This window comes from Stenotrophomonas riyadhensis (genome assembly GCF_040256885.1).
Classification (GTDB): Bacteria; Pseudomonadota; Gammaproteobacteria; order Xanthomonadales; family Xanthomonadaceae; genus Stenotrophomonas; species Stenotrophomonas riyadhensis.
The window spans coordinates 2,287,424-2,340,731 of the sequence record NZ_CP155568.1; the positions used below are offsets into that span (position 1 = coordinate 2,287,424).

At 64.1% G+C, this 53,308-nt stretch carries 61 protein-coding genes (1 of these 61 only partly in view); 24 read left to right on the top strand and 37 right to left on the bottom strand.

The window, feature by feature from the left end; translation table 11 throughout:
• Positions 1 to 1,211 carry the 3' portion of an efflux transporter outer membrane subunit gene (locus SriyCCGPB3_RS10780; RefSeq protein ID WP_350260296.1) on the top strand. Its footprint begins 226 nt before the window's first position, so the window shows 1,211 of its 1,437 coding nt (coding positions 227-1,437); the start codon falls outside the window, past its left edge; the stop codon is at positions 1,209 to 1,211.
• A gap of 55 nt (positions 1,212 to 1,266) precedes the next feature.
• On the opposite strand, the gene SriyCCGPB3_RS10785 is transcribed toward SriyCCGPB3_RS10780, so the two are convergent.
• Together SriyCCGPB3_RS10785 and SriyCCGPB3_RS10790 are read right to left on the bottom strand one after the other, a co-directional pair.
• The gene (locus SriyCCGPB3_RS10785; protein ID WP_248860524.1) at positions 1,267 to 2,559 is read right to left on the bottom strand and encodes an NAD(P)/FAD-dependent oxidoreductase; all 1,293 of its coding nucleotides are present in this window, start codon (positions 2,557 to 2,559) and stop codon (positions 1,267 to 1,269) included.
• Between the two features lie 49 nt (positions 2,560 to 2,608).
• The gene (locus tag SriyCCGPB3_RS10790) at positions 2,609 to 3,367 is read right to left on the bottom strand and encodes an SDR family NAD(P)-dependent oxidoreductase (protein ID WP_180846627.1); all 759 of its coding nucleotides are present in this window, start codon (positions 3,365 to 3,367) and stop codon (positions 2,609 to 2,611) included.
• A 200-nt stretch (positions 3,368 to 3,567) separates the two neighbouring features.
• On the opposite strand from SriyCCGPB3_RS10790, the gene SriyCCGPB3_RS10795 reads away from it, so the two are divergent.
• Positions 3,568 to 4,047 (top strand): GNAT family N-acetyltransferase, encoded by a 480-nt coding sequence (locus SriyCCGPB3_RS10795; RefSeq protein WP_180859248.1) that lies wholly within the window; start codon positions 3,568 to 3,570, stop codon positions 4,045 to 4,047.
• 89 nt (positions 4,048 to 4,136) lie between these two features.
• Here SriyCCGPB3_RS10795 and SriyCCGPB3_RS10800 read toward each other — a convergent pair whose 3' ends face one another.
• Positions 4,137 to 4,745 (bottom strand): FMN-dependent NADH-azoreductase, encoded by a 609-nt coding sequence (locus SriyCCGPB3_RS10800; protein ID WP_350260297.1) that lies wholly within the window; start codon positions 4,743 to 4,745, stop codon positions 4,137 to 4,139.
• A gap of 302 nt (positions 4,746 to 5,047) precedes the next feature.
• Here SriyCCGPB3_RS10800 and SriyCCGPB3_RS10805 point away from each other — a divergent pair, with 302 nt between their 5' ends.
• The 3 genes from SriyCCGPB3_RS10805 to SriyCCGPB3_RS10815 all read left to right on the top strand — a co-directional run bounded on the left by SriyCCGPB3_RS10805 (position 5,048) and on the right by SriyCCGPB3_RS10815 (position 7,493).
• Positions 5,048 to 5,473, top strand: a complete 426-nt coding sequence (locus SriyCCGPB3_RS10805) for a DoxX family protein (RefSeq protein ID WP_153855323.1) — start codon at positions 5,048 to 5,050, stop codon at positions 5,471 to 5,473.
• An 88-nt stretch (positions 5,474 to 5,561) separates the two neighbouring features.
• A complete protein-coding gene (locus tag SriyCCGPB3_RS10810) occupies positions 5,562 to 6,464 on the top strand; it encodes a LysR family transcriptional regulator (protein ID WP_350260298.1) in 903 nt (300 codons plus the stop codon).
• 156 nt (positions 6,465 to 6,620) lie between these two features.
• A complete protein-coding gene (locus SriyCCGPB3_RS10815) occupies positions 6,621 to 7,493 on the top strand; it encodes a pirin family protein (protein ID WP_350260299.1) in 873 nt (290 codons plus the stop codon).
• Between the two features lie 40 nt (positions 7,494 to 7,533).
• On the opposite strand, the gene SriyCCGPB3_RS10820 is transcribed toward SriyCCGPB3_RS10815, so the two are convergent.
• Positions 7,534 to 8,382, bottom strand: coding sequence for a helix-turn-helix domain-containing protein (locus tag SriyCCGPB3_RS10820; protein ID WP_350260300.1), 849 nt, complete (start codon positions 8,380 to 8,382; stop codon positions 7,534 to 7,536).
• Positions 8,383 to 8,471: 89 nt separating this feature from the next.
• On the opposite strand from SriyCCGPB3_RS10820, the gene SriyCCGPB3_RS10825 reads away from it, so the two are divergent.
• Positions 8,472 to 8,957 (top strand): DUF6265 family protein, encoded by a 486-nt coding sequence (locus SriyCCGPB3_RS10825; protein ID WP_350260301.1) that lies wholly within the window; start codon positions 8,472 to 8,474, stop codon positions 8,955 to 8,957.
• A gap of 18 nt (positions 8,958 to 8,975) precedes the next feature.
• On the opposite strand, the gene SriyCCGPB3_RS10830 is transcribed toward SriyCCGPB3_RS10825, so the two are convergent.
• The 6 genes from SriyCCGPB3_RS10830 to gtdA form a co-directional block, all read right to left on the bottom strand.
• Positions 8,976 to 10,559 (bottom strand): EAL domain-containing protein, encoded by a 1,584-nt coding sequence (locus tag SriyCCGPB3_RS10830; RefSeq protein WP_350260302.1) that lies wholly within the window; start codon positions 10,557 to 10,559, stop codon positions 8,976 to 8,978.
• Between the two features lie 113 nt (positions 10,560 to 10,672).
• Positions 10,673 to 11,614 carry a SphA family protein gene (locus SriyCCGPB3_RS10835; protein WP_219634996.1) on the bottom strand — a complete coding sequence of 314 codons (942 nt, stop codon included), beginning with the start codon at positions 11,612 to 11,614 and terminating at the stop codon, positions 10,673 to 10,675.
• 60 nt (positions 11,615 to 11,674) lie between these two features.
• Entirely contained in the window at positions 11,675 to 12,316 is a 642-nt protein-coding gene (maiA, locus tag SriyCCGPB3_RS10840) for a maleylacetoacetate isomerase (protein ID WP_350260303.1), read from the bottom strand.
• A 21-nt stretch (positions 12,317 to 12,337) separates the two neighbouring features.
• Positions 12,338 to 13,711, bottom strand: coding sequence for an MFS transporter (locus SriyCCGPB3_RS10845; protein ID WP_350260304.1), 1,374 nt, complete (start codon positions 13,709 to 13,711; stop codon positions 12,338 to 12,340).
• A gap of 87 nt (positions 13,712 to 13,798) precedes the next feature.
• Positions 13,799 to 14,497, bottom strand: a complete 699-nt coding sequence (locus tag SriyCCGPB3_RS10850) for a fumarylacetoacetate hydrolase family protein (RefSeq protein ID WP_350260305.1) — start codon at positions 14,495 to 14,497, stop codon at positions 13,799 to 13,801.
• 50 nt (positions 14,498 to 14,547) lie between these two features.
• Positions 14,548 to 15,600, bottom strand: a complete 1,053-nt coding sequence (gene gtdA, locus SriyCCGPB3_RS10855; RefSeq protein WP_350260306.1) for a gentisate 1,2-dioxygenase — start codon at positions 15,598 to 15,600, stop codon at positions 14,548 to 14,550.
• Between the two features lie 172 nt (positions 15,601 to 15,772).
• Between gtdA and SriyCCGPB3_RS10860 the strand changes: the two genes are divergently transcribed.
• Positions 15,773 to 16,654, top strand: coding sequence for a LysR family transcriptional regulator (locus tag SriyCCGPB3_RS10860; RefSeq protein WP_350260307.1), 882 nt, complete (start codon positions 15,773 to 15,775; stop codon positions 16,652 to 16,654).
• Positions 16,655 to 16,679: 25 nt separating this feature from the next.
• On the opposite strand, the gene SriyCCGPB3_RS10865 is transcribed toward SriyCCGPB3_RS10860, so the two are convergent.
• From SriyCCGPB3_RS10865 to SriyCCGPB3_RS10880, 4 genes are all read right to left on the bottom strand, one after another.
• Positions 16,680 to 17,861 (bottom strand): M23 family metallopeptidase, encoded by a 1,182-nt coding sequence (locus tag SriyCCGPB3_RS10865; protein ID WP_180846636.1) that lies wholly within the window; start codon positions 17,859 to 17,861, stop codon positions 16,680 to 16,682.
• A gap of 129 nt (positions 17,862 to 17,990) precedes the next feature.
• Positions 17,991 to 18,983 (bottom strand): GlxA family transcriptional regulator, encoded by a 993-nt coding sequence (locus tag SriyCCGPB3_RS10870; protein WP_350260308.1) that lies wholly within the window; start codon positions 18,981 to 18,983, stop codon positions 17,991 to 17,993.
• 60 nt (positions 18,984 to 19,043) lie between these two features.
• Complete coding sequence (locus SriyCCGPB3_RS10875; protein WP_350260309.1) at positions 19,044 to 19,175, bottom strand: helix-turn-helix domain-containing protein; 132 nt, start codon at positions 19,173 to 19,175, stop codon at positions 19,044 to 19,046.
• Positions 19,120 to 20,064 carry an AraC family transcriptional regulator ligand-binding domain-containing protein gene (locus SriyCCGPB3_RS10880; RefSeq protein ID WP_350260310.1) on the bottom strand — a complete coding sequence of 315 codons (945 nt, stop codon included), beginning with the start codon at positions 20,062 to 20,064 and terminating at the stop codon, positions 19,120 to 19,122. The genes SriyCCGPB3_RS10875 and SriyCCGPB3_RS10880 overlap by 56 nt, the downstream gene beginning before the upstream one ends.
• A gap of 108 nt (positions 20,065 to 20,172) precedes the next feature.
• Here SriyCCGPB3_RS10880 and SriyCCGPB3_RS10885 point away from each other — a divergent pair, with 108 nt between their 5' ends.
• From SriyCCGPB3_RS10885 to SriyCCGPB3_RS10900, 4 genes are all read left to right on the top strand, one after another.
• Complete coding sequence (locus SriyCCGPB3_RS10885; RefSeq protein WP_350260311.1) at positions 20,173 to 21,150, top strand: alpha/beta hydrolase; 978 nt, start codon at positions 20,173 to 20,175, stop codon at positions 21,148 to 21,150.
• Positions 21,151 to 21,613: 463 nt separating this feature from the next.
• A complete protein-coding gene (locus tag SriyCCGPB3_RS10890; protein ID WP_350260312.1) occupies positions 21,614 to 22,009 on the top strand; it encodes a hypothetical protein in 396 nt (131 codons plus the stop codon).
• 156 nt (positions 22,010 to 22,165) lie between these two features.
• A complete protein-coding gene (locus tag SriyCCGPB3_RS10895; protein WP_153855338.1) occupies positions 22,166 to 22,681 on the top strand; it encodes a hypothetical protein in 516 nt (171 codons plus the stop codon).
• A gap of 278 nt (positions 22,682 to 22,959) precedes the next feature.
• Positions 22,960 to 23,340 (top strand): DUF3653 domain-containing protein, encoded by a 381-nt coding sequence (locus SriyCCGPB3_RS10900; protein WP_350260313.1) that lies wholly within the window; start codon positions 22,960 to 22,962, stop codon positions 23,338 to 23,340.
• Positions 23,341 to 23,784: 444 nt separating this feature from the next.
• Here SriyCCGPB3_RS10900 and SriyCCGPB3_RS10905 read toward each other — a convergent pair whose 3' ends face one another.
• The 10 genes from SriyCCGPB3_RS10905 to SriyCCGPB3_RS10950 form a co-directional block, all read right to left on the bottom strand.
• The gene (locus SriyCCGPB3_RS10905; RefSeq protein WP_350260314.1) at positions 23,785 to 24,450 is read right to left on the bottom strand and encodes a hypothetical protein; all 666 of its coding nucleotides are present in this window, start codon (positions 24,448 to 24,450) and stop codon (positions 23,785 to 23,787) included.
• Positions 24,451 to 24,520: 70 nt separating this feature from the next.
• A complete protein-coding gene (locus SriyCCGPB3_RS10910; protein WP_350260315.1) occupies positions 24,521 to 25,813 on the bottom strand; it encodes a zonular occludens toxin domain-containing protein in 1,293 nt (430 codons plus the stop codon).
• A 4-nt stretch (positions 25,814 to 25,817) separates the two neighbouring features.
• Entirely contained in the window at positions 25,818 to 26,216 is a 399-nt protein-coding gene (locus SriyCCGPB3_RS10915; protein ID WP_350260316.1) for a hypothetical protein, read from the bottom strand.
• Positions 26,213 to 27,190 carry an attachment protein gene (locus tag SriyCCGPB3_RS10920; protein WP_350260317.1) on the bottom strand — a complete coding sequence of 326 codons (978 nt, stop codon included), beginning with the start codon at positions 27,188 to 27,190 and terminating at the stop codon, positions 26,213 to 26,215. The genes SriyCCGPB3_RS10915 and SriyCCGPB3_RS10920 overlap by 4 nt, the downstream gene beginning before the upstream one ends.
• A 103-nt stretch (positions 27,191 to 27,293) precedes the next feature.
• Complete coding sequence (locus SriyCCGPB3_RS10925; RefSeq protein WP_197655523.1) at positions 27,294 to 27,563, bottom strand: hypothetical protein; 270 nt, start codon at positions 27,561 to 27,563, stop codon at positions 27,294 to 27,296.
• A gap of 197 nt (positions 27,564 to 27,760) precedes the next feature.
• Positions 27,761 to 27,895 (bottom strand): hypothetical protein, encoded by a 135-nt coding sequence (locus SriyCCGPB3_RS10930; protein WP_051007159.1) that lies wholly within the window; start codon positions 27,893 to 27,895, stop codon positions 27,761 to 27,763.
• 307 nt (positions 27,896 to 28,202) lie between these two features.
• Positions 28,203 to 28,505 (bottom strand): single-stranded DNA-binding protein, encoded by a 303-nt coding sequence (locus SriyCCGPB3_RS10935; protein WP_350260318.1) that lies wholly within the window; start codon positions 28,503 to 28,505, stop codon positions 28,203 to 28,205.
• A 6-nt stretch (positions 28,506 to 28,511) separates the two neighbouring features.
• On the bottom strand, positions 28,512 to 29,618 hold the full coding sequence (locus SriyCCGPB3_RS10940; protein ID WP_350260319.1) for a replication initiation factor domain-containing protein: 1,107 nt from the start codon (positions 29,616 to 29,618) through the stop codon (positions 28,512 to 28,514).
• Positions 29,608 to 29,784, bottom strand: coding sequence for a hypothetical protein (locus tag SriyCCGPB3_RS10945; protein WP_350260320.1), 177 nt, complete (start codon positions 29,782 to 29,784; stop codon positions 29,608 to 29,610). The genes SriyCCGPB3_RS10940 and SriyCCGPB3_RS10945 overlap by 11 nt, the downstream gene beginning before the upstream one ends.
• The gene (locus SriyCCGPB3_RS10950) at positions 29,781 to 30,008 is read right to left on the bottom strand and encodes a hypothetical protein (RefSeq protein ID WP_350260321.1); all 228 of its coding nucleotides are present in this window, start codon (positions 30,006 to 30,008) and stop codon (positions 29,781 to 29,783) included. The genes SriyCCGPB3_RS10945 and SriyCCGPB3_RS10950 overlap by 4 nt, the downstream gene beginning before the upstream one ends.
• Before the next feature lie 41 nt (positions 30,009 to 30,049).
• On the opposite strand from SriyCCGPB3_RS10950, the gene SriyCCGPB3_RS10955 reads away from it, so the two are divergent.
• From SriyCCGPB3_RS10955 to SriyCCGPB3_RS10965, 3 genes are all read left to right on the top strand, one after another.
• Positions 30,050 to 30,733, top strand: a complete 684-nt coding sequence (locus tag SriyCCGPB3_RS10955) for a hypothetical protein (RefSeq protein ID WP_350260322.1) — start codon at positions 30,050 to 30,052, stop codon at positions 30,731 to 30,733.
• Between the two features lie 169 nt (positions 30,734 to 30,902).
• Positions 30,903 to 31,280: a DUF3693 domain-containing protein gene (locus tag SriyCCGPB3_RS10960; protein ID WP_350260323.1), complete on the top strand. Its 378-nt coding sequence runs from the start codon at positions 30,903 to 30,905 to the stop codon at positions 31,278 to 31,280.
• 732 nt (positions 31,281 to 32,012) lie between these two features.
• The gene (locus SriyCCGPB3_RS10965; protein ID WP_350260324.1) at positions 32,013 to 32,489 is read left to right on the top strand and encodes a GNAT family N-acetyltransferase; all 477 of its coding nucleotides are present in this window, start codon (positions 32,013 to 32,015) and stop codon (positions 32,487 to 32,489) included.
• Between the two features lie 130 nt (positions 32,490 to 32,619).
• Here SriyCCGPB3_RS10965 and SriyCCGPB3_RS10970 read toward each other — a convergent pair whose 3' ends face one another.
• Together SriyCCGPB3_RS10970 and SriyCCGPB3_RS10975 are read right to left on the bottom strand one after the other, a co-directional pair.
• A complete protein-coding gene (locus tag SriyCCGPB3_RS10970) occupies positions 32,620 to 32,931 on the bottom strand; it encodes a GFA family protein (protein ID WP_350260325.1) in 312 nt (103 codons plus the stop codon).
• A 206-nt stretch (positions 32,932 to 33,137) separates the two neighbouring features.
• Positions 33,138 to 33,845 (bottom strand): hypothetical protein, encoded by a 708-nt coding sequence (locus SriyCCGPB3_RS10975; RefSeq protein WP_350260326.1) that lies wholly within the window; start codon positions 33,843 to 33,845, stop codon positions 33,138 to 33,140.
• A gap of 223 nt (positions 33,846 to 34,068) precedes the next feature.
• Between SriyCCGPB3_RS10975 and SriyCCGPB3_RS10980 the strand changes: the two genes are divergently transcribed.
• The 3 genes from SriyCCGPB3_RS10980 (at position 34,069) to SriyCCGPB3_RS10990 (ending at position 36,110) form a co-directional block, all read left to right on the top strand.
• Positions 34,069 to 34,824: a tetratricopeptide repeat protein gene (locus SriyCCGPB3_RS10980; RefSeq protein WP_350260327.1), complete on the top strand. Its 756-nt coding sequence runs from the start codon at positions 34,069 to 34,071 to the stop codon at positions 34,822 to 34,824.
• A gap of 458 nt (positions 34,825 to 35,282) precedes the next feature.
• Positions 35,283 to 35,639, top strand: a complete 357-nt coding sequence (locus SriyCCGPB3_RS10985; protein ID WP_350260328.1) for a hypothetical protein — start codon at positions 35,283 to 35,285, stop codon at positions 35,637 to 35,639.
• Between the two features lie 39 nt (positions 35,640 to 35,678).
• Complete coding sequence (locus SriyCCGPB3_RS10990) at positions 35,679 to 36,110, top strand: hypothetical protein (RefSeq protein ID WP_350260329.1); 432 nt, start codon at positions 35,679 to 35,681, stop codon at positions 36,108 to 36,110.
• A 17-nt stretch (positions 36,111 to 36,127) separates the two neighbouring features.
• On the opposite strand, the gene SriyCCGPB3_RS10995 is transcribed toward SriyCCGPB3_RS10990, so the two are convergent.
• From SriyCCGPB3_RS10995 to SriyCCGPB3_RS11015, 5 genes are all read right to left on the bottom strand, one after another.
• Positions 36,128 to 36,859 (bottom strand): hypothetical protein, encoded by a 732-nt coding sequence (locus tag SriyCCGPB3_RS10995; protein ID WP_350260330.1) that lies wholly within the window; start codon positions 36,857 to 36,859, stop codon positions 36,128 to 36,130.
• Positions 36,860 to 36,989: 130 nt separating this feature from the next.
• A complete protein-coding gene (locus tag SriyCCGPB3_RS11000) occupies positions 36,990 to 37,505 on the bottom strand; it encodes an Ohr family peroxiredoxin (protein ID WP_350260331.1) in 516 nt (171 codons plus the stop codon).
• Between the two features lie 22 nt (positions 37,506 to 37,527).
• Complete coding sequence (locus SriyCCGPB3_RS11005; protein WP_350260332.1) at positions 37,528 to 38,295, bottom strand: SDR family oxidoreductase; 768 nt, start codon at positions 38,293 to 38,295, stop codon at positions 37,528 to 37,530.
• 128 nt (positions 38,296 to 38,423) lie between these two features.
• A complete protein-coding gene (locus SriyCCGPB3_RS11010) occupies positions 38,424 to 39,455 on the bottom strand; it encodes a LysR family transcriptional regulator (RefSeq protein WP_350260333.1) in 1,032 nt (343 codons plus the stop codon).
• Complete coding sequence (locus tag SriyCCGPB3_RS11015) at positions 39,452 to 39,760, bottom strand: sigma factor-like helix-turn-helix DNA-binding protein (protein ID WP_350260334.1); 309 nt, start codon at positions 39,758 to 39,760, stop codon at positions 39,452 to 39,454. The genes SriyCCGPB3_RS11010 and SriyCCGPB3_RS11015 overlap by 4 nt, the downstream gene beginning before the upstream one ends.
• An 89-nt stretch (positions 39,761 to 39,849) precedes the next feature.
• Between SriyCCGPB3_RS11015 and SriyCCGPB3_RS11020 the strand changes: the two genes are divergently transcribed.
• From SriyCCGPB3_RS11020 to SriyCCGPB3_RS11030, 3 genes are all read left to right on the top strand, one after another.
• Positions 39,850 to 40,329, top strand: a complete 480-nt coding sequence (locus SriyCCGPB3_RS11020; RefSeq protein ID WP_350260335.1) for a carboxymuconolactone decarboxylase family protein — start codon at positions 39,850 to 39,852, stop codon at positions 40,327 to 40,329.
• A 55-nt stretch (positions 40,330 to 40,384) separates the two neighbouring features.
• Entirely contained in the window at positions 40,385 to 40,789 is a 405-nt protein-coding gene (locus SriyCCGPB3_RS11025) for a cupin domain-containing protein (RefSeq protein WP_350260336.1), read from the top strand.
• Between the two features lie 75 nt (positions 40,790 to 40,864).
• Positions 40,865 to 41,746 carry an RNA polymerase sigma-70 factor gene (locus SriyCCGPB3_RS11030; RefSeq protein WP_350260337.1) on the top strand — a complete coding sequence of 294 codons (882 nt, stop codon included), beginning with the start codon at positions 40,865 to 40,867 and terminating at the stop codon, positions 41,744 to 41,746.
• Positions 41,747 to 41,860: 114 nt separating this feature from the next.
• Here SriyCCGPB3_RS11030 and SriyCCGPB3_RS11035 read toward each other — a convergent pair whose 3' ends face one another.
• The 3 genes from SriyCCGPB3_RS11035 to SriyCCGPB3_RS11045 all read right to left on the bottom strand — a co-directional run bounded on the left by SriyCCGPB3_RS11035 (position 41,861) and on the right by SriyCCGPB3_RS11045 (position 44,157).
• Positions 41,861 to 42,781, bottom strand: a complete 921-nt coding sequence (locus SriyCCGPB3_RS11035) for an MBL fold metallo-hydrolase (protein WP_071228239.1) — start codon at positions 42,779 to 42,781, stop codon at positions 41,861 to 41,863.
• A 272-nt stretch (positions 42,782 to 43,053) separates the two neighbouring features.
• Complete coding sequence (locus SriyCCGPB3_RS11040) at positions 43,054 to 43,530, bottom strand: nuclear transport factor 2 family protein (protein ID WP_350260338.1); 477 nt, start codon at positions 43,528 to 43,530, stop codon at positions 43,054 to 43,056.
• A 57-nt stretch (positions 43,531 to 43,587) separates the two neighbouring features.
• Positions 43,588 to 44,157, bottom strand: a complete 570-nt coding sequence (locus tag SriyCCGPB3_RS11045) for a TetR/AcrR family transcriptional regulator (protein ID WP_350260373.1) — start codon at positions 44,155 to 44,157, stop codon at positions 43,588 to 43,590.
• Positions 44,158 to 44,326: 169 nt separating this feature from the next.
• On the opposite strand from SriyCCGPB3_RS11045, the gene SriyCCGPB3_RS11050 reads away from it, so the two are divergent.
• Positions 44,327 to 45,280 (top strand): alpha/beta fold hydrolase, encoded by a 954-nt coding sequence (locus SriyCCGPB3_RS11050; protein ID WP_350260339.1) that lies wholly within the window; start codon positions 44,327 to 44,329, stop codon positions 45,278 to 45,280.
• Positions 45,281 to 45,395: 115 nt separating this feature from the next.
• Here the strand turns inward: SriyCCGPB3_RS11050 and SriyCCGPB3_RS11055 are convergent, their stop codons facing one another.
• A complete protein-coding gene (locus SriyCCGPB3_RS11055) occupies positions 45,396 to 45,977 on the bottom strand; it encodes a TetR family transcriptional regulator (RefSeq protein ID WP_350260340.1) in 582 nt (193 codons plus the stop codon).
• Positions 45,978 to 46,142: 165 nt separating this feature from the next.
• On the opposite strand from SriyCCGPB3_RS11055, the gene SriyCCGPB3_RS11060 reads away from it, so the two are divergent.
• The 3 genes from SriyCCGPB3_RS11060 to SriyCCGPB3_RS11070 all read left to right on the top strand — a co-directional run bounded on the left by SriyCCGPB3_RS11060 (position 46,143) and on the right by SriyCCGPB3_RS11070 (position 49,141).
• Positions 46,143 to 47,237, top strand: a complete 1,095-nt coding sequence (locus SriyCCGPB3_RS11060; protein ID WP_350260341.1) for an alkene reductase — start codon at positions 46,143 to 46,145, stop codon at positions 47,235 to 47,237.
• Positions 47,238 to 47,300: 63 nt separating this feature from the next.
• Positions 47,301 to 48,089, top strand: a complete 789-nt coding sequence (locus tag SriyCCGPB3_RS11065) for an SDR family NAD(P)-dependent oxidoreductase (protein WP_350260342.1) — start codon at positions 47,301 to 47,303, stop codon at positions 48,087 to 48,089.
• Between the two features lie 50 nt (positions 48,090 to 48,139).
• Positions 48,140 to 49,141 (top strand): NADP-dependent oxidoreductase, encoded by a 1,002-nt coding sequence (locus SriyCCGPB3_RS11070; protein WP_350260343.1) that lies wholly within the window; start codon positions 48,140 to 48,142, stop codon positions 49,139 to 49,141.
• Between the two features lie 99 nt (positions 49,142 to 49,240).
• On the opposite strand, the gene SriyCCGPB3_RS11075 is transcribed toward SriyCCGPB3_RS11070, so the two are convergent.
• On the bottom strand, positions 49,241 to 51,883 hold the full coding sequence (locus tag SriyCCGPB3_RS11075; protein WP_350260344.1) for an excinuclease ABC subunit UvrA: 2,643 nt from the start codon (positions 51,881 to 51,883) through the stop codon (positions 49,241 to 49,243).
• A gap of 128 nt (positions 51,884 to 52,011) precedes the next feature.
• On the bottom strand, positions 52,012 to 53,226 hold the full coding sequence (locus SriyCCGPB3_RS11080) for an FAD-dependent monooxygenase (protein WP_350260345.1): 1,215 nt from the start codon (positions 53,224 to 53,226) through the stop codon (positions 52,012 to 52,014).
• Positions 53,227 to 53,308: the final 82 nt, after the last annotated feature.

Consider the following 53,308-nt stretch of genomic DNA (forward strand, 5'->3'; position numbering starts at 1 on the left):
ATGCCCTTGTGCAGCGCGCCCTTGCCGCCAACACCGATCTGCGGATCGCACAGGCGCGGCTGGAGCAGGCCCGTGCTCAGGCGCGGGAGGTCCGCGCCGCAGCGGGTGTGGGTACTGCTGTCAGTGCCGGGGCAGGTGCCAGCCAGGCTTCCAGCCTTGGTCTTGGATCCAGTGCAGGCGTGCATGCCAGTTTCGATGCTGGCATCAGCATCGACTACGATCTTGATCTGGCCGGGCGGGTAAAGCGGCTCCTCGAGGCGCAGGACGCGCAGACCGGGGCCGTCGCTGCGGCGCGGGACCTGGCCACCATCGGTATTGTCAGCGACGTGGTGCGCGCGTACACCGACAGTTGCGCCGCCGGCGTGAGCCAGCAGGTGGTGGCAGGTTCCATTCAGCTGCAGGCCTCGGAGCTGGCATTGATCGAGCGTGCGTGGAAGGCCGGGCAGCAGCCAGCCATCAATGTAACCCGCGCCAGGGGCTTGCTTGGGCAGCTGCAGGCGCAGATACCGCCACTACAGGCCGGCCAGCAATCCGCACTGTCACGACTGGCGTTGCTGCTGGGACAGGCACCCTCGCAACTGGATGCGCAGTACCAGCACTGCACCTCGATTCCGACCATGGCCGGTGTGGTGCCAGCGGGCGAGGGCGCTGACCTGATCCGACGGCGCCCGGACGTACGTGCGGCCGAGCGTCGACTGGCAGCGGCCACGGCACGAATCGGTGTGGAGATGGCGGGCCTGTATCCCAGTGTGCATCTTGGCTTGAGTGCGGGTGCCACATCGCGTCGACTGGACCATCTGTTCGACGATTCCGCACTGCGCTATTCGGTAGGCCCGCTGGTGTCATGGAGCTTTCCGAACCGCTCCGTGGCACGGGCAAGGATAGACGCTGCCGACGCGGCGTCACGGGCTGAACTCGCCGCCTTCGACGGTACGGTTCTCAAGGCGTTGTCGGAAACAGAGATTGCCGCGGCAGCCTATGCCAAGGCATTGGAAGAGAACGCCGTACTGGTGGATGTGCGCGGGGCGGCCCGACTGGCGCATGCGCAACAGCAGCAGATGCTGAAGGCGGGAACAGTATCGGCATTGGAAGCGCTGGATGTGGCGCGTAGCCTTGCGGCCGCCGAGCAGGCCGTCGCCACCTCCGATGCGACGGTCGCTCGAAGCCGCATCGCCCTGTTCCTGGCGCTGGGAGGAGGGTGGGAGTCGTAAGGAAGGGCCGCAATGCAATCGGGGCCATGGCTGGCTCCGATGCACCGTCTTCTCCTCAGGCAAGACGAACGCGCGGTTGAACGCAGCCGTTCAAGCGTTCGGCCATCCATAGCAGGGTCGCCTTGCGGAAGCCGTGCAGCGCATGCTGGTGGCGGCGATAGAGCAGCGCATGGCTGAGATGTGCGAATCGCCCCTTGATCGACGCGCCACGGAAGAATCCGAAATCTCCCAGCGTGCCAAAGGCGTTGTAGTCGCTGATCGAAACGAGTGCACCGAAGTCACGGAACACGAATTCGGGAAGCGGCCGGCCCTCCAGCCAGGCCGGAAGGTGACGAGCCAGATGCTGTGCTTGCTGGGTGGCCACCTGCGCCGTGGGTGGCAGGGCGCGTGTGGCACCAGCCAAGGTCAGGCTTGCGGCATCCCCGAGCACGAAGACCGTGTCGTCCGTTGTGGATTGCAGGTTGGGGCGCACCCGTACCTGATTTGCGTGATTGAGCTCCAGCCCATCCAGCCCCTCTGCAAACGTGATGCCTTTCACCCCAGCCGCCCAGACCATGAGGTCGGCTGGAATCAGGTTGCCATCGGCCTGACGGAAGCCTTCGGCCTCGGCGGCGATCACGGATGCCCCGGTCAGGACCTGGAAACCGATGTGGCGCAACTGGTGTGTGGCCGACGATGAGATCGCTGGGGTAAATGCCTGCAGGATGCGCGGGCCTCCCTCAAGCAGGGTCAGATCCAGGCGATCACGCAGGGTAGGGTCTGCATAGCTGGAACCGAGTTCCAGCAACCGACTCAGTTCCGCAGCCAGCTCCACACCGGTGGCACCGCCCCCGACGATGGCCACACGCAGGCGCTCGTCCTGGGCCATGGCACGCATCACCCGGGTTCGAAGTGCATCGTTGAAGACTTCGGCCTGGGCCAGGCTGTCGATGAAGTGGCAGTGCTCGCGGACGCCGGGTGTGCCGAAATCATTGGCATGGCTGCCCATGGCGAGGATGAGCACGTCGTAGGGGATTCGATGCGCAGGTACCCGCAACTCTCCGTCGGGTGAGCGCAGGTCGCCGATAAGGACTTCCCGCGATTCCCGGTCCAGGCCGCGCATTTCCCCCGGCTGGTAAGTGAAGCCGTGCTCGCTGGCATGCGCCAGCAATACCACCTGTTGCTGCTGCAGGCTGCGCGTGCCCGCTGCCAGCGTGTGCAGCATGGGCTTCCAGATATGGGTGGGGCTCTTGTCCACCACAGTGACGGCGGCACGACCGCTGCGACCCAGCTGTTGGCCGAGCTGGGTCGCAAGCAGCAAGCCGCCGATGCCACCGCCGACGATGACGATTCTCTTCTGATCTGACATGGGGTGTGCCTGTTGGCGCGAGGGCAAGGCCGTCCCGCGCCGGGTGGGCTCAGACAATGACGTAGCCGCCATCGACAACGATCTCGGCACCGGTGACATAGGACGCTTCGTCGCTGGCCAGGAACAGCACCACATTGGCAACTTCCTCTGCACGTCCGAAGCGACCAAGCGGGATGCGTGAGCGCATGCCATGGTTGGCGCCATCGTTGGCGATCAGGTCCTTGTTCTGTGGCGTATCGATGATGCCCGGGTGCACCGAGTTGACGCGGATGTTGAAGCTGGCGAACTCGGCAGCAGCCCCCTTGGCAAGCAGGCGGTTGGCGCCCTTGGACGGGCAATAGCCAGGATGGATGCCGGTGATGGCCACGAGTCCACAGATGGACGACATGTTCACGATCGAGCCCTTGCCCGCGCGCTTCATGTGCGGACTGACTGCCTTCATGCCGAGGAAATGGCTGTTGAGGTTGAGCTGGATGATGGCGTTGAAGCCTTCCAGCGTGGCGTTGTCCCAGGTATCAAAAGGACCGGGAAGCCCTGCATTGTTGACCAGGACGTCGATGCGGCCGTGCGTTGCGATGACCTGGTCGACCACGTCGTTCCACTGGTCTTCGCGGGTGACATCCAAGGGCAGGGCCGTGGCCGACAGGCCTTCAGCACTGAGCTCCGCTGCAATGGCCTGTGCCGCGTCGGCGCGGATGTCAGTGATGAAGACGTGGGCGCCCTCGCGCGCGAACAGGCGGGCATCGGCCGCCCCCATGCCGGCACCCGCGCCGGTGATGATTGCTACTTTGTCCTTCAAACGTGACATGTGAACGCCTCTGTGCTGTGGATCATGGGTTGAGAGGCCCATGCGCTACGGCTCACTGGCCGGCGCCGGGTTCTGCATCCATTGGGCGCTCTGGCAGCTCTCAATCCCATGTGCAGGCGTCCGCATTACCTGCGGGATTGTTCGTGCCTGGATTCTGTTAGTGTCCGCCTTGTCCATCACGCCACTCCGCGAGGAACCGCATGGAAATCCGACCCGCCAGCGCGGACGACATCGACGCCATGTGGGCGATCTTCCAGGCCGCCATTGCGACGGAAGATGCGCTTCCGTTCGCCGGCACCTTCGAGGCCGGGACCTTTCGGAGCCATTGGTTTGGAGTGCAGCCGGCCTTTGTGGCCGTTCTGGAAGGACGCGTGGCCGGAATGTACAAGATGGGTGCCAACTATCCAGACCTGGGAGCGCACGTGGCCAGCGCTACCTATGTGGTCGATCCTCGGGTACAAGGTCGCGGCATTGGCCGGGCGCTGGTGGAGCACAGTCTTTATCGAGCCAGATCGGAAGGCTTCCTGGCCATGCAGTTCAATTACGTGGTCAGTACCAATGCGCCAGCGGTTGAGCTGTATCGGAAGCTGGGCTTCGCCGTGGTCGGGACGCTGCCTGCGGCGTTCCGGCATCGGTCGCTGGGGTTGGTTGATGTATATGTGATGCACCGGTTCCTGTAGACAGCGATATCGCTGTCCATCGGCTTCGGTGCGTCGGGCGGAATGGGATTGAAATGCCGTGGCGATGTGTATCGCCGACGGCACAGCTATCAGGCGAAGACGCGCTCGATGTCCTGCTGGGCGTGCCGCAGCGCCTGTGCACGCGCATCGTCGCCCATTGCCAGACCTTCGGCCCGGATGAACTGCAGGTCGGTGACACCCAGGAAGCCGAACAGGCTGGTCAGGTAGGTTTCGTGATGGTCCATGGCCGCACCCGGCACATCACCGGCGTACATGCCGCCGCGGGTGGAGGCGATCAGCACCCGCTTGCCGCCCGCCAAGCCTTCCGGCCCCTGTGCGGTGTAACGGAAGGTCCTGTCGACAATCGCAATGCGGTCGATCCAGGCCTTGAGCTGGCTGGGAATGCTGAAGTTGTACATCGGTGCTCCGATGACGACGACATCGGCCTGCAGGAAGGCCTCCAGATCGTCGGCACCGAGCGCCACGTCCTGCTGCAGGGCATCGGCTTCGATGGGGGCGCCCTGGGCAGCGGCAAGGTGGGGCGGGGCAAGGTGGTCGACCGGTGCCAGGGCGAGGTCGCGGTAGGTCACGCTCACGTCGCCATGCTGCTGGCGGGCAGCCTCGATGAGCTGGGCGGTGAGCTGGCGGCTGACCGACTGCTGGCCCAGGATGCTGGAATCAATGTGCAGGAGCTTCATGGCGGTTCTCGTAGTGGAGGGTAGGGCGGGCCCGGTGAACGCACTGCCTTGGGCCACGGCTGCACTCTATTTCCGGGCATTGGGCCCCACTAGCCGGTCGCAGCGGATTTCATTCGTCCACGGATGGGAGCAATCCCACTGCGGGTGGATTCGTCCATGAATGGACGGGTGTATTCCCCCTGGGGCGGCTAGTGGGCGGTGGAAGGGGCACCTAGAGTGCGTCCCGCTGGCAGTGATGATGTCGTCGTTCCTGCCGCTGCCACCGACCCTCTTGTTTCAACACGCCTCCAGGAAACGCAGACATGTCCACTTACTCCACAACCACCTTTGGTGCCTCGTCCTCCACCCGCCTGCAGGGCGCAGTCGAACTGCTCGGCCGCCTCCTGCTGGTCGCACTGTTCCTGCTGTCGGGATTCGGCAAGCTGAGCGCCTACGAGGCCACGGCGGGGTACATGGCCTCGGTCGGTGTCCCCGCGCTGATGCTGCCGCTGGTGATCCTGGCGGAGATCGGTGGCGCGCTGGCGATCGCAGCGGGTTGGCAGACCCGGCTGGTCGCCATGTTGCTTGCCGGCTTCACCCTGGTCACCGCCTTCCTGTTCCACAACAACTTCGCAGACCAGACGCAGATGATCATGTTCCTCAAGAATGTTTCCATTGCCGGTGCATTCCTGATGCTGGCCACCAACGGCGCCGGCCGATTCAGCCTGGATGCGCGCAAGGCCCGATGAGGGCAGGGCGCCGCGCCGAGCGTGGCGACACCATTTGCAACACAATGCAGGGGCCTCCGTACCGGAGTCGTGTGCATGGAGACCGCGGGTGATCGACCTCAATGATGTGGCCCTGTTCGTACAGGTAGCCAAAGCCGGCAGCTTCGCCGAGGCTGCGCGCCGCGTCGGCATGCCATCCAATACCGCCAGCCGGCGCATCCAGCAGTTGGAAGAACAGCTGGGTGTCCGGCTGCTGCATCGGTCCACCCGCAAGTTGACCCTGACCGATGCCGGTGAAGGCCTGTACGCCCGCAGCGTCGAGCAGATCGAGGCGCTGGCGGACGTCACCCAGGAGCTGTCCGAGGGAAGCGAAGTGCCGGTGGGCAAGGTGCGCGTCGCCGCGCCGGTGGACTTCTTCAACTGGTTCCAGTTGGAGTGGGTGCAGTCGTTCCTGCAGGCCCATCCACGGGTCCGCCTGGAGTTCGTGCTCAATGATGCGCGCGCCGACCTGGTCGCTGACGGCATCGATGTTGCGATTCGTGCAGGTGCAGTCACCGGGCCAACACTGATCGCGCGCCGGGTGGGCAACAACCGTGCCGTGCTGGTGGCCAGCCCGGCCTACCTGGAGGCACGGGGAGCGCCCAGCGCATTGGAGGAGCTGTCCACGCACGACTGTATCGCCGTGCCCTCGGGCTCAGGGCGCACGCAGTGGCGCTTGATGGGGCCGGATGGCGCCGCTGAGGTCGAAGTGCGCGGGAGATTCAGCGCCAACTCGGCCTTGGCCTTGACCAAGGCCTGCGTGGCCGGCATGGGCATCGCGCTGCTGACCGAGGCGATGGTGGCGCAGCCATTGCGGGATGGGCTGCTGGTGCAGGTACTGCCCGACTACCGGATTGATGGCCTGGAACTGTTCGTGGTGTACCAGAGCCGGCGGCAGCTGCCTCGCGCCGCCAGCGCGTTTGTCGAGTTCGCCACGACCCATCTGGTGCAGGGGCAGCTGGTGGACGCCTGAATCGGGCGGTAGCTGTTTCGGCGCCTGGCAGCGATTGCTCCAGCCGTGGAGGGGTGAAATCCGATCTGACCGGCTACTGCCGTGCGTGGCCGGCGCCTACCTTGGATGTACGACGCCGTCGCGTCGTTCGAAAACGACTTCCAAGGAGACCACGCCATGCTTGCCGTCCACCCTTCCGAATCCACCGCGATCCCTCCGGTCGCCTCCGTGCGCCGCATCGTGCATCGCACCCGCGGCCGCAGCCACGGACCCATCACCCGGCTGGTGAGTCCTTCCGACCTGGGCGAACGTCTCAAGCCGTTCGTCTTCCTCGACCTTATCGATGCGCGTGATCTTTCGCGCTCCCAGGCCCCTGCGCTGGGCCTGCATCCACATTCGGGCATCGCCACGCTCACCTGGCTGCTGGAAGGGGCGGTCGACTACGAAGACGACCAGGGGCGCCAGGGCAGCATCGAGGCCGGCTGGATGGAGTGGATGCAGGCCGGCAGTGGCGCCTGGCACGGCGGCGGATTCGGTGATTCCGATCGCCTGCGCGGTTTCCAGCTGTGGCTTGCGCTGCCGCCCGCCCTGGAGTTGGGCGCGCCCTTCAGCCGTTACTTCTCTCCTGGCGAGATCCGCAGCGAAGGCCCGGTGACCGTATTGCTGGGAACGTACGGCGCGGCCCGCAGCCCCATCGATGCACCGGCACCGATCAACTACTTCTCGGTGAAGCTGGCAGCAGGGGATTCGTGGCGGTTCCAACCGCCGCCGGGACATGACGTGGCCTGGGCCGCGGTGAGCGTGGGCTCGCTGCGTGTACCCGAAGCGATCGGTGCAGGTGAACTGGTGGTCTTCGAGGAAGGTGGTCAGGAGGTCGCGTTCTTCGCCCGTGAGGACACCGAGTTCGTGTTCGGTACCGCAGCACGGCATCCGTATCCGCTGGCAACCGGCTACTACTCGGTCCATACCAGCCCGCAGGCACTGGAGGCGGGTGAAGCGCGGATCCGCGAGCTGGGGGAGCAGATCCGGGCGGCGGGAAGCGCTGGTTGATGGTGTCGACTCTGGAGCAGGGCAGGAGGGTGGGGCCCGGCTATCGTGAGTGGCCGCTACTGCTTCCGCGCACGAAGGCGGCAGCCAGCCGCAGTGCATCGTCGCTGCCGCGATCACCGCGCAGCGCGTGGACCAGTCGAGCGGGCGTGACGCCGGTCCATCGCACCAGGTCATGCGTGGCATGGGCCTGGTCGCTGTAGCCGTGGCGCGCTGCGGCGGAGGCGATGCTGGTGGCTTCTCCATCCAGCGTGTGCAACAGAGCCTGCAGCCTGCATACACGGGCATATTCTTTCGGCGTCATGCCCACGGCCGCCAGAAAGCGGGATTGCAGGCCGCGCAGGGACATGCCCAGCCGCCGCGCGAGTTCGGCGATGCGCAGGTCGCCTTCCGCTGCATCCAGTTCCGCAACGGCCTGTTCGATGCGCTCGTCCAAAATGAAGCTGGCACAGCATTCCCGCAGCACCTGCCATAACGGCTCGGGCGTGCCGCTTGCAGCGCTGGCGCGAGCGGCCGCACTGAAGGTCTCGGCAAAGGAGGCATCCAGTGTGTACAGGTCCGGTGCCTGGTCGCGAAGACCGGGCAGGCGGACACCGGCCATCAAGGCGCTTGCGGCCGGCTGCAGCCGCACGCCGATGCAGAACACCGGGCCAACGGCCCGCAGGCGGATCGGGCCGCATTGCTGTGCGGCGAAACAGAACGGCAGATCGGAGCGGATCCGGCCGTCTGCCCCATACAGATGCAGCGGCACGCCAAGTTCCGCCAGCAACTCGCACCGGCCATCGGGATAGATGACCTGCACCTCATGGCCTGGGGCCTCGTCCCGCAGCCACCAGAGGCACTGGACATGACGACGCAGGTCGTCGGGGGCAGGGTGCTCGCGGTAGTCCATGCGGCATCGGACGTCATCCTGCGCATTTTTACAAGCGTCCCCGGGGCTGGGGCGCTAGCCTGCGTCCAACCGATCCAGGAGGTCAGGGCATGTTGAAGTCGACGTTGGTGGTGCTGGGCGCAGGGCTGGCGTTGGGAAGCAGTGCAGTCACTGCTGCTCCGGCCAGGTTCGACTGGTTGGCCGGGCATTGGTGCGGTGGTACCGAGGAGCGCAGGCTTGATGAGGTGTGGCTGCCAGAGGCCGGCGGCGCCCTGCTTGGCATGTCACGGACGTTGAGCCACGGCAGCATGGCGTCTTTCGAGTACATGCGCCTGGTGCCGGCCGGCAGGGCGGCCGGCCTGCATGTGCAGCCCAACGGTGTGGCGCCGACCACATTCGTGATTGCCGACCACGGCGAGAACTGGGTGGTGTTCGAGAACCCGCAGCATGACTTCCCGAACCGCATCGAGTACCGGCGTGATGGCGCCGACTTGAAGGCCAGCATTTCCGGGCCGGGAGAGGATGGGAAGACCCTGCGGATTCCGTTCGACTATCGGTGCTGTGGTGGTCAGGGGGAGGTGGAGCAGGGGCGGTGAGCGGTCCGGCACGCCCATTCAATCGTGGCGGAGCCGCAGCGCCTTGAGCAGCTCGTGCAGCGGCATCGGACGAGCAAACAGCCACCCTTGGCCACGCCGTACTCCATGCGCTGCCAGTGCATCGGCCTGTTGCTGGGTCTCGATGCCTTCGGCCACGATGCGCAGCCCGAATGACCGGGCGAGCTCGATGATGTGGAAGACCATGGCATCGGCGGTGTCCGACCTGCCGATGCGTTGCACGAACTGCTGATCGATCTTGAGGCCATCCAGCGCGAACTCGGTCAGGTAACCCAGGTTGGAGAAGCCTGTTCCAAAATCATCCAGTACCACCTGGATGCCCATTTCTCGCAGGAACTTGATACTGCTTCCGGCCGCGTCGATGGACACCATGCTGTACTCGGTGATCTCGACCTGGAAGTTGCGACCGCTGGCACCAGGCAGTTCGGAGAGTGCGCGCAGTCGAGTGAGCATCTTCGATGACGCCAGATCGCTGCCGGCGAGATTGATGGCGATGTAGAAATCGGGATCTTCCGCCAGCAGCATCGGGCTCTCTGCGGCGACCAGCTCCAGAACACGCTGGCTGAGCCGGGCGATGAGCCCGGTGCGTTCCGCCAACGGCACGAAGATCGCGGGACTGACCGGGGTTCCGCCTGGACGCTGCCAGCGCAGCAGCGCCTCCACGCCCACCCATCGTCCGGTCTCCAGCTCGACGATGGGCTGGTAGTGGAGACTGAACTCCCCGCGCCGAAGGCCTCGCTTCAGCGAAGTGGCCGATACGCTCAGCAGTCGCCGGGCCCACAGGACCACCCATGACGCCACCCCCAGGCCAGCCAGTATCGCCAGGCCGAGCGTGGCGCCGGCAATGCTGCGCTTCTCTGATTGCCAGCGGCTGCGCGGGTAGGCGACGACCACGCCCGTGGTGTTTCGGCTGGATTCCAGCACGGCCACCGCGTAGCGGCCATCAATGAAGCTGACGCCTTGGCCGCGGCGCCCGGCCGCGAGCCAGGCGGGGCGAACCTCGCCACGCGAGGTCCGCACCCTGCGCGCCAGCGTGGAGTAGGTCGCAACCACAGCGTCACGATCGAGCGGAAGGTCGATCACGTGCGTTCTGTACAGGAAGAAGACGAAGCCATCACGCTCTATCGCCATGAATGTCGGTGAAGGGGCGAGGGGAAGGCTCACTTTGGTGCGTACATCGAACTCGCCGCGGAATTCCACGGGACCGAGCACCACCGAATCCACCGGGACCGGCAAGGACGAGCAGAGCAGGCGACCTTGCTGGGAATGGCCGATCGCCATGATGTCCGGGGACATCAAGGCGATACGGCGCATCGTGGTGACCCGTGAGGAATCACAGAAGGTTGCCGGATCGCCCTGTGTCAGCTGCGCCAGGGCGTCCTTCAAGGTGGCTGACACCCGTTCGGAGCGCTGCAGGACATCCCGCGCGTAGCCCATGGCCACGTTTCGTTCGGTGGCCTGGAAGATCTGCTCGATCCCGATCTGGCTTGCCACAGGCAGACCAATGGCCGCACAGATGGCCAGCGCAGCCACTGTGCAGGGGAAGAGCCAGGCTCTCATTCGCTGCGTGATCGTGCTTGACATGACGCCAGCCCCGGGAGGCGATGTTCGCTCGTGCAGACGTGCAGGGCGAGCATAGCCCACGGGGCGACAGGGAGGGCGTATCTTTCACTTGCATGAATCGATGTGAGCGGGCTTCAGAACAACTGGAACCAGCGGAGCAGCAGGCGGTCCCCCTCGCTGCGATTGGCCGCATCGAACTCCTTGTAGTAGTGGACCATGATGCGGGTCCTGCCGGTGCCGAACTGGACGGCGGGGCCCAGTGCGCTGATTCGTTCCAGCGAATCGGCCCGGGTTCTGCCGTCGATGCGTTCGGCGCTGATCTGCTTGAGCGCATAGCCGGACAGGCCGAGACGCCAGTTCTGGCCCACTGCACGCGAGACCGAGACATTGGCATGCAGCGCCTGGCCAGGTTGCACGTAGTCGGTGGCAAGGGCTGGATTTGGATCGTTGTTGCGGCCCGTCCACAGATAGTGGATGCGAGAGCTGAGTTCCCAGTTGTCCGCGAACTCCCAGGTCAGCGCATAGTGCGGATTGAACGCCCAGGCGTTGCTGCTCGGGTTGATGGCGCGGTCGCGGTGGTAGCTGCCCGTGGGCAGTTGAACCTGCAGGTTCAGGCGCTGGAAGTAGGGGCGCCCGAACAGGGTTGTTTCGGGCCACTGCAATACGACCGGGCTGACACTCAGATTACCCAGGCCATTGCCGGTGCTCACCTTCGGGTTGAAATCCGCATTGGCAAACAGCACCGGCTGCAGGGCTTCATAGCCGTACCAGGCGCCGAAGACCTTGTGCTCGGTGATGCGGCCGACGAAGGTGGCCAGCACGGTGGTCTGCAGCTCGTTGTCGACCGGTCGTGGCCTGCCCTGTGCATCCATGAAGCGGTCGGCTTCGTAAACGTTGACGAACTGCTGGAACAGATTGCCGGGCTTGGACTTGCCATCGTTGAACGAGGTCAGCCCGAGGTTGCCGGATGGAAGTGCAGCCTGTGCCGGTAGCGCAACGCTGCTGCCGACCAGGGCCAGCACGGACAGCATGAAGGGTGCCTGCCGTGAACCGATGGCATATGGAGGGTGCCGCATGCGATCTCTCCCAAGGTTGAGTGATGAGCACGTTCCTGCGCTGGCAGCGCGACCGGCGGCTCAGGCCGGATAGTCGGGTTGCCGTTCCGGTGCGGCAGCCTGGAAAGCAGGGTGTGCAAGGCAGGCCTGATGGATCTGCAGCACGCGCGGGTAGGGCGCCAGGTCGCAGTTCATGCGCAGCGCATTGGCGACCTGGGGGACCAGGCAGCAGTCCGCCGCGCCCGGCGTGTCACCGAAGCAGAACGTGGCTGGGTCGGCGCGTTGCAGCAGGATTTCGGCGGCGGCCAGGCCCTTGGCGATCCAATGGCCGTACCACTCCGATCGTTCGCCAGCCTCCAGGCCCAGCTCGTACTCCAGGTACTTCAGGACGCGCAGGTTGTTGAGTGGATGGATGTCGCAGGAAATGAGGAGCGCCAGTTCCTGCACCCGTGCGCGGCGCATCCGGTCCGTCGGGAACAACGGTACCTGCGGAGCGATGGCGTCCAGGTAGTCGAGAATCGCAAGTGACTGGGTCAGGACCTCGCCGTCATCGGTGACCAGCACCGGCACACCACCGATGGGGCTCAGCGAGCGATGGGCCTCGCTGTACTGCTCGCCCTTGCGGATGGCCACGGTGCGCAGCTGGTACTGGATCCCTTTCAGCGCAAGGGCGATGCGCACCCGGTAGGAGGTGGAGCTGTTGAAGAAGCTGTAGAGGATCATGATCGGCTCGTACGGAAGGAATCAGTGCGCGGTCACTGCCGCAGTCGTGGTGCGTGCGTGCCGATAGCGCAGCCCCATGATGAAGATCAGCAGTGCGGCGATCGCTGCGGGAAGCATCAACAGGCTGAAGATGCCCTGGATGCCCCAGCCCAGGCCCAGCATGGCGCCGCCGCTGAGCGAACCCACGATGGAGCCGATGCGGCCTGCACCCAGCGCCCAGGAAACGCCGGTGGCGCGGCTGGCGGTGGGATAGAACGCGGCCGCCAGTGCATTGGCCCCGACCTGCGAGCCGCTGATGCAGAAGCCCACCCCGGCCACGAAGGCGCCCAACAGCCAGAAGTCGTAGTAGAAGCGTGCGATGGCGCCGATGCAGAGCGCGCCGGCCAGATAGGCCAATGCCAGCACGCGGTAGGGATTGAGCCGGTCCATGGTGGCCCCCAGCACGATCGAGCCGATGGTGCCGCCGATCTGGAACAGGGCGGTCAGCAGCGCCGCCTGGCTCAGGCTCAGGCCAGTGCCCTTGATCAGCGTCGGCAGCCAGTTGGTCAGCAGGTAGATGATCAACAGGCTCATGAAGAAGGCACCCCATAACAACACCGTGCCCTGGCGCAGCGCCGGTGCCATGATCAGCTGCAACGGGGAGCGCCCAACCTGCGTGGCAGGATCACGGGCCACGCCATCCAGGAACGCCCCGGACCACCCTGCTGGCAACGCTGCGATCTTGCGCAGCAGTGCTGCCACACGTGCTTCATTGCCCGGCCTGAGCAACAGGAAACGCGGCGATTCCGGCAGCCACAGTGCCAGCGCTGGCAGAATGAGCAGGGGCAGCGCGCCACCCAATCCCAGGATGGAGCGCCAGCCAAACAGTGGCACCAGGTGCGCAGAGACGATCCCGCCCAGCGCAGAGCCCAGGGTGAAGCCGCAGAACATCGTGGTGACCAGCAGGGAGCGGCGCCGCTGGGGGCAATACTCGGACATCAGCGTTACCGCCTGCGGCATGGCACCGCCAAGGCCGAGTCCGGTGAGGAAGCGCAGCACGCTCAATCCGGCGACCGAGTCCGACCCGGCGGAGGCCAGGCTGAAGCCGCCGAAGAACAGCACGGACAGCATCAGGATGCGCTTGCGGCCGAAGCGATCGGCGAGCGGGCCGCAGGCGAATGCGCCCACGGCGAGCCCCGCCAACGCGGCAACCATCACCGGATTGAGCTGGCCGGGAGTCAGTGACCAGTCCTGGCTCAATGCCGGGGCGATGAAACCAATCGCGGCGGTATCGAATCCGTCCAGCGCGACCACCAGGAAACACAGACCCAGCACCCGCCACTGGAAGCCGCTCAATGGCTGCGCGTCAACGAATGCCTGGATGTCGACGGCGCCGTTACGCAGGATTGCAGACATGATTCATCCCCTGACCGCGCCATGCGCAGCCTTGTGCAATGGAATTGCAGCCCTCCCGAGGGCTGGTGAATGCCGCAGTGCGCGTGCTCAGACTACACGCACGTTCAACTCTCCAAGACCGTCGATGCCGCCCACCATCAGGTCGCCGCGGACCACGGGGCCCACGCCCTCTGGAGTGCCGGTATAGATCAGGTCACCCGGCTGTAGTTCGAAGAAGCGCGACAGGTATGCGACGGTCTCGGCCACTGACCAGATCAACGCCGCGGTCGTGCTGCGCTGGTGATCTTCACCGTTCACCTGCAGCCACAGTCCGGCCTGGTCGATCGATCCACTTCGTGCCGCAGGCCACAGCGGGCCGATCGGGGCGGACTGGTCGAAGGCCTTGCCGATCTCCCACGGGCGCCCCATCTCGCGCATCTTCATCTGCAGATCGCGGCGTGTCATGTCCAGGCCTACCGCATAGCCGAACACATGCGAAAGCGCCTGCTCCAGCGGAATGTTGGAGCCGCCGGTGCCGATGGCAGCCACCAGCTCGATTTCATAGTGGTAATTGCCGGTTTCGCTGGGATAGGGGAGTTGCAGCTCCTCTCCGGCGGCCACCGGCACGACAGCGTCGGTGGGCTTGCAGAAGAAGAAAGGCGGCTCGCGATCCGGGTCGAACCCCATTTCCCGCGCATGCGCGCCGTAGTTGCGGCCGACGCAGTACACGCGGCGTACGGGGAACTGCTGGTCACTGCCAACCACCGGTATGCCGACCACCGGTGCCGGGGTAAAGAGATACGTCATTGAAACCACTCCAGGAACGGACAGGGAAGGGCACGCGGAAGGAAGTGGCCTCATTCCACTTCGCGCGACTCGCGCAGAACGCCCAGCAGTTCATGCACCGGGCGGTCGGAGAAACTGAACAGCGTGGAATCCTCGTTGGCATGCAGTGACAGCCCGGCCCACGAAGGGACCACGAAGGTGTCCTTGGCTTCGAAGGCGAAGCGTTGCCCGCCGACGATCGCCTCACCGCTGCCTTCCACCACCGAGTAAACGGTGGCATCGGTACTGCGCCAGGTGCGGCCACGGAAGCCTGCCGGCAGCAGCTGCATGCAGGTCGCAATGGAAGGCATCGCCCAGCCACCGGTTGCAGGATTGGCATAGCGGAGCTTGATGCCATCCCAAGGATCCAGATCGCCATTGCGCAGCAGGGTTTCAAGCGCTTCGCGGGTGCGTTCGTAGGGATAGTGCGAGAGCGGCGATACGGGCGTTGCCACGCGGTGGCGTACCGGCAGCAGGGTCGAGCCGTAGCGGGCCAGTGAACTCCCCTCCAGCTGCGTCAGGGGCTGCTCATCGCTGTCGTGGTCCTCGGCGAACTGCGCACCCAGGAAGCCCAGCAACGGAATGTCCAGCCCATCCAGCCAGACCACAGGCTCTCCACCTTCGGCCGCTTCGCGATTGCCGTGGTCATGCCAGGTCCAGGACGGGGTGATGATGAAGTCGCCCGGGGCCATCGGAATGCGTTCGCCATCGACGACCGTATGCGCCGTGGTGCCTTCGATCACCAGGCGCAGCGCCGATTGCGTGTGGCGATGGCTGGGCGCGACTTCGCCGGGAAGGATCAGCTGCAGGCCGGCATACAGGCTCTGCGTGACCGAGGCACGGCCACGGATCGCGGGATTCTCCATGACCAGCACTCGTCGTATCGCTTCGGCGGCCGTGAGCAGGTCGCCGGCGCGCATCAGGTGCGGACGCAGGTCGCGATACCGCCACAGCGCTGCTTCCACCTTGGCTGCTGGCGCGCGCGGCACCAGTGAATGCAATTGGTCCCACAGCGGCACCAGGTGGTCCGCGTCGATATCGCGGTTGAATGCGGAACGTGCATCGAGGGCCTGGACTGCGTGCATGAGTGACTCCACCTTGCGTGCCGGCACCCCGGAGCGGTGCCTTCGAAGCAGAGACTAGGCGGTTAACCTACAATGCGAAAATGATCTTTGAGTATTCATCCATATAGGAACGGATATGCCTGGGATTCTCGACTGGTCGCGCCGCCTGCATATGCGGCATCTGCAGTGGCTGTTGCTGCTGGAACAGACCGGCAGCCTGTCCGAAGCCGCGCGGACGGCGCACACCACACAGCCGGGCCTGTCCAAATGGCTGCGCGAACTGGAAGAGGACATCGGGACGGCATTGTTCGACCGGCACGCACGCGGCATCAGCCCGACCCCGGCGGGCCGTCTGGTGCTGCTCTATGCGCGACGCGTTCTCAACGCGATGCAGCGGGCGGAGGAGGATGTGGAGGCAGTACGCCACGGCGGCCTGCGCCGGGTGATGCTTGCCACCTCACCTGCGGCCACGTTCGATCTGGTCCCTGATGCGATCGCGCGTTACATGCGCCTGCAGCCGGACATCCAGATCGGGTTGCGCGAGGGGACGATGGATGAACTGTTGTCACAGCTGGAACGCGTCCAGGTGGATGTGGCCGTCGGACGGCTGAGCGGCAGCAATCCGCCACCTGGCCTGCAGTATGAGCTGCTGTACGTGGAGCCGATTGTGCTGGTCGCGCGGCCCGGTCATCCACTCACACGCAAGCGTTCGCTCACCTGGCAGCAGGCGTTCGACTACCCGTGGATCGTGTGGCCCGTGGGAACGCCGATCCGTGCCAATCTGGAAACCGGCCTGGCTGAGATCGGACTGACGCCGCCGCCCTATGCGGTGGAGTCGGCCTCCATGCTGGCCAACATCTCGCTTCTGCGCGACAGCGATCTGTTGCTGGCCGCATCGGCACATGTAGCGGATCACTTCGTGCGCCTGAAGCAGATGGCCCGGCTGCCCTTGTCGATGGGGTCGGCAGGAGCACTCGGCATGTACTGGCGTGAAGCGACGGGCAGCGATTCGGCCATCGCAGGGTTGATCGACAGTCTGCGCCAGTCGGCACGACGGATTCGCGAGGCCGGGTAGGGCATGACCCTGGTCCCGGTCCGGATCAGAGGTCGAGCTCGCTGTCGAGCAGGGGGTACTCCTGACGCCTCACGGTCCATTGGCCTGAAGGGCCCTTGGCACGAAAATGATCAAGCACGAACGGCACACCCTCGCTGCTCATGACGCCGGGGCCGGTTGTCACCTGGAAGTGCAGATGTGGCCATCTGGCATCGCCTGAATTTCCGATGTTCGCCAGCAGCTCGCCACGCTTGACCCGTTGCCCGGCCTTGACCGCGACGCTTCCACGTTGAAGATGGGCATAGTGCGCGAACTGGCCATCGCCCAGGTCCAGAACCACGGTGTTGCCCGCCAACGATTCCATGCTGAGTGGCACGGCAGGAGTGAACCCGGCCGGTGTCCGCGGGATGTTGTCCGGGAACCCGTCCCTGGCCTGGATGATGGTGGCATCAGCAACGGCAAATACCGGTTCCCCGTACGCATGGTAGCTGCGTACATCCAGGGGGTCCCCCGCCAGCAGCTTGCCGTCGACTCGGCGCTTCCAATCAATGGCGTATCGGCGCGAAATCTGGGCTGTCCCTCCGGCGACAAACACGCCAGGACGGTGATGAAGGTCAAGTGCGAGCCCGTTGTCCGCCAGCCAGTGGCTGCCACGGACGGGGCTGGACAGCACCTTCACGGCGTCGTGCTGCGTGCCCACCTCGGGGCCCTGCGCCACTGCACTGTCCAGCACGACGCGATGCAGGAGGCGGTCAGGCACCGGGAACGATCCGTCGAACGCAACGCATAGGAAGACCGTCCCCGCTCGTCCTGTCTCCAGCGTCTGCTCGGAATCAACAGCACCGCTACCGACCAGTCTCATCTGGTCGCGCAGGGCCTGTCCTGAAATCCTGAGGAGAAGCTCGGCCCCATCCGGTGCGGGCGTCAATACGTCCACTGCTTCTACGCGCAATGATGCTTCCGAGTAGTTCTGCAGCTGCAGTTCGTACACAAGGTAGCGATAGCCGCCCGCACTGAAGGCACTGGGCTCGAAGGGGGTACGGACATCAAGCTGGACGGGCGGAAAAACGGGTACGTCCATGGCCTCCATCGGGCGTGCCTGCGCAGAACGCTGGGCGGGTTTGCACCCGGCCGGAAGCGGAAGCCGCTCGAGCGACGATGCAGGCAGCGGCACGGCGGCGCAGATCCCCGCAAGGAGGCTGAGGCAACGTGGGGCGTAGCGGGTCACGGCATATCCTTAGGCGGGCGGGCGCTCACGGCACGAGCCGAAGGGCGCCGCGATGAGGTGATGCGAAGACGATAACGTAGCTGAGGCGCACCGGCGGATGCGGACATCAATCCTGCGGATCGGGACGCTCTAGACAGAGCCAAACCGTGACCGGTACTCGCTTGGCGTCACGTTGAGCTGGCGGAGAAAGGCGCGCCGGAGCGCATCCACCGAACCGTATCCGCACTCACTGGCAACCCATTGCATGTCCTTGCGCGTGCCCTCAAGCAATGGCTTGGCTGCTTCGACGCGCAGCATTTCCACATACTTCTGTGGCGTAAGCTGGAAGGTCGCGACGAATCTGCGATTGAACTGCCGGGGGCTCATGTGCAGACGCTGCGCGAGTTCGTCCACGCTCAGGCGAAGATGCAGGTTCTCCCGCATCCACTGTTCCAGCTTCTGGAACTGGTCGGGTAGATCCAGAGACTGCAACTGGCGGCTGAACTGGCTCTGGCCGCCGGAGCGTTTGCTGGTCATGACCATCCGCTTGGCCACCTTCAGTGCCAGCGATTGGCCACGATCTTCTGCGACCATCGCCAGGGCCATGTCCATCCCCGCGGTGATCCCAGCCGACGCCCACACATGGCCATCGTGCGTGTAGATCGCATCTGGCTGCACGTGCACCTTCGGATAGCGCTCGCGCAGCTCGCGAACATCACTCCAGTGCGTCGTGGCCTCACGGCCATCAAGGACGCCCGCCTCGGCCAGCAGAAGAGCGCCGCTGCAGATCGAGGCGATCCGCCGTACGCGTGTTGCAGCTCGTCCCAGCCATTCGACCAGTGCCCGATCAGTCCTGATGACATCGAGCGAGTCACCCATTCCACCGCACACCAGCAGCGTGTCGGTATTGTCGGGCATCTCCTCGCACGTCATATCGGGGAGCAGGCGTATGCCGGAGGAGGCCACAACCCAGTTCGAGTGTCTGCCGATCAGCTTCACGGAGTACAGCGGCGCACTGCCAGCACGGTCTTCCTCGGCCTGGCGACTTGCCAGAGCGAACACTTCCACAGGGCCGCTGATGTCCAATGACTGCGCGCCGTCGTAGATCAGCATGCAGATGGTACGTGTGAAGGCCTGTGCCATGGATTGTGGTCCTGCCAGTGGCAAGGGTGCGATCAGCATATCCGACATTGAATGTTGCGGCTAAATGCCGCTTTTGCGGGCTTTGCCTGGCGGCACCCCGGTCCACTTCTTGTAGGCCTGCGAAAAGGTGGTTGGTTCACTGAATCCCAGTTCCGCGGCAATCTGCGCGAGGGACAGGCGCCCGTCCTGCATCAGGATGTCTGCGCGGGCCAAACGCGCACCGTTGGGATATCTCGCGGAACGTTGTTCCTTCGCTCTGCAGCCTGCGTTTGAGGGTGCGCTCGGTGGTGTTGAGCATGCGTGCATATTCGCCGACCGACGGCGGATGCCTGAATGATTGTCCGGCAAGGTGTTCGCGGATGAAGGCCGCCGTGTCCACCCTGGGGCTACGCTTCCTCAGCAGCTCATTGCACATCTGTTCGCACATTCTGGCCGTGATCGGGTTGGCCTGTGGCAGTGGACGCTGCAACAAGGCGGATGAAAAGCCCAGAGAACCCTTGATGGCGCCATGGCGTACCGGTGCACTGAATACGGTAGAGACACCCGAGCCTGAGCCACTGGCTGCCCCGGCGAGCTCGAACCATTCCAATCGGAAGTCCCGCCCGATCACGTCATGTAGTACACGTGCGGTGGCACCCATGGCACGTTCCACCACAAAGCGCGCTGTGTCACCGATCAATTCGGGGGCAGGGGCGAATGCCATCTGCACGTTGCGCCCATCCGATGTGATCGTGATGGAGGCAAAGGTGTAGGTCAGCGGGAGGAGGCGCCGGGCGAGGGCAAGAGCAGCCTCGCCGCTTGCGCTGCTTAGCAGCCCATAGCCGAGCAATCCATACGCCGAAAGCCGATAGGTCAGGCCTACCTCCAGCCCGGCGCGGGATGCTTTCGGCAACGCTTTCAGCAGGTTCTCGATGACCTTCAGTTCCTGGGTCGCCGAAATAATCGCGTCAGGGTCCTTCAGGTCGGCGGCCGCCAGGCGGGTGCCCGTCATCAGCTGCGGGGTCTTTATCCCACGACTTTCGCCAAAACGCAGCATGAGCTCGATCGAAGCAGGGCTGCGCGGGTAGTGCCAAGGATCCATGATCAAGCCCGTTGGTTGGCACAAATTCTATAGCGCCTGTCCCGAACAAGCATCCCTGGCCGCCGCCGCCTGGAGGAGCATGCCCTCTGTCCTTGAATCGAGGTGAACATGAACGCCAAGCCAGACTACTACAGTGATCAGCAGGAATGGAGGGACCTGCAAACGCGGCTACCTGCGCGCCTTCGTCTTGACGAGGCAACTGCCCCCAAGGAGGTGTACTGGAGTCATCGAGGACACGAGGTCCACCTGGACAGGTACGTTAATGCGGAAGCACCGGCGAAGGTCATCCTCCTTCACGGCGTAGGCACCAATGGTCGCCAGATGTCGATGATCCTGGGCGCGCCTTTGGCACGTAGAGGTCTGGAAGTAGTGGCACTGGACAATCTTGGTTACGGGCTCACCAAGGTAGCGCGCGGTGCCCCCTTCTCCTACGACGAGTGGGTCGATCTCGTTGTCGACTTCATTGCGTTTGAGCGGGCGCGGGACGTGCGCCCCATCGTGCTGTATGGCCTTAGTGCTGGCGGGATGCTGACCTATCACGCTGCTGCAAAGGCGCCAAAGGGGACAGTGGCTGGGATTGTGGGCATGACCTTCCTTGACCAGCGATCACAGCAGGTGCGCGATGAGACGGCCCACGACCTGCTGACCTCACGGCTTGGAATTCCATTGATGGGCCTGTTGGCGAAGTCTCCAATTGCTGCATTCAGATATCCAATGACGCTGGCGTCGAAAATGAGTGCGCTTGCCAACGACAAGGTCGCAATGGAGATCTTTCTGCGCGACCGGACATCTGCTGGAAACCGGATGTCGATTCGGTTCCTGGACAGCTATGGGAACTATCAGCCTGCACTCGAACCCGAGCAGTTCGACCGCTGCCCGGTGCTCCTGACCCAGCCGGCAGATGATCACTGGACACCGTTGCATCTCAGTACGCCCTTCCTCTCGCGCATCCGCCAGGTTGAGGTCGAGACTGTATTGCTCAGGAATGCCGGGCATTACCCGCTGGAGGATCCAGGTCTGCAGCAGATGGAGGAGACGATCGCAAACTTCGTCATGCGGGTGGCGTCTGTGGGCGGGATTGGATGACCCATTGGCAAGGAGCTGGGATTGGACGGGGCAGGGGAGGGTTGCAGTAGGCACGGGTTGTACGGAGGATGACATCCGTGCATGGCAGTAGGAATCCTTGGCGACTTCATTACAGAGAACCCGTGATGACTGCGGCGACCAGATCTCCCTCTCTTGCCTCATCGGGGCAACACGCGCTCGTGGTGAGGATCGTCGTACTGACCCTGCTGGCCTGGGTGTGTACTGCCGCCGTCCTTGTCATCGGTGGTCGGCCTGATCCACCCAGGCTCCGCGCAGTGGCGCCTCTGATCGATGGGGCGTGGAAATTCCAGGTCGGTGACGATCCGCGCTGGGCGGATATTGCGTTTGGGACATCCTGGGGCCTACCGCCGTAGAGGATGGCTATGAGTTGTACTGGAACGGCAAGCGCCTGGGGGGCTCGGGCAGGCTAGGGGAGTCGCCCCGTGTCGTGGGTACGCGGCCGATGATCTTTTCGCTGCCCGCCGATGCCGCAGGCACGCAGGGCGTGATCGCCATACGAGCATTCATGCAGCCCGGCAGCGCTGCCGGCCCTGCGAGCGGCGGCATCCACGTGGCCCCGACACTTGCCCCGCAGCCAGAAAGCCGTGAGCTGTATCGCGTGCGGATTGCCCGCAATGGGCCAATGCGAGGCATGGCGTTGATCGTGATGCTGATGATCACCGTATCGCAGTACACGAGTGAACTCGGTTCGCTGGGGTTTCCAACGATCTGGTTCCCGTTCGGGATTGGCGTGACACTGACCCAGTACGTGTATGGAATCGCCATTCCGCTGCTGGCGGTGTTGATCGTGCGGAGTGCAACGACTGCGGCGCCAGTGAGCGGCGCTCGCCCTTGTTGAGATGAGGCATATCCACGGGCGCTAGACTTCCAAGGGTGGGAGGCAGGGCTGTATGTGGTCAGCGCGATGATGCGTCGTTGATACAGAATGTCGCGTCATGGCCGCAACGCGGGGCTCACTCTGTCGGCGACCATTGCTGCGCATGGCAGGACACCCATGAATTGGATCAATTCCGGCATTCAGTTGTTGAGGCAACCAGTGTTCAAGCGTGGCGCACCGAGCTTCTTCAGTCAGGTGGTTCGCGGCGCGCTCGATCAGGAGATGAATGATGGTGTCGGGAGGCTTATCGGGCAACAACCCACAACACCACCACCGAAAACCTTGGGTGAACTGACCGGGGCGGTGTTGGTCAGTGCTGTAAACAAGGCATACGGCTGCGCCGTTCCGAAGCCCGTCCGGAAACAGGTGACCCGCGGCATCCATAACCTCGTGCTCACCAGCCATACCCAGGAGGAGTTTGACGGGAAGTTGAAAGTCCATGGAATGACCCTTGTTGAGATCGGCATCATCAACAAGGATCCCACCGGATCGACCTACAACGACCCATTAATACGGAAGATACATGCCCATCTGCCGGTGCAATGCAGGTCGTGCGGAGCATTCGTGAGTTCGCATCTTATCGAGCAGGGTCGCTGCAGGAATTGCCGGGTGCTGAATGTCCTGCCGCGCTGAGGTACCTGCGGGTGCTCACGCTTGAGAATCGGGCGAGCGTCCGCGTGGATCGAGAGGGTTCAAGGGGGCCAAAGAACTCCAGGTGCAGTTTGGTAGCACGGTCGCGTACCAGAGGGTGCTTGGGAGTCAGGGGTTCAGCTCATTTGAACATAATATACATTATGCGAAATGCTGTATCGGGCTGCTGCGGCGTTTGTGTCCTCGGCGTGGCAATGGCTGGGCCTCTGGCTCGGCTCTTGCCTGCGCCCTCAGACCCCGGCCAAGGATGAGATCGCGGCATGATCGTGTTCGACCCGCACCACCGTATCAACTTGACCGGCCCTTGGGCCGGTTTTTCTTTCCTAGGCGACCGCCTGATCACGCCCGAAGGTCGTGAACTGCTGCCCGAGGATCTGGCCTGGCTGTCGCTCACCGCCTGCCAAGCGCAGGAATGGCGTCGGATGATGGAAGCTGCACGCTCGGCACCGTCGATCGACAGTTCCAGAAATGGGCACAATCGGAACGCCGGCATTCGCCATCATCCTGCCACTGTTGTCAATCTGCGGGACGTTGTGAGCCACCGCAAACAGCGTTCGGCGGTGGCGATGGCTGGCCCTGACGCCGCACCAGCTGCAGCAGACCTACCGGCACTGGGGCCAAGGCGCCACGAGCGCGTGTGAAGCGTTTCTCGTAGGGGCGCTGCCCCTACACCCCGATTCATTGCTCGCGGCAGCGCAGCCATTCGCCCTTGGCATTTCGCAACTGTTCCCAGCCGTTGTTTAGGCGGCGCATCGCAGTGCCCCCCATGCAGGCAGCGCCGAGCTGCTTTGCCCCAGCGCTCCCGTAGGCTGGCATGCGCACAATCTCGCTCGATGGCGTTGGTATGCCTTGGCGCCGAGCTTCACTTTGGAGAAGCGAACGTTCAATGTCTGTGCAGTACAGCCGGATGCGTGGATCTGCATGCTGCTGGCATTTGAGCGGCTCGGCGCCGAGATTGCTAGCCTTAGGTGTCGCAGGTGTATATACGGGCGGCGGCTGCGACCCCACGGCGGAGCGTAATTGCTGGGCGGAGGCGTCGTGAGGAAGCAAAAGTAGGGCGACGGCCACTAGGTTGAGGCGCCTCATTAACCGCCCTCCCCTTTGCCGGTGATGCTTGGAAATGGATTGTAGGTCGGGGTAATCAGTCCCGTGGGGAAATCTCTCAGCCGTAGAACCATCTCGTGGAAGTGGCGCTGCGTGAGCACGATTCTCTGGCCTTCTCGAAACCATTTGAGGACCCGTAGTGCGTTGGCACCACGGCGATCCATGATGCCGCCCATATGCAGAATTGAATGCCGCATGGCACGGATATCACCAAACAAGGGAGACATGACGTCATTCAGTTCCACGCCGAGCGCACGGGCGATCGCTCCACGAGTGTTGTCTTCCCAAAAGGCGTAAATCGACACCAGGCACAAGCTGCTCAGGGCCGCTTCATTCGCCCCGCCAACACGGCATGCGGCGATTCGCTCGCCTATTGGTGATCGGTGTAGGAACTTCCCATCTTCATACCTACCATCGCCATGTATAAGCGTGCTGCTGAGAACGGCCTCCCTTGGATTTCCCTGAGCAACAGATTCGTCAACCGCCTGCTCCAGCAATTTGACGATCTCGCCCCAGCCACGCACTGAATCCATATACATGCCATAGGTCACCTCAACATGCGTCGTAAGTTGATCTATGGACTTTTTGAGCTCGAGCGTTCTTCTGCAGTGTGCGTCCAACTCGGCTTTTGTCGGTTGCTGGCTCATGGGTGGGCGTCCCTCCTTGTTACAGCAGCGTACCGCCTGCCACCCCTGTTGGACCAGCTGCGCTGGTGAACTAGAAGCTTGCTGGATATGGCGGCGTCTCTGGGAACGTGCCCATGGGGCGCTTTCCAACTGCAATCAGAGTGCTCCCGTTCGCCGCGGCGGCGGTCGGCTGTGTCTCGCTCGCGCTCGTCACAGGCGACCCCGCCGCAGCCCTTATACGCTCGGTAGTCGAATCGGACTGTTCGCCGAAGGGATCGACAGGCCATGTCGTCGCGATGATCTCGTGGCCTCTGGCGCTCAGAAGCACGCCAAACTCTGTTCTTTTCACAGACCAGCCCAGCGCCCACAACTGCTCCGTGGTGAATCGGTCGAGCACCTGCCCGCCTCCTGATGCCCGGAACTCTACGATATCTCGTTGCCCGTACCAGCCAGCGTGCCGCGCCCTGGCGTTAGCCGCCATGTCGAGGATGTACTGCACGCCCGCAGGAAGCTTCTCCTTCGACTTTGGAGCATCGACCGCCTTGGTGACCACCGTAGCCGGCTGAGAGCCGGGGGCGTGCGCAATGGCTGGGATTGCGGCCTTCTGCGAGGCGGCAACCTCCTTTAGCGTACCGCCATCGCCGGTAGTTCCGCCTGCGAAGAAGAATCGACCCAGCATCACAACGCCGACCACAAGCGCCAAAACCATAAGAATCGACGGTCCGCGCAGCGTCTTCCACAGAGTGCGCGTATTCCCCTTGTACACCTCATTGGATTCAATGCCCGGCTGCACGCCGTGGTACAGCTCCCAAATGGCCGGATCGTACTTGCGGACCTCAGTGCCCACCGTTTCGTATTTGCCTGTGCCAGTTGCCGCAAAGAACCGCACCGAGTACCGCTGATCAGACCCCAGCGCATCGAGCTTGGTATACGTATTCTTCTTAGCCATGCGGCGGATGATCAGGCGGTGCAGGTCTTTGCAGTCCTGCGAAATGATCACCATGTCCAAGCTGATATGGCCGTGCTTTGCGAAGAAGTTTGCGGTGCGCTCTGGCAGGTTGGCACGGTTGGTAGGCCAGTACTCGTGGGCCTCATCGATCACAACTAGGGCGTGCTTTTCGATGTGCGGGAACGAAATGGCGCCGTCGTTGTCGGTGTCGCACACGCACCAGTCAACCACCTCCTTATCGCCCATCACGTGGACCAGATCACGCACTTCTTCTTCGGGCATGCCCAGGTGCGCTGCGATCTTGTCGAGGCTCTCCCCTACCCCATTGAGGCGCACGTAGACGTGCCGCTTTGCACGCAGTGCGGGCAGTATGTGATGCAGCACCGCCTCATAGCTCTTGCCGCTGCGCGGCAACCCTTCATGGCCGAAGATCATTTCGTTACGTCCACTGGAATACGGTCAGGAACACCCGCACGAGGCGGAAGATAAGTGCAGCGGTGAGCAGTGCAATGGCTTCGCCGACGCGCAGCTGGGCCACGATAAAGGCTGTCCACGGACCAGCTGCGTTGAGCATGGCGCAGAAGCTGATCTGCGACAGGAAGTCCGGTGCCGGGATCAGGTACACGATCGCCTTGACGTACGACAGAACAAGCTCGATGAAGTCGGTCTGCAAGTCCGTCATGAAATCGGAGAAATCAGCCCACAACGACGTTAGCTGTTCCTTCGCCCACATGGTGATGGCCGTCACGGGCCCGACGCCATCGGCGTATGCCCACGACGCAGAGAGCGCAAGTACGACCAGCACAGCAACCAAGACGGTCAGGTGATGCCGCTTCATAGCAATGCCCACCTAAGAGCTACTACGCCCATGCCTGCGAGGAAAACGAATCCTGCGTACTGAAATAGCTGCAATAGAGGGCCGCTGCACAGGCTCCCCAAGTCGAACTTGCCCGCGTATTGTCCGCCGTCCCACGTTGCTGTCGGGCAACTGCCACCGCCAGTGCAGCTACCGAAGAAGCCTTTGACCTTCGACAAGATCGGAGCACCCTCAATGGCCGTCTTGAACTCCGCCAGCACCTTTTGAACCGTCTTGCCCGACTTCTTGTAAAGACGCCCGGTCGTTGGGCCTGTTCCGCCGCCATCACCTCCTTCACCTGGCCCCGGGCCAGTACCGCCACCGTCGCCCGGCCCAGTACCACCACCGTCACCGTCACCGTCGCCCGGCCCCGTACCGCCGCCATCGCCGCCGCCCGGGCCGGTACCTCCACCATCGCCGCCGCCCGGGCCTGTGCCGCCATCGCCACCACCACCATCGCCGCCACCGTCGCCCGGACCGGTGCCGCCGCCATCGCCGCCCCCTTCGCCGGGATCGGGATTGGTTGGCTCCGGGTGGTCGTTCGTGCTGCACGCCTCACCGGTAGGCGTAAATAGACGCCCCGTTGGGGACTGCGCATAGAGCGAACCCCCATACGTGCAACCGTTACTGCAAACACTGCCTAGGCCGTTGTCGCCACCACCCTTCCAGCCAAGCTCCTCCGGTCGGGCGCTGCACGCCTTCATCCAAGGAAAATCGGGGCCGTACTGAATAAGGCCGGATACGCCGCCACTACTATTCCGAAGACGGTAGTAGGCGCGATAGATGCCACCAAGCTGCCCTCCGCCAGAGACACTCTCGGGCAAACACTGCCGATCAGTGATTCGCTCGCCGGATGCTTCAGCGATCTTCTTCAGGCACTTCGCGTACGCCTCGCCCTGATCGTCTGCAAACGCCACGAAAGGCATCAGCCCGAAGGCAAGAAGTACAGCGAGCACTGCACATCGGGCGAGCGTCACTGACTTGCCTCATTGAATGCCAGGGCGACCGCATGACCAGCAAGGCCGCCAATGAACGCAAAGACCATGCACACAAGCATCGTCACTCCTCCCTTTCCGGTGCGCCACAGAAGACACACTCTCCGCCGTCATAGTCATGGCCGGTGTCAGCGCACACGACCTCTTCAACCTCGCCCGACTCATCGTCGGCGTGTTCGTCCGCGTCTTGGTCCTCGCGGTCCTCAAAGAAGCCTGCGATCTTGTCGACGCACCATCGACCGAACCAAGGGAGCGCCATCAACGTGCCGGCACCGACAATTGCTGCAACCACCTGCGCGACGGATAGCCCGAGGAACACCCCACTGAAGTCCATCACCCACCCCTAGTAGTCAATGACGATGCGGCACTCCAAGCACCACAAGTTCCCGTCGTCCAACACGATCACGTCATCGCCGCCACACTCAGGGCACCAATCGTCCTGGCATTCCTCGGCGTTGACGTCATCGGGCTGTGTCTGCATAGGAATCGGGGCCGGTTTCCCAGCCCCTCCCCGTTACGATTCTTCCGCGATTAGCGGAAGAAGGTGGCGACCTTGTTGGTCGCCCAGCGGGCGAAGCCCGGGGACGCCTTGATAGCACCGGCACCGATGATGGCGGTAACGGCACTGGTGGCTGCGAGGCCGGTCAGGATGCTGTCGAAATCCATTGCACTACTCCTTCTGTGATGCGCGATCTGCGCGGGAAATGGGTGGTCAATCCCGTTCTGTACTGACCGACTTCACGACGGCGCCCACGATGTAGCCCAGCACGTTCAGTGCAAGAACCAACGTGAACACCCCCGAGAACCAGCCAGTGGCCACCTCAGGTTCGGGCCACTGGAATAGATCGATGAGAATTGAGGCCTGTGCGTGCTCTGCCGCTGACACAAGCACATACCCACCACACTGCGATGCAGGCTCCCCGGTGGGTACGAGCGTCCCCTCAGCCGTCAGAGACACGCACACGGCCATGGCTTAGGCCTGCGCGGCTGCACGGGGTGCGGGCTTGGGCACCATGCGCAGAACGGTGAACTTGCTCAGCGAGGCGACGCCCTTGTTGACCTGCAACATGGACTCAACATCGAGCTCGTACTCACCCTCCGGGTAGCCCGGCTGGCCCTTGTCCAGGCGCACGTCGAACGGATACGCGAAGCCACCGGTTTCCAGCTTGGCCTTCTGCTTGCGGGTGGTGTATTCGACGTTCTCGCCAGCGTCGTTCTTGAAGCTGCCGCCGCGTTCGTCAATTTCGTTCTTGAGGACGGTGACCTTGATGCTCATGTGCTGTTACCCCTTTGAGGTTGGCTGTACGGCCGCGATTTCGGGCCAGTGCGCTGCTGTGTCGCCTGTGACCCACTTCGGCAGCGATGGCGAAGTGCAGGATTCGATTACCGACCGCAGGGACTGATCGTCCGGGCAGTTCTTGGCGATGAAATTGAGGGCCGCGCCGTACTGGCGACGGATGTGGCGACGAACGCTCTTCCACGTCGCTTCAACAGCGGCTTTCGTGATTTCGATGCGCGTGGCAACGCAGCGCAGAAAGGACAGGACCGGGTAGGCACCCAGCAGGTAGGACGCCGGATCACGAAGGATGTCGAGCGGCAGTTCCTTGCGGTTAGAGTTGCGGAACTGCGCCTCATAGCGCACCCACGGCGAACTCTTATCGCCCTGTTCCCTGCCCTTCTCGTAGACCCGCAGCTGCTTTTCCGACTTCTTGCCACCGACATAGAACGTCTTGCCGTCACCGCTATCGTAGTCATCCACTAACTGCGCCTTGGGGCGCTGACCACGGTTGTCGAAGTCGCCATTGGCGTACCACTTCTGGGCCATGCGCAACGGGTAGTCGCCCACCAGGTCATCGGCGCACACGTCAACACGGGTAATCCTTCCGGCGCAGCTTTCGAGCTTCGCTCGAAGCTCCAGCCACCGCTGCGCATGGCCGCAGCGCGCTGCGCCTATTGCCTTGCATCCATCACCGGTTAGCTCGATGCGGGCGGTGTACGTGCCATCGGCACGGCGGCAATCTTCGCCGCCCAGTTCGATCATGCCGACGAACTTCTTGGCCGCGTCGATGATCTTGATTCGCCACGTGTAGAAGCGACCGCCGCCCACGGTTTCATCCAGTTCAAGGCCAAGCCCGGCGAAGAACCAGCAGAACACCTGCAGGGCCGCGATACGTGCGTTCTCCGGGGAGAACTCGATCCACTGGCGGACCTCTTCGAAGCTGTCGCCATCACGGAACGCGAGTTCGTCCAGCGCTGCGCGCAGATCGATGGAAGCGGAGAACCAGTCAATGCCGACCGTCAGGGTTCCATCGGCGTTCCTGAATTCACTGACTCCCCTGTTAGACGAGGGGAGTCCCGACTCGGCCAGCACCGCGCGCTCACCGGCCATTGGAGCGATCCTTCCGAAGCTTCCACAGGCGGCGAAGCCCCAGCCATGCCTGCTCAATCACGATGGAGACGATGGCTCCGCCCACGACGAGCGACACGAACACAGCGACTGCCGCGAGGCCCATATCGAACTCCGCCAGTTCGGCGAATGAGGGATACCTGCTCATACGGCGCGCTCCTGCTCTTCGGCGTAGCGAGCAGCGGCCAGCAGATCGCCGCGCTTGGTGGCGGCAATCTCAGCCTGTGCGAGTGCGATGACCTGGGCTTCGCGAGATTGCTGGGCGGCGGTGTGGTCATGCCGGTCGAGCAGCCACGAAACGATGCGGGCGGCACCGATGGAGGCGGCGACAATGGCCGCCAACAGGACGAACGCAAGTAGCGGCTCGGTCATGCCAGAATTCCCCCATCGAATAGATTGCCAGAGAGGAAGGCATGGCTACTGAGGTGGAACCCTTGATTAGCAAGCGCGATGCGGTGATTGCAGCCGCAGCGGCATTTGGATTTGGCGGAATCATCACTGCCGTAGCACTGGCAGGAAGCGATATTCCGCTGAAGTGCATTGATGCGGGGAACGCCGCAGACTGGCTTGCCGCCATCGGCACCTGGGCGGCAGCCGGCGGAGCCTTGGCGGTTGGGTATGGTGCGAACCGCTTCGCGCGTGAATCGCATCATCAACGCATTGCGCAGGAGCTCAGCGATCGCAAGGCTGCCCGTGTTGAGCGGGCCCGGCGCATCGAGTTGATACGCCTTCGACTTAAGAGGGCGATGAGCCTTCCAATAGCGTTTGGTGCGTTGGAGTCGGTCGAGAAGTACGAAGACCTTGAGGCTTCGGACATTCACACCATCTTCCGAGTGTTGAAGCGAACAATCCCCGGAATTTTCTGGCCACCTGAAGAACTGGTTCTTCTGAGCGCAGCAAATCAGGATCGGTTGGCTGTAATCGAAATGCTTCTTGGAGCCTTGGACGAAATCGTGGATATGGGACTGGTCGGAGAGGAATCCGATGACGCCAGACTGGTGAAGTCCGCCATTCAAACCGCCCTTAAGGCAGCAGATGACATCGCTAAGAAGGCCGAGAGTCTCAGAGTGGAGCTTGGCGAAGACTCTTCCGAGTGATTCCGGCATTGCGGAGCAGCCATTGATAGGGTCCATGTGGAACTATCCCGCCCCAAGCCCCAAGAGGTCCCGCCATTAGCCTTGGGGTGCTGCCGGCGGGGCGCTCAACTCCGTTGAACGCGGAGCAATGTATAAAGGGGTTGAACAGGGGTGTCAACAGGGTTGAACAATGCAGACAGTCACCGACCTCATCGACGCAGCGCGGAAAGCGCTGAACGTCAGCAGCGATGCGGAATTTGCGCGGCAGCTCGGCGTCTCACGCGGAACGATCGCCAACTGGAAATCAGGCTATTCGTTGCCTGACACGGTGATGTGCGCAACTTTGGCGGGGCTGACCGGGCTCCCGTTGGCGCGTGTCCTGGGGATCGTCGGTGAGGCGCGTGCCGTCAGTCGGGAGGAAAAGGCGGTGTGGCGAAAGCTAGCCGCCACCGCAATGGCGCTATGTTTGGCCGTTGGATTTGCCCTGCCCCACAAGGCGCAAGCGGCCGTTACGGGCCTTGATAGGGCCACCGTCTATACATTATGCGAAATGATGTGGCTAGTCTGATCCGGCCCTTGGGCATCGAATCGACCTAGCCGCCCCTTGGGCCGGTTTCTGATTCGACGAAATCCAGCGTCATCCATCTGGTCGAAGCGCTCAGAATTCGCCGAGAGCGACGCCTGGGCGCGCATGATCTCGGCCCCGACGCCGAGGCGTCCATTGTGGTCTAGATGAGTCGTGGACAGAGATCGTGTCAGCGCGTGTAAGGCGCGACTGTACGGGCGACTGCCCTACACCCCAGTACAATGCAATCTGGACGTGATTTGGGGGGCGTATGGAGCGCGAACGGCCTGAGTACCTTCCGCCGATTGAGCGGAAGCGTTGGAATTTCCCATGGCTGATCACCGGGTTTTTGACTCTGGTGAGTCTTACAACCATCGGCGTACTTACGCTCGGCCGCACCAATAGTGCCTGGAGTGAGCGTTTTGGAGGTGCGCGGCGATCCATCGAGGTCGCTGAGCAGCCGTCTGCTGTGAGGACTGAGTCGCCAACGGCTGTCAGATCGGCGTCATCGGCTCCTCCTGGGCGTCAGCAGGTGCGGCCGACTCAGAAGGCGCAGGATCTGCGCTGTATCAATGGAATGTTCTTCCGTCGAATTGAAGGTGGCTGGGAGAACCTGCCGGGCTCTCGATGTGGCGACATCCCTAACGGCGCTGTCCAGTGCTTCGCCGGAAAGCCCTACAGGCAGATGGCTGCAGATGGTGGCTGGGTTCTTTCGCCGCGAGATCGTTGCCCGTGATGCGTCACGTTAATAGTGGGCAGGTCATCGTTCGCGAGTTTGTCGAGGCCGATCGAGAGGCCCTTCGCAAGCTGTTTGTCGCATCCCGCGATGCCGCTTTCTCGTGGGCTGCCATTGGCGCCCACAAGCTTGAAGACTTTGATGTGAGCACTGCAGGCGAGCGGATTCTGGTGGCAGAGCATTCGTGCACCCCCATCGGTTTTGCGTCCGTATGGCAGGACGACAGTTTCTTGCATAACCTATTTGTTCATCCGCACTATCAGCGATGCGGCGTGGGAAGAATGCTGCTGGCGGGCTGCGACAAGTATTTTTCCGCCGCACCAACGCTGAAATGCCTGAAAGCCAATGATCCTGCCAAGCGGTTCTATCAGTCTCAGGGATGGCGCGTGTGTAGTGAGGCCGATGGTCCGGAGGGTCCGTATGTCCTCATGGTGAGGGCCAGGCCCAACGATTCATTGAGGACGAACCCAGAATGATTGTTTCGTCGCCGCTGGCGCACTAATGCGGAAGGTCGTTCCCTCGTCCCTGCCCTGCCCCGAACCACTGCAATTGTGGGCCTGCTTGCGGAGCGCGTCGGCTGAGTCAGTCAGTTCTGCTCTTGCTCAGTCATTCCGGTGAGTAGAGAGGGCCATCCCAGCCGTCGAGGTACTTGGGCAGATCATCCACAACATCCACCACCCGCTGGCGGTAGAACAGGTGCATGGTGGGAGCCCAGCTGGAATAAGAGCCCTCTCCGCTGATGCGGTGGAGCATGGCATTGGGAACTACATGCATGCCGAGCCGATTGGTGCCGAACACAACCTCGCCGCAAACGGCACAGAAGGTCTTCTTCAGTTGCTTTTCGGGATGGCTGAAGCTCCTCACGTCAGAGGCCTTCATCTGAACGGAGGCGGGCTCCCATGCCGTTGCAGAGAACATGGGTACTCCGTAGAAATCCCTGCAGGATGCGCAGTGGCAGTTGGCGCGCGCTACCGCTGTCCTTGCAACTCAATGGCAACTTTCCCGCACAGGCACGCTACTCGAATCGACATGGTGGGCCAGCAACGCGTGGACGATTCCGGATTGTACTGTTCCTACAGCCTGAAGAACTGCGGGAGATGTTCGTGATGAACCTCGCGCGCCGATTACCGCAACTTCAGAAAAACTATCGCCCCCAGGATCAGCGCGAAAGCAATGCCGCCCAAGCAGCGGAGAGTGCCACGAGCGGAAGCCTGTTGCACTTCCTTGTCGTGGTTTGCGAACTGTCTGCGGTTTCCGCTCAGTTGAAGCTCCAGAAGTTCGATGCGCGAATAGGCCTTCGCGAGTGCGGTGCCGATGTCCATGGCCTTGACCCCGCGAACGTCGTCCAGCGCGTGGAGGTCAGACGTGGGCTGCACTTGGGATCGCCCATTTATCCCCGGGACAGTCCAGTCGATCTGGCTGCCGAACTGTTCATAGAAGCGGTTGCGTCGTGCCTGGTTCTGTTCGTGGGCATCGGCAGGAGCGAGCCAGAAGGAACGGATACGCCCCGGCGGTTGCCGCTGCAGCCAAAGCATGACCTGATTCTGGCACCAGGTGCCGATGTGCAGACCTCTCAGCTCGCTGAGATACATGTTGCCATCGGTGATGTTGTAATGCGGACCCGTGCCATCGACACAGTCCAGCTTGCCGCCGAAGCTGCCGATGAAGTGCCACCCGTCATGCTGGTGCTGGGCATAGACCTTCAGCTTGATGGCGGGGTGATCCCCCTCGGTGTACTCCAGCCGGATCAGGGCCTGTCGGGGGCGTTGGTATTCATCGGCTTCGAGTTCGAGGACATGCAATGATGGATTGATCGGCGGGAATGTTGGCATTCGGATGCCCAGTTCGATGAATAGACTCAGGCGCCGGAACTCTCTCCTGCGCCACTCGATTCTGCGGCCCGACGGCTGGCCGCATGACGCTCTTGCCTCCGGCGCGGTGGCTGTCGGAACGGATGTATACAACGGACGCGTCACGTCAGACCGAGCATCACCCCATTGGCGCCCCACCCCACGCCCACTATAGTGCCAACCCCACAAGGACGAGGCGGCACACATGCCCTATATCGGAATCGGACTCCACGTACTGGCAGCCATCTACTTCGCGGTGCACGCCATCCGCTCGGGCCAGAGCCTCTACTGGCTCATCCTGCTCTTCTCGTTCCCGCTGCTCGGCAGCGTCGTCTACTTCCTGGCGATCTACTTCCCGGAAGCCCGCAACTCGCGCGGCGCCCGGCAGGTCGTCCGCTCCGCCAAGCAGCTCATGGACCCGGGTCAGGACCTGCGCAACGCACGTGCTGATCTGTCGCGAACGCCCACCGTGCAGAACCGGGTTCGCCTGGGCATGACGCTGCTGGATGCCGGCCAGGCGGAGGAAGCCAGAACCCTGCTTGAGCAGGCCGCAAGCTCGCCACTGGGCGACGACCCTTACATCCTTACCGGCCTGGCGCGTGCCCGCCTCGAGTCCGGGCATGCCGCACTTGCAGTGGAGACGCTGGACGGCCTGTTCGCCCGCCACCCGGATGTGCGTCGCAAGCCGGAACAGACCCTGCTCCATGCGCAGGCGCTGGCTGCTGCACAGGCACCTGGCACCCGCGCCGCGTTCGAGCGCGCTGTGGAGTGTGGAAACGATGCGGCCGCCCGCTGTCTTTACGCCGAGTGGCTGATGGCACAACCGCAGCCCGCCGACCGTGAGCAGGCCCGCAGCCTGTTCGCCAGCATCATCGACGATGCCCAGCATTGGTCGCGCCATGCGCGCAGTCACAATGCCGCCTGGCTGGAGCGGACCAAGGCCGCGTTGAAGGGCTACTGACGCCCGGCGGCCTTTGGCAATCCTGTCGCATCCGCCTCGCTCATGGCCCCTGCGTGCGGATGCCGACAGTCCGCAGGCCCGTACCACCGACATCGCCGATAGCCTTGCAGCCCAAGGCTCGAGCTTCATTGCGCCGTATGCAACGATTCTGAAAATGTTGAAAGTGGTGACGGCATCGGCCTTACTGCATTGGCATCGCGCATAGCCAAGCGTATTCCTGTTCCTGCCACCGAAAACGGGTGGCCGAGGCCTCGAAATCCTCGGTTGTGCAAGAGAAGTATGCGCTTGTCAGCCGGCACCACGCCCTGTGGTGCCGGCTGACAATCCGTCGGCCGGCTATGGCGGGCGGTGCGTGGGGGCCTTGTGCCCGCCGGGAAGATTGCACACCGGATTTCGAGCCCCGCACCGTCCGCCACCTTTTAGGTGGCGGCTTCTGCCTGCACGCAAGGAGCCCAGCCATGACCCAGACCCACTCCCCTGCCCCGCATCCGATCCACGACGCGCCCGCCAACGGCCCCGCGTTGGACCCGAACACGCTTATCGCCCTGCTGCACAGCATCGGCTCCGGTGCCGCCTCCGATGGCCAGCCCTGGCCGGAACGCCATCAGATGCCCGGGCGACGCATTGCCCTGGCGGACACCGATTGCTCCTTGGCCGGCCTTCGCGTGGTGCTGGAGATCCTGTTGGCCGCGCAGCGTGCCCGCGAGAACGGTGAACTGGAGCAGTATGTCGGCCCGCGCGTCATGGAGGGGCTGATCATGGCCGGGCTGGGACTCACGGCGCACGCCATCGATCGGGTACGCCCGGAGGGCTGAGTGGCTTGCTGCCGCTGGGCGGCCACGGTGCTGTGCCTCGTGGCGGTGGTTGCGGCACAGACGCGATGGCTGACGCCCCCACTGCCATCTCCTATCGGGTTCCAAAGCATCAACGACGATCGATTCTCACAACTGCGCCGCCAGGCGATGCAGTTCGTGGAGTCTCGACCACGACAGGGCTTCCAGTTCGTCGAAGAACATCAGGATGTCTCTTTCCAGATTCACTGCAGAGGGGTTCCGGTGCTGTGGATGGTGAGGCGCTCCCAATATCTGCTATTGCAGGCTTCGTTGGACGCAGGGCAGCGGGCGCCCGCCGTTGTACAGCTGCGCGCAATCCTTCAATGGCAGCTGGAGCCATTGGATTATCTGGAACAGGTGCTGGCTGGTGTGCCGGAGCCTGTTCTGATGGATCGGGTGCTGCAGGTTCTCGCTGGCGATGTGCCTGATGGGGCGCGATGTGGTGTGCCGTAGTCGAGCATGGCTCGACGCTACAGAGGCGCGGGCTGCGGCGGCTCGGGTTCGTGAATGGAGCCTTCCAGCAAGGCCACGTAAGTGTCCAGGCGGGTGCGCAGCCCGATCAACAACCAGCCCGCAAGGTAGAGCAGCACCAGCGCGTAGATGAGGAAGGCACCAAGCATGCCGACATCAAAGGCGCTGGCCCAATCACCCCATTTCCATCCACGGAACTGCAGATAGAGGGCAATCAGCAGCGGAAATGGCCCAAGGCGCTGCAACCCGCCGTACATCAGGCCCATGCGTTCGATCATGCTTGCGCGCAGGTGGCTTACGTACTTCAGTCGACGCTCACGCTCGACCCTGGGAAATCCTCGAAGGTCAGCAATCACAGCTTGCCACTGGGCAAACTCGCCATCCATTTCCTGAGCATGCGACAGTCGTGGCTGGACGAACTGACGGATTTCGCGGCCAGCCGCAAGCAGGCCCCCTATAACGAAGCCGCCGATCTCCACCGCCAGGCATAGCCTGACCAACAACAGCGTGGTTGTGAGTGGAATCCATCGCTCGGGCAGCTGACTGCCGAGAATGCCGATGGCAGCGGCCATCACGGCTACGCGGAACGACCACTTTTCCAGCTTGCCGGCCTTCGGGTAGATGCTGTGTTCAGCCAGCCCCTGCACCCGCTGATAAAGCCAGTGGAAGGTCAGTTCCTGTTGCTTCGTCTTGTCCTGCGAATTGAATCCACCCTCTGCCTGCATATCCATTGCATCCCCCTGCCCCGCCGGCGCAGATGCCGGCGCCACCATCGTAGCCGAGCTTGGTTGGGGGCGGCATACGGCCTTGCCGTGTAATCGTCAGGGCCAGGATCTTCCCGTAGTCGAGCATGGCGCGACTCTACAGTGGCGCACCCTGCGGGCCGACCCGCACATGCACCACATGGCTGATGCCCCGATGGAACATCTTGGCGTACGGACAGACGCGTTCGGTGTTGCGCACCAGTTCGCAGGCCAGGTTCGCATCCATGCAGGGAAGATGAACCACGATCTCAGCAGACAGCAGGTACAGCCCATCTGCCGGGTCACGGGCGAAGGTGACCGCCACTTCGACGCTGGGGTTGTGCAGCAGCAGGCCGGCACGGGCGGCCACCAGCACCATGGCGCCGTGGAAGCAGCCTGCGTAGCTTGCCGCCAATAGCTGCTCGGGGTTGGAGCCACCGCCAGGCCCACCGAGTTCCGGCGGCAGGCGCAGGTCCACTGCCAGTGCACCGTCGTCCGATAGCACCACGCCGGACGCGCGCCCGTGCTGGGCCTGGCCGCCGCTCACCCGCACGCGGCCGGTGTACAGCGGCTGCACGTCGTCGCCCTGGTAGCGGTCCAGCATGGCGGGCGAAGGTGGCTTCAGCTCGATCATTGGCAGGCTATCGATTCGCCGCTCAGGCGGGCCGACGCTGCAACAGGCCGGACTGCTGCAGCCAGGTTTCGAAGCCGACCTGCCCCAGCCACGCCTGCCCCACCGGCACCAGCGTATCGATCTGCAGCGGCGCACCGAAGTACAGGGCCTCGGGGTCTGCCACGACCTGCCGCGGGTCGCCGGTCCTCTGCAGATACTGCCTGGCCAGATCCGCCATCGCGGCGCGCTGGGGGCCTGCAATTTCCACGACGCCATTGCGGGGTGACTGCTGCGCGATGCGTGCCACCGCTTCGGCAACATCCTCGGCGGCAATCGGCTGTACGTCGGCGGCCGGCAACCGCAGGGTCGCCCCATTGCCGGCGGACTGGATGATGCCCGGCAGGAACTCGAAGAACTGCGTGGAATGAATGATGGTGTACGGCAGGCCCGAATCGCGGATCAGGCGCTCCTGGGCGATCTTGCCGCGGAAGTAGCCGCTGGCTGCAAGCTTGTCGGTACCTACGACGGAAAGCGCAACGTGGTGGCGTACGCCGGCACGGGCGGCGGCGGTCAGGATGTTGTGGCCAGCGGTCACGAAGAACGAAAGTACTGCTGCGTCTTCGAACGAGGGCGAGTTGGCCAGGTCCACCACCACGTCGACGCCGTCCATGGCGGCGTCCAGGCCTTCACCGGTCAGCACATCCACGCCGGTGGAGGGCGCGGCCACCACGATGTCATGCCCGGCGGTGCGCAGGCGCTCAACCACCTTGCTGCCGATGCGGCCGGTACCACCGATGGCGAGGAATTTCATGACGTGTCTCCTGGAATGTAGAAGGGGCGACCGGCTGTGGCCGGGCATGCTGCAATCGTAGGCAGCGTGGGCGCGGGGCAGTAGGTCCGCGCTGGGGCGCGCACTGTTGCCCGGCACGCACCAATGCTTCAGGCCCAGGCGGGCTGTGCGCCTGGCTTCATGGGCGTGGCCTGTTGGCGCGATTCCCAGTGCGAGATCACATCCAGCTCGAGCGCGCGCACCCGCTGCGTGCTGAAGTCGATGAAGGCCCGCACGCGCTTGGGAAGCTGGCGGCGGCTGAGGTAACACAGGTAGTGACCGCGATCGAGCGGCGCATGCCGATCCAGGCAGGTCACCACCCTGCCCGCCCACAACGCTTCACGCACCTGATAGCTGGGCAGCTGGGCGATGCCCTGTCCGTCGATGACGGCCTGCAGGGCCAGGTCGGCATCGTTGAACACCAGTGCGGCTGGCGGCTGCAGGTGCACATCGATGCCGTCGACCCGGAATTCCCAGGGCTGCATGCGCCCACCCGGCAGGCGCCGCCCGATGCAGGCATGCGTGGACAGCGCATCCACCGACGAGGGTAGACCATGCGCCTGCACGTACGCCGGAGATGCACACACCACCAGCTGCATCGGCACCAGCTGCTTGGCGATTACCTGGCTGTCTTCCAGCAGGCCGTCGCGGAACGCTACGTCGATGCGGTCACCGGCCAGGTCGGGGGCCTGCTCGTCCAACAGCAGTTCTACCGAGACCTGCGGGTACTCGGCGCGGAAGGCGGCCAGCAAGGGGGCGATCACCCGCCGGCCGAAGCCGTGGCTGGCACTGATGCGCAGGTGCCCGCGCGGCGGGCCCTCGCGCAGGTCGCGCATTTCCTCCAGCGCCTGCAGGATGCAGTTCACGCCCGGGTTGCAGCCCTCCAGGAACAGCTCGCCTTCGCGGGTCAGCGTGGTTGAGCGCGTGGTGCGCAGGAACAACCGCACGCCCAGCTGGCTTTCCAGCTTCTGCACGCTGCGGCTGACGGCCGAACGGCCGATGCCGAGGCGGTCGGCCGCGCGGGCGAAACTGCCCTCGGCCGCCACTGCAATGAAGGCCAGCACGCCGGCGTAGCTGGTGGAGAAGGATGCATTGAGCGCATCGTGGCCGTCGCTGGCCGGGCTGGGCTGTGCGATGTTCATGGGCGGCATGACTCCAGGCGGGCACGGTGCGCTTGCAGGTGGTTCCGCGCCAGCGCCAGGCGCTGCCTGCACGCGGAAAGGTCGAGCCCCAGCAGGGGCACGATGTCCTCGAACCCGGCGCCCAGCACGTCGTGCAGCAACAGCACCGCACGTGCATCGGGCGGCAATTCGCGCAGTGCAGCCAGGAAGGTCTGCCAGACCTGCTCACTGGCAGGGCGGAATGCGGTGCGCAGGTGCGTTGAGGTGTCCATGCCCGGCAGACGGCCGAGCATCGGCCGCTGTGACAGGCCATTGGTGTTTTTCATGCAACAGCATGCGGCCCGGCCCCGGCCTACCGGCAGTGCGGTCGCAGGCCTAGCCTCGCTGTGTCCTTCACTCGCTACAGGAACACGCCATGACCGCACGTCTGGATTACGCCGCGCAATCGCCGGAACTGTTCAAGAAGCTCGGCCTGTACTCGCATGCCGCCCATACCGCCTCGATCGAAGCGGCCATCATCGATCTGGTCAACATCCGTGCATCGCAGCTCAACGGCTGCGGCTTCTGCCTGGACATGCACGTGAAGGAGGCCACCCTGCGCGGCGAGCGCCCACTGCGCCTGCATCACCTGGCGGCATGGCGTGAATCGACGCTGTTCAGCCCGCGCGAGCGTGCCTGCCTGGCCTGGACCGAAGTGCTGACCCAGCTGCCGGCGCAGGGCGTGCCCGACGAGCTGTATGCGCGCGTGTGCGGCCAGCTGTCCGAGCAGGAGATCGTCGACCTGACCCACGCGGTGATGGCGATCAACGCCTGGAACCGCGCCAACGTCGCCTTCCGCACCATCCCCGGAACCTTGGATACAGCCTTTGGCCTGGACAAGGCCGGCCTGGCCTGATCGTTCCGCCGCTGCCCCATGCAGCGGCCCTCCCCTACCGCACTGGAGACCTGCCATGCGTCGTTCTGTTCTGGCCCTGCTTGCGTTGCTGCCACTGTGCAGCGCTGCCGCCTCCCCGCCCCCTGCTGCGCCCGAGCCCCTGGTGCACGAGGTGATGACCCGCGCCCTGCCGGAGCAGCCCGGCAAGGAAGCGCTGATCCTTACCGTGGAATACCCGCCGGGTGGCGCCGATCCGATGCACCGCCACGATGCCCATGGCTTCGTCTATGTTCTGGAAGGGCGAATCGTGATGGGCGTGGCCGGCGGCAAGGAAGTCACCCTCGGCCCGGGCGAGGCCTTCCATGAAGGTCCGGCCGATCTGCACACCGTAGGTCGTAACGCCAGCGCTACCGAGCCGGCGAAGTTCGTGGTGTTCCTGATCAAGGACATCGGCAAGCCGGCGGTTCTGCCGCCGCACTGATCGCACGTCCGGCGCTGGCGCCAACGACAGGTCCCCGGGTGTCACAATCCGGGGACCTGTCCCGTCTACGCTGGCATGGACGATTCCACTGCGCTGTTCTCCCGCCTCCGCCCGCGCCTGTTCGGTGTGGCCTACCGCATGCTCGGGTCTTCGCACGAAGCCGAGGACGTGGTGCAGGATGTCTGGCTGCGCTGGCATGGCGCCGACCCGTCACAGATCGAGAATCCCGAAGCCTGGCTGGTGGCTACCACCACCCGTCGCGCCATTGATGGCCTGCGCCTGGCCCGGCATACGCGCGAGCACTATGTCGGCATGTGGTTGCCCGAGCCGCTGCTGACCGATGACACCAGCACCCCTGAATATGTGCTGGAAACCGCCAGTGATCTGTCGGTCGCCTTCCTCAGCGTGCTGGAGCGGTTGGCACCGGATGCGCGTGCGGCCTTCCTGCTGCACGACGTGTTCGATCAGGACTACGCGGTAGTCGCGCGCACCCTGGACAAGACAGAAGCCGCCTGCCGGCAGATCGTGCATCGCGCACGGCTGCAGCTCAGGCAGGAGCGCCCGCGCTACAACGTCCCGCAGGAGGTGCACCAGAAACTGCTGCGCCGCTTCGCTGAGGCCGCATCCAGCGGCGATTTCCGCACGATGAAGGCGCTGATGGCCGAGTCGGCCGAGCTGGTGGGTGATGGCGGTGGCATCGTCACCAGCTTCCCCAAACCGATGGTCGGAGGCGCACGCATTGCCCAGCTGCTGTATGCCCCGCACCTGCGGCGCAGCGCGCAGTTGCGGATGGTGCCGGCCATGCTCAACGGACGGCTGGGACTGCTGCGCTATTTCGATGGCGAGCTGGAAGCGGCGATGGCCTTCGAGACCGATGGCGAACGGATCACGCAGGTCCTGGTGCAGCGCAACCCGCACAAGCTGCAGCGGCTGGCACTGCCCACCTCCATCCAGTAGATCCGCGCCAGGCGTAGATGGCATCCATTGCGACCTCGTTCTTGCGGGATTCGACCGGGGCGCCGATGCGCCCCGATCGTTGACGCCTGCCTGCGCAATGGCCGCAGGATCCAATCAGAAGTCCCAGAACACCGGCACCCAGCGGAAGGTCTCGCCCTCCAGCGACACCCGGCCCACTGACGGGAACGGAAGATGCGTGGCCACCAGCATTTCGCCGGTGCCTGCCAGTTCCTTCAGCAGGGCGATGCGTACGCGCGCGGATTCCTCAGGGTCGTGCTCGAAGCCGTTGTGCCAGTTCGGCTGGTCGAAGCCGACCGCGAACACCGCGTCACCGGCGAAGGTCAGGGCCTGCCCGGCAGACGCCACGCGCACCACGCAGTGGCCCGGGGTATGCCCACCGGTGCGGCGAGCCATCACGCCCGGCGCGATCTGCTGTTCATCCTGGAAGGTGTGCACGTAGCTGCTGTATTCGGCCCAGAAGTGCTTGGCCGTGGCGCGCAGCGCATCGGGGAACCCTTGCGGCATGTTGGTGCGGCTGAAGTCCGGCGACTTCCAGAACTCCACCTCCGCCGCGGCCACGTGGATCTTCAGGTCCGGGCGCAGCTGTTCCTTCACGCCTTCAACCAGCAGCCCGCCGACGTGGTCCATGTGCATGTGGGTGATCACTACATCGGTGATTTCGCCCAGGTTGATACCGGCGGCACCGAGGCGGCGGATCAACTGGCCGGCGCGCGGCAGCTGCAGGTCCGGGTCCATGCCCAGGCCGGCATCGATGAGGATGGTGCGATCGCCGCTGTGCACCACCATCACGTTCAATGCCCAGTCGAAGGCATCCTGCGGCAGGTACATCTCTTCGAACCATTCGGCACGGTCGGCGGCCGGTACGTTGTGGCCGAGCATCTGGGTGGGCAACGGCAGGACGCCATCGCTGATCACCAGCACTTCGACGTCGCCCACCTTCAGGGCGTAGCGCGAGGGCACCAGTTCATCGAGGGCGGGGGCAATGGGCGCGGCGGTGTTTTCCAGACTAAACATGAGGGATCTCCACGAAGGGGCATTGGGCGGGCAGCGATGCAAGGCTGGCGCGAACGATTCCGGGCGCTTTCCCACGGCGCAGGGCGTGGCGTTGCCAGGGCACGGATGCCTGGCAGGCCAGCGCTGCAGGGTTCATGGGAAGGCGGGCCACTGCGCAAGCGGTGGACCCGGAACACGGCATGTGCCGTGTGCGATCAGCCTAGGCAGCACACCGGTGCTGCGGTAGGCCCATGGAGGGGGACGTGATGTTGCATTCCGGGAAGCAATGCGAATCACATGCCCAGATCAGACAGCCCCGGGTGATCATCCGGGCGACGCCCCAGCGGCCAATGGAACTTGCGCTCGCTTTCCTTGATCGGCATGTCGTTGATGCACGAGAAGCGGCGCTGCATCAGGCCATCCGCGCCGAATTCCCAGTTCTCATTGCCATAGGAGCGGAACCAGTTGCCGGAGTCGTCATGCCACTCATAGGCGTAGCGCACGGCAATGCGGTTGTCGGTGAAGGCCCATAGCTCCTTGATCAGCCGGTACTCAAGCTCTTTGTTCCACTTGCGGGCCAGGAACTGCCGGGCTTCCTCGCGGCCATGGGTGAACTCGGCGCGATTGCGCCACTCGGTGTCCAGCGAATAGGCCAGCGAAACCCTGTCAGCATCGCGGGTGTTCCAGCCATCCTCGGCAAGACGCACTTTCTCGATGGCCGATTCACGGGTGAACGGGGGAAGTGGCGGGCGGGGTGCTTCAGTGGACACGGTGGGGCCTCCAATCAAGTGGATGAACGGGTTCGACGGGGTTTGATGACTCAGGCGTCAGCGCCTGGCCTGCTCCAACAACACCGCTGCAACATCCCTTGCAGTGTCTGCGGCGTCGTAGTCGCCCATCACGCGCGAGACGGTGATGGCGCCTTCCATGAGAACCAGCAGCTGCCGCGCCAGTGCGTCCGGCTGCTGGATATCCAGTTGCGTGGCGAGTTCCAGCGTGTAATCCAGCAGCTTCTGCTTGTGATGTTTGGCGATGTGGCGAATCGGATCGTCGGGGTCGCCGACCTCGCCTGCGGTGTTGATGAAGGCGCAGCCGCGATAGCCCTCGGACTGGAACCACCCTTTGAGCACGGTGAACATGCCGAGGATGCGTGCTTCCGCGGTGTCGGCCTTGTTGCACTCCTGCTGGAACCAGTCCAGCCAGCGCACGTCGCGCGCGTTCAATGCCGCAGCGGCCACCTGGTCCTTGTTTTCAAAGTGCCGGTAGATGCTTTTGCGTGCCACACCCGAGGTCTTCACCAGCAGGTCCATGCCGGTGGCGTGGATCCCGTTCTGGTAGATCAGCGCTTCGGCCGTGGCGAGGATCTTCTGCTGGGTATCGGTGGTGGTTGTGTTCACGGCGCCAATGTAGAACGATCGTTCTACCCTGTCAATGGGCGGCATCGCGACCTGCCGGGTGGGCGCGTTGGAACAGGACGATCTATCAAGAAATTCGTACATGTCATCATCCAGACGCCCGATTTCGGTCGCAAAGTACGTCTCACCACCCACCCATGAGACGCCCCGCATGAACACCTTTGCCCGTACCCTGGCCGTTGCCGCCCTCGCCCTCTCGGTCCAGGCCAGCCTGTCCGCGCAGGCCGCCGAACCGGCCAAGCAGGCTGCAGTCACCAGCATCGCGCGCACTGCCAGCTACATCACCACCGCCGATGGTGTGCAGCTCTACTACAAGGACTGGGGCCCGAAGGACGGCCCGGTCGTCACCTTCAGCCACGGCTGGCCGCTGAACTCGGATAGCTGGGAATCGCAGATGATCTTCCTGGCCAACCACGGCTACCGCGTCATTGCCCATGACCGTCGTGGCCACGGCCGTTCCAGCCAGCCTTGGGATGGCAACGACATGGATCACTACGCCGATGACCTGGCCACGGTGATCAACACGCTCGACCTGCATGATGTCACCCTGGTGGGCTTCTCCACCGGTGGCGGCGAAGTGGCGCGCTACATCGGCCGCCATGGCACCGGCCGGGTGAAGAAGGCGGTGCTGATCAGCTCGGTGCCGCCGCTCATGCTGAAGACCGCCGACAACCCCAATGGCCTGCCGATCGAAGTGTTCGATGGCATCCGCAAGGCGCAGATGGACAACCGCGCGCAGCTGTACAAGGACATTCCGTCGGGCCCGTTCTACGGCTTCAACCGCCCGGGCGCGAAGGTATCGCAGGGCCTGATCGATGCATGGTGGGCGCAGGGCATGCAGGGGGGCCACAAGAACACCTACGATTCGATCGCCGCGTTCTCGGCCACCGACTTCCGCGCCGACCTGAAGAAGTTCGATGTGCCGACGTTGGTCATCCACGGCGACGACGATCAGATCGTGCCGATCGACATCTCCGGCCGCCAGTCGGCGAAGCTGATCAAGGGCGCCAAGCTGATTGTTTACCCGGGCGCGCCGCACGGCCTGACCGACACCCACAAGGACAAGGTCAACCAGGATCTGCTGACGTTCCTGCAGGAAAAGTAAGCAACACGGGCTCCGGCCTCAGGCCGGGGCCCTTCTCACGTGGAACGGTGTTGCAGCATTGAACCGCTCCCTCCTGCCCGCCAGCTTCCGGCCGCGGACAGGCGTCAGCAGCCGCTCAGGCCTCGGATTCATCGGTCAGCCTGGCAAGAATGTCTTCCCGGCAGGCGTCCAGAATCTCGTCCGCCAGCGGCGAATCATCCGGGCAGGATCGCGACAGCACCATGGCCCCCACTGCCTGGGCGATCCGCGCAATGCGCCGGGTGCGATGACGTGCGGCAGACGCTGCATCAGGTGGGTCAGCGTGACCTGTACCCGCTGCGAGCCGAGCTTCAATGCCCGCCACGAACGCCCCCCTCACCGAATCCGGCTGACGCGCAGCATCGCCGCACAGTGCTGCCATCGTACAGCCCTGCCCCGGCGCATCCCGGTGCACGCGGGACAGGTAATGAGTCAGGAAGGTGCGGTGATCCATCCCAGCCAAGGCCTCGGCGGATGTCGAAAAGCTACACGCTGCGGCTTCGGCCATCAGGTCGGCCTTCGAAGCGAAGTGCTTGTAAAAGCCGCCATGAGTGAAGCCGGCTGCTGACATCAGATCCGCCACGCTCACGCCGTCATATCCCCGCTCGCGGAAGAGTGCGGATGCCGTTTCGACAATGTGGGCGCGGTTGGCCTGCGCCTGGGCCTTGGTGACCTTCATGACTCGATACCTGCTGATGACGTGCTGCGGCGAGGGCATCTTACCACGCATAGATTATGTTCATCATCAAACCATTGACATCAATGATTATGATCATCATCATTGACATGTCGCGCCGCTTGCCCCACGACTCCCCCTATTTCCAGCGCTGAGCCCGCATATCCCATGACAGACACCACCCTCTTCCAGCCCTACGTTCTGGGGCCGCTGACCCTGGCCAACCGCATCGTGATGGCGCCGCTCACCCGCAACCGCGCGGGTGCAGGGCTGGTGCCCAATCCGCTGGCGGCTGCCTACTACGCCCAGCGCGCCTCGGCCGGCCTGATCATCACCGAGGCCACCCAGATCTCCGCCCAGGCCCAGGGCTACCAGGACACGCCGGGGATCTACACGCCCGACCAGATCGCGGGTTGGCGCGAGGTCACCGACGCCGTCCACGCGCGCGGCGGGCGAATCTTCGTACAGCTGTGGCACGTGGGACGCATCTCGCATGTGGACCTGCAGCCGGGCAATGCGGCGCCCGTTTCGGCCTCGGCCGTCCGGGCCCAGACCAAGACCTTCGTCCACAACGGCTTCGTTGACGTCTCCGAGCCGCGCGCGCTCGGGATCGACGAGCTGCCCGCCATCATCGATGACTTCCGCCAGGCTGCGGCCAATGCGATGGTCGCCGGATTCGATGGCGTGGAGATTCACGGCGCGAACGGATACCTGCTTGAGCAGTTCATCAAGGACGGGGCCAACCAGCGCACCGATGCCTACGGCGGCTCGATCGAGAACCGCGCGCGCCTGCTGCTGGAGGTTACGGCTGCCGTGGCGCAGGAGATTGGCGCCGATCGCACCGGCGTGCGCATTTCGCCGGTCTCGCCAGCCAACGCCATCAGCATCAGTGATCCGCAGCCGCAGTACGACTACATCGTCGACCAGCTCAGCGCGCTGGGGATTGTCTACCTGCATGTCGTGGAAGGTGCGACCGGCGGGCCTCGCGACGTTGCGCCGTTCGACTTCGATGGCCTGCGCCGTCGCTTTGCCGGCACCTACATGGCCAACAACGGCTATGACCTCGACCTGGCCAATGCCCATCTCGCCGAAGGCAAGGCCGACCTGTTCGCATTCGGACGCGCCTTCATCAGCAATCCCGATCTGGTCGAGCGCCTGAAGACCGGTGCGCCGTTGAATGCGTTGAACCCGGCCACGTTGTATGGCGGCGGCGCCGAAGGCTACATCGACTACCCCGCCTTGACCGACACCGCGGCGCAGTAAGCACCGCAACACTCCGGCCGCCTCCCCAACCCCTGACCACATACACGCCAAGAGATGCCCACCATGAGCACGCTTCCCACCGTTCTGATCACGGGTGCTTCCAGCGGTATCGGCGCCGTCTATGCCGAACGCTTCGCACGCCGTGGCCACGACCTTGTACTGGTCGCGCGCGATCAGTCCCGACTGGATGCACTGGCCGCACGCCTGCGCCAGGACACCAGGGTCACCGCCGATGTACTGGCAGCTGACCTCACCCTCAACGCTGACCTGGCCGCCGTCGAAGCCCGCCTGCGCGACGATGACCGCATCGGCATCCTGATCAACAACGCGGGCGTTGCGCAGGCCGGTGGCTTCACCGAGCAGTCGACCGAAAGCATTGACACGATGGTGACGCTGAACACGCTGGCGCTGACTCGGTTGGCCGCCGCCGCTGCCCCGCGCCTGGCGCAGGCTGGCACCGGTGCGATCGTGAACATCGGCTCGGTGGTGGGCCTGGCGCCGGAGCTGGGCATGTCCGTCTACGGCGCGACCAAAGCCTTCGCGCTCTTTCTGTCGCAGGCCCTGAGCCTCGAACTGGCGCCCAGCGGTGTCTATGTGCAGGCGGTGCTGCCTGCCGCTACGCGCACTGAGATCTGGGAACGTGCGGGCATCGACATCAATACCTTGCCGGAGGTGATGGATGTCGACGAACTGGTCGATGCGGCACTGGTCGGCTTTGATCGCCGCGAGGCGGTGACCATTCCGCCACTGCATGTGGCCTCGCGCTGGGACACGCTGGATGCCTCGCGTCAGGGCCTGCTCTCGGATATCCGCCAGGCGCACGCGGCCGAGCGCTATCGCAGCGTCGCCTGATCCGCCGCCATCCCCCCGCGCCGCAGCGCCTCAACCCGAGCGTCCATCCCATGAAAGCGTTTCTCATCGACCGCTATGGCAGGAAGGAGACGGGCCGCATCGTCGACGTCCCGCCGCCGACGCTGCGCGATGACGATGTACTCATCCGCGTGCACGCGGCCAGCGTCAATGCACTGGATGCCAAGATCAGGACCGGGGAATTCAAGGCGATCCTGCCCTATCAGCTACCGCTGATTCTGGGCAACGACCTGGCTGGCACGGTGGAACGTGTCGGCGCTGCGGTTCGCCAGTTCAAGCCCGGTGATGAGGTCTATGCCCGCCCGGATGATGATCGCATTGGAGCGTTCGCCGAATTCATCGCGGTCAAGGCTGCCTCCGTGGCGCTGAAGCCTGCCAACCTCAGCATGGTGGAAGCCGCCTCGCTGCCGCTGGTCGGGCTGACTGCCTGGCAGGCGCTGGTTGAAACCGGGCAACTGAAAGCCGGGCAGAAGGTCTTCATCCAGGCGGGCTCCGGTGGTGTAGGCACTGTCGCGATCCAGCTGGCGAAACACCTGGGCGCCTTTGTGGCGACCACCACCAGCACGGCCAACGTGGCATGGGTGAAGGCACTGGGCGCGGACGTGGTGATCGATTACACGCGACAGGACTTCGCTACGGAGCTGCGCGACTACGATCTGGTGCTCAACAGCCTGGGCAAGGAGGAGCTGACGCGCTCGCTGCCGATTCTGAAGCCGGGCGGGCATCTGCTCTCCATCTCCGGGCCGCCTACCCCGGCCTTCGCGGCGCAGCGTAGGCTGGCCTGGCCGCTCCAGCAGGTCATGCGCCTGCTCAGCCACGGCGTCCGCCGCAAGGCCAGGCAAAAATGCGTGACCTACACCTTTGTGTTCATGCGGGCTGACGGACAGCAGTTGAGCACGATCACCTCGCTGGTGGAGTCGGGTGCGATCCGGCCGGTCATCGACAGGGTCTTTCCGTTCTCGCAGACCCAGAACGCGCTGGATCATGTCGACGGCGGCCGTGCCAAGGGAAAGGTGGTTGTCGCATTGCGGTAAGGGCACGTTGCTGCCCGGGCAATAGCCACCACAGGTGCGGGGTGGCCTTCATTGTCCGGCAGGATGCCCCATTCAAGCGACGGCCACGCCCCAACCGCCCTACCCCAGCTCCCGCGCAAGAAATGGCGCCGTCCTGCTGCCTTTCGCGCGTGCCACCTGTGGCGGTGTTCCCTTCGCCACGATGGTGCCACCCGCCCCACCTGCGCCAGGCCCGACATCAATCACCCAGTCCGCCTGCGCAACCGCACGCATGTCGTGCTCGATCATCACCACGGTGTTTCCCGCGTCCACCAGCCGCTGCAGCTGCACCAGCAGCCTGTCCGCGTCCGACGCATGCAGGCCGGTGGTGGGTTCGTCCAGCACGTAAAGGGTGCGCCCGCGCTGGCTGCGCTGCAGCTCGGTGGCCAGCTTGATGCGTTGTGCTTCACCGCCGGAAAGTTCCGTGGCGGGCTGGCCCAGCCGCAGGTAGCCCAGACCGATTTCCTGCAGCAACTGCAGCGGCCGGGCAATGGCCTCTTCCTCGCTGAAGAACGCATGCGCCTGGTCGACCGTCATCTGCAGGACCTCGGCGATGTTGCGGTCATTCCACTGCACCTTCAGCGTGGCGTCGTTGTAACGGGCGCCATGGCAGGTGGGGCACGGCGCATAGACGCTGGGCATGAACAGCAGTTCGACGCTGACGAGACCTTCGCCCTCGCAGGTCTCGCACCGGCCCTTGGCCACGTTGAACGAGAAGCGGCCCGCATCGAAACGGCGGCGGCGCGCGGCCGGTGTTGCGGCGAACAGCTTGCGCACGTGATCGAACAGCCCGGTATAGGTGGCCAGGTTGGAGCGTGGCGTGCGCCCGATGGGCTTCTGGTCGACCTGCACCACCCGCTGGATGGCGTCTACATCGCCCGCCAATGTGCCCCGGGTCGTTTCGATCACGGTTGGCCCGTCGGTGGGCGCGCTATCGGCGTTGTCGTCCGCAGGCTCATGCCCGAGGTGCAGCAGCAACAGCTCGGGTAGCGCCTGCGCCATCAGGCTGGACTTGCCGGAGCCGGAAATGCCGGTCACGGCTGTCAGCAGTCCCAGCGGCACCTGTGCGTCCACGCCCTGCAGGTTGTGGCGGTGGATGCCCTTCAGTTCCAGCCAGCGGTTGGCGCTGCGCTGTTGGCTGGCAGGCGCCGGCACCTGATCGAACAGATACAGGGCCGTGCGCGACTCCTGGACGTGGCGCAGGCCATCGGGCTCGCCGCTGTAGAGCACGCGCCCGCCGTGTTCCCCCGCCTGCGGCCCAACATCCACCAGCCACTGCGCGCGGCGCATCAGCTCCAGATCGTGTTCAACCACGAACACCGAGTTTCCGCCGTCGCGCAAGCGCTCAAGCGCGTCGTACAGCGCCTGGCTGTCGGCCGGATGCAGGCCGGCCGAGGGCTCGTCGAGCACGTACAACACACCGAACAGCAACGAGCTGAGCTGGGTGGCCAGCCGCAGGCGCTGCAGTTCGCCGGCCGACAGGGTTGGCGTGGCGCGGTCCAGCGAGAGGTACCCCAGGCCCAGGTCGCGCAGCTGGCGTACACGTGCCATGACCCCACCAGCCAAGCGTTGTGCCGCCAGACGCTTCTCTTCGGACAGGGCGGAGGTCAGCCGCACGTCGGGGGCACCCTCGTGAGTCGCCTGGCCACTCGCGGCCCTCCGGGCGCGATCGCGGGGTGTCGTGCTCCTGCGAGTACGTGCGCCCTTGCTGTGCACGCCGAAATCACCTTGTGCGATGGGCTCAAGCAGCGCCGCCAGCTGATCCAGCGGCAGCCGCATGAACTCACCGATATCCACGCCGGCAAAGGTGACCGAGAGCGCCTCCGGCTTCAGGCGCTTTCCGTGGCAGGTCGGGCACAGCTTGCCTTCCATGTAGCGCGACACGCGCTTGCGCATCAGCGCGCTCTGGGTGTTGGCAAAGGTGTGCAGCACGTAGCGGCGTGCGCCGGTATACGTGCCCATGTAGCTGGGCTCCTGCTTCCGCTTGAGCGCGGCACGCGTCTCTGCGGGCGTGAAACCGGCATAGACCGGCACGCTGGGCGCTTCCTCGGTGAACAGGATCCAGTCCCGGTCCTTCTTTGGCAGCTTCTTCCACGGCACGTCGATGTCGTAGCCGAGCGTGACCAGGATGTCGCGCAGGTTCTGGCCATGCCAGGCCGGCGGCCAGGAGGCGATGGCGCGCTCGCGGATGCTCAGCGACGGGTCCGGAACCATCAGCGCTTCGGTCACTTCGTAGACATGCCCCAGGCCATGGCAGGTGCTGCATGCACCCTGTGGCGTGTTGGGTGAGAAGTCCTCGGCGTACAGCATGGGCTGGTTGGCTGGGTAGGCGCCTGCGCGCGAGTACATCATGCGCACCAGGCTGGACAGGGTGGTCACGCTGCCCACCGAGGACCGCGCATTGCTGGCGCCGCGTTGCTGCTGCAGAGCCACTGCCGGCGGCAGGCCATCGATGGCGTCTACATCGGGCACGCCGGCCTGGTCGATCAGGCGCCTGGCATACGGCGCAACCGATTCGAAGTAGCGCCGCTGCGCCTCAGCGAAGACGGTACCGAAGGCCAGCGATGACTTGCCGGAACCTGATACCCCGGAGAACACCACCAGTGCATTGCGCGGAATGGAGACGTCGACATTCTTGAGGTTGTGCTCGCGCGCACCACGCACCTCGACGCAACCGCTGGCGGCGGCAGCACATGACGACTCACCAAAGGGGGTGTTGGACATCGTTACGATCCTGCAGGCAGTGAGTGGCACGCCTCAGTGCGCGCCCAGCGATGCATTTTCGCTGCTGCAGGGTGAATGTGGGTGACGGACGATCATGCAATGCGTGATCTGCTGGCTGCAGAGCACCCTTACAGCCGATACATGCTACCCACGCTGTTTGCCGCTGCCCTTTCAATGTGGTCGGCCATCGGCAGGCCCTGCGACCAGCCTGCGGCCATGGCCAGCGCATCCCGCACTGGATCGGACGTCTTGGCGCGTTCATTGCGGATGCGGCAGGTTTCCGGGTCGTTGGCGAAGAGCCCGCGCGCGAACATCCGCCCCTGCTCTGCCAGCTTCGTGGTCTTGGGTCCGCGGAGGGCGGCGAACTGCAGCAGCACCTCATCCAGGCTGCCATCGCCCCCTTCCAGGCAGCGGGCCAGATGCCAGGCGTCTTCCAGTGCCTGGCAGGCTCCCTGTCCCGAGGTCGGCAGCGGCGCATGCGCCGCGTCGCCGATGAGCAGCACGTTTGCGCGGCTCCACGCCTGCAGCGGTTCCAGGTCGTGCACGGCAATCCGCTGGACGGAGTGCGCCGGTGTGGCCGCGATGAGACGAGCGACAGGTTCGGGCCATCCTGCAAACAGATCCCCTACCTCGTCGCGCATGTCTGCTGTGGGCGTCGCCGCGGGCAGTGGTCGTGCCTGGGCAGCCGCCCAGTACACCTGATCGGTTCGAATCGCGACGCAACCGAAGCGATGGCCGGCACCCCAGTAATCCTGGATCCCCACCTCGCTTACCAGCTCCCTGCCCTGCGCGACCCCGATCCAGTTCACGAAGCCCTGGAAGATCGGCGTGCTGTCCCCTGCGACGAACCTGCGTGCCACCGAGTCCATGCGCCCATCCGCACCCAGAAGCAGGTCGGGATGGATGCACTGCCCGTTGTCGAACCGCGCCGTGGCCTTGCCGTTGGCCTCAAGCTCAATCGCTACCGCGCGATGCGCGAACGCCACCTGGATTCCCGCTCGTGTCACATGGTCCAGCAGCACCGCCTGCAGGTCGCGGCGCAGGATCGTATGGGTCGGGTATCCCATGACCTGGTCCAGCAGCGTGATGTCCAGGCCGCCCAGCGGATTACCTGCAGCGTCCTTGCGGTGCACTGATACCGGCCGGCCGCCGACTGCGCCAACATCCTCCAGCAGCCCGAGTTCCTGCAGCACGAAACCAGCGTTGGGCCAGAGTGTCACGCCAGCCCCCATGGCGGACGGTCTGGCCCGGCGCTCATAGACGCGGCAGTTGTGCCCCTGCCTGTGCAGAGCGAGGGCCGCGCTCAAACCCGCGATGCCGCCACCCAGTATTCCGATGTCCATTCTGATGCAGCCCTTTCGATTCGCCCGGATGCGCCGCAGCTGGGCATCCGTGGGACGGGCGTGCAGTCTGGACTCTGCCAAT

Coding starts and splice junctions, on each gene's coding strand:
- SriyCCGPB3_RS10820 (WP_350260300.1), bottom strand. CDS start 8,382: ATGGACTACCGCGAGCACCCTGCCCCCGACGACCTGCGTCGTCATGTC.
- SriyCCGPB3_RS10800 (WP_350260297.1), bottom strand. CDS start 4,745: ATGAAGCTCCTGCACATTGATTCCAGCATCCTGGGCCAGCAGTCGGTC.
- SriyCCGPB3_RS10845 (WP_350260304.1), bottom strand. CDS start 13,711: ATGTCTGCAATCCTGCGTAACGGCGCCGTCGACATCCAGGCATTCGTT.
- SriyCCGPB3_RS10890 (WP_350260312.1), top strand. CDS start 21,614: ATGATCTTTTCGCTGCCCGCCGATGCCGCAGGCACGCAGGGCGTGATC.
- SriyCCGPB3_RS10790 (WP_180846627.1), bottom strand. CDS start 3,367: ATGTCACGTTTGAAGGACAAAGTAGCAATCATCACCGGCGCGGGTGCC.
- SriyCCGPB3_RS10935 (WP_350260318.1), bottom strand. CDS start 28,505: ATGAGCATCAAGGTCACCGTCCTCAAGAACGAAATTGACGAACGCGGC.
- gtdA (WP_350260306.1), bottom strand. CDS start 15,600: ATGCACGCAGTCCAGGCCCTCGATGCACGTTCCGCATTCAACCGCGAT.
- SriyCCGPB3_RS10895 (WP_153855338.1), top strand. CDS start 22,166: ATGAATTGGATCAATTCCGGCATTCAGTTGTTGAGGCAACCAGTGTTC.
- SriyCCGPB3_RS11055 (WP_350260340.1), bottom strand. CDS start 45,977: ATGAAGGTCACCAAGGCCCAGGCGCAGGCCAACCGCGCCCACATTGTC.
- SriyCCGPB3_RS10875 (WP_350260309.1), bottom strand. CDS start 19,175: ATGCAGGACGGGCGCCTGTCCCTCGCGCAGATTGCCGCGGAACTGGGA.
- SriyCCGPB3_RS10805 (WP_153855323.1), top strand. CDS start 5,048: ATGTCCACTTACTCCACAACCACCTTTGGTGCCTCGTCCTCCACCCGC.
- SriyCCGPB3_RS10900 (WP_350260313.1), top strand. CDS start 22,960: ATGATCGTGTTCGACCCGCACCACCGTATCAACTTGACCGGCCCTTGG.
- SriyCCGPB3_RS10965 (WP_350260324.1), top strand. CDS start 32,013: ATGCGTCACGTTAATAGTGGGCAGGTCATCGTTCGCGAGTTTGTCGAG.
- SriyCCGPB3_RS10940 (WP_350260319.1), bottom strand. CDS start 29,618: ATGGCCGGTGAGCGCGCGGTGCTGGCCGAGTCGGGACTCCCCTCGTCT.
- SriyCCGPB3_RS10785 (WP_248860524.1), bottom strand. CDS start 2,559: ATGTCAGATCAGAAGAGAATCGTCATCGTCGGCGGTGGCATCGGCGGC.
- SriyCCGPB3_RS10980 (WP_350260327.1), top strand. CDS start 34,069: ATGCCCTATATCGGAATCGGACTCCACGTACTGGCAGCCATCTACTTC.
- SriyCCGPB3_RS10975 (WP_350260326.1), bottom strand. CDS start 33,845: ATGCCAACATTCCCGCCGATCAATCCATCATTGCATGTCCTCGAACTC.
- SriyCCGPB3_RS11020 (WP_350260335.1), top strand. CDS start 39,850: ATGACCGCACGTCTGGATTACGCCGCGCAATCGCCGGAACTGTTCAAG.
- SriyCCGPB3_RS10970 (WP_350260325.1), bottom strand. CDS start 32,931: ATGTTCTCTGCAACGGCATGGGAGCCCGCCTCCGTTCAGATGAAGGCC.
- SriyCCGPB3_RS11025 (WP_350260336.1), top strand. CDS start 40,385: ATGCGTCGTTCTGTTCTGGCCCTGCTTGCGTTGCTGCCACTGTGCAGC.
- SriyCCGPB3_RS10915 (WP_350260316.1), bottom strand. CDS start 26,216: ATGAAGCGGCATCACCTGACCGTCTTGGTTGCTGTGCTGGTCGTACTT.
- SriyCCGPB3_RS11080 (WP_350260345.1), bottom strand. CDS start 53,226: ATGGACATCGGAATACTGGGTGGCGGCATCGCGGGTTTGAGCGCGGCC.
- SriyCCGPB3_RS11050 (WP_350260339.1), top strand. CDS start 44,327: ATGAACACCTTTGCCCGTACCCTGGCCGTTGCCGCCCTCGCCCTCTCG.
- SriyCCGPB3_RS10925 (WP_197655523.1), bottom strand. CDS start 27,563: ATGGACTTCAGTGGGGTGTTCCTCGGGCTATCCGTCGCGCAGGTGGTT.
- SriyCCGPB3_RS10955 (WP_350260322.1), top strand. CDS start 30,050: ATGGCTACTGAGGTGGAACCCTTGATTAGCAAGCGCGATGCGGTGATT.
- SriyCCGPB3_RS10950 (WP_350260321.1), bottom strand. CDS start 30,008: ATGACCGAGCCGCTACTTGCGTTCGTCCTGTTGGCGGCCATTGTCGCC.
- SriyCCGPB3_RS11065 (WP_350260342.1), top strand. CDS start 47,301: ATGAGCACGCTTCCCACCGTTCTGATCACGGGTGCTTCCAGCGGTATC.
- SriyCCGPB3_RS10905 (WP_350260314.1), bottom strand. CDS start 24,450: ATGAGCCAGCAACCGACAAAAGCCGAGTTGGACGCACACTGCAGAAGA.
- SriyCCGPB3_RS11015 (WP_350260334.1), bottom strand. CDS start 39,760: ATGAAAAACACCAATGGCCTGTCACAGCGGCCGATGCTCGGCCGTCTG.
- SriyCCGPB3_RS10885 (WP_350260311.1), top strand. CDS start 20,173: ATGAACGCCAAGCCAGACTACTACAGTGATCAGCAGGAATGGAGGGAC.
- SriyCCGPB3_RS10795 (WP_180859248.1), top strand. CDS start 3,568: ATGGAAATCCGACCCGCCAGCGCGGACGACATCGACGCCATGTGGGCG.
- SriyCCGPB3_RS11035 (WP_071228239.1), bottom strand. CDS start 42,781: ATGTTTAGTCTGGAAAACACCGCCGCGCCCATTGCCCCCGCCCTCGAT.
- SriyCCGPB3_RS11070 (WP_350260343.1), top strand. CDS start 48,140: ATGAAAGCGTTTCTCATCGACCGCTATGGCAGGAAGGAGACGGGCCGC.
- SriyCCGPB3_RS11075 (WP_350260344.1), bottom strand. CDS start 51,883: ATGTCCAACACCCCCTTTGGTGAGTCGTCATGTGCTGCCGCCGCCAGC.
- SriyCCGPB3_RS10835 (WP_219634996.1), bottom strand. CDS start 11,614: ATGCGGCACCCTCCATATGCCATCGGTTCACGGCAGGCACCCTTCATG.
- SriyCCGPB3_RS11010 (WP_350260333.1), bottom strand. CDS start 39,455: ATGAACATCGCACAGCCCAGCCCGGCCAGCGACGGCCACGATGCGCTC.
- SriyCCGPB3_RS10960 (WP_350260323.1), top strand. CDS start 30,903: ATGCAGACAGTCACCGACCTCATCGACGCAGCGCGGAAAGCGCTGAAC.
- SriyCCGPB3_RS10985 (WP_350260328.1), top strand. CDS start 35,283: ATGACCCAGACCCACTCCCCTGCCCCGCATCCGATCCACGACGCGCCC.
- SriyCCGPB3_RS11030 (WP_350260337.1), top strand. CDS start 40,865: ATGGACGATTCCACTGCGCTGTTCTCCCGCCTCCGCCCGCGCCTGTTC.
- SriyCCGPB3_RS10930 (WP_051007159.1), bottom strand. CDS start 27,895: ATGGATTTCGACAGCATCCTGACCGGCCTCGCAGCCACCAGTGCCGTT.
- SriyCCGPB3_RS10815 (WP_350260299.1), top strand. CDS start 6,621: ATGCTTGCCGTCCACCCTTCCGAATCCACCGCGATCCCTCCGGTCGCC.
- SriyCCGPB3_RS11005 (WP_350260332.1), bottom strand. CDS start 38,295: ATGAAATTCCTCGCCATCGGTGGTACCGGCCGCATCGGCAGCAAGGTG.
- SriyCCGPB3_RS10850 (WP_350260305.1), bottom strand. CDS start 14,497: ATGACGTATCTCTTTACCCCGGCACCGGTGGTCGGCATACCGGTGGTT.
- SriyCCGPB3_RS10910 (WP_350260315.1), bottom strand. CDS start 25,813: ATGATCTTCGGCCATGAAGGGTTGCCGCGCAGCGGCAAGAGCTATGAG.
- SriyCCGPB3_RS10995 (WP_350260330.1), bottom strand. CDS start 36,859: ATGGATATGCAGGCAGAGGGTGGATTCAATTCGCAGGACAAGACGAAG.
- SriyCCGPB3_RS10830 (WP_350260302.1), bottom strand. CDS start 10,559: ATGTCAAGCACGATCACGCAGCGAATGAGAGCCTGGCTCTTCCCCTGC.
- SriyCCGPB3_RS10870 (WP_350260308.1), bottom strand. CDS start 18,983: ATGGCACAGGCCTTCACACGTACCATCTGCATGCTGATCTACGACGGC.
- SriyCCGPB3_RS10945 (WP_350260320.1), bottom strand. CDS start 29,784: ATGAGCAGGTATCCCTCATTCGCCGAACTGGCGGAGTTCGATATGGGC.
- SriyCCGPB3_RS10825 (WP_350260301.1), top strand. CDS start 8,472: ATGTTGAAGTCGACGTTGGTGGTGCTGGGCGCAGGGCTGGCGTTGGGA.
- maiA (WP_350260303.1), bottom strand. CDS start 12,316: ATGATCCTCTACAGCTTCTTCAACAGCTCCACCTCCTACCGGGTGCGC.
- SriyCCGPB3_RS10880 (WP_350260310.1), bottom strand. CDS start 20,064: ATGGATCCTTGGCACTACCCGCGCAGCCCTGCTTCGATCGAGCTCATG.
- SriyCCGPB3_RS11000 (WP_350260331.1), bottom strand. CDS start 37,505: ATGATCGAGCTGAAGCCACCTTCGCCCGCCATGCTGGACCGCTACCAG.
- SriyCCGPB3_RS11060 (WP_350260341.1), top strand. CDS start 46,143: ATGACAGACACCACCCTCTTCCAGCCCTACGTTCTGGGGCCGCTGACC.